This window comes from Bradyrhizobium sp. HKCCYLS20291 (assembly GCF_051167715.1).
Classification (GTDB): Bacteria; Pseudomonadota; Alphaproteobacteria; order Rhizobiales; family Xanthobacteraceae; genus Bradyrhizobium.
The window spans coordinates 115,344-171,147 of the sequence record NZ_JBNPTO010000012.1; the positions used below are offsets into that span (position 1 = coordinate 115,344).

A 55,804-nucleotide genomic window follows, 5' to 3' on the forward strand; every position below is an offset into this window, starting at 1 on the left:
TGACCGGCATCTCGGTGACGCGCGTCAAGATCGAGGTCTACGTGATCGGCGCGGTCGCCGCCGGCCTGCAGGGCATCATCATCTCCGGCTGGCTCGGCTCGGCGCCGGCCAACATGGCGACGTCCTACGAGCTCAACGTGATCGCGGCGGCCGTGATCGGTGGCGCCAATCTGGCCGGCGGCATCGGCGGCCCGCTCGGCGCCATCGTCGGCTGCGTGCTGCTCGAGGTCATCAGGAACGGGCTGGTGCTGGCGCAGGTCAACTCCTACTGGCAGCAGACGCTGGTCGGCGTGATCATCATCGCCGCCGTGCTGGTCGATCGCATCCGCGCAAGGCTGTTGTAACGAAGGCTGTTGTGACGTGACGAGATACTGGCCGGGATGTGACTGATCAGGTCTATCCGCGCCCGGCACAGACAATCATTTCGGATAGACATCGAGGAGGGAAACCATGAAAAAGTTGCTGTTTGCGGTCGCATCGCTTGCGATCCTGGTGGGCCCGGCGCATGCCGAGACCAAATACCGCTTCGCCGTCGTGCCGAAGGCGATGAACAACCCGTTCTTCGACGTCGCACGCGACGGCTGCATGAAGCGGGCCAAGGAGCTCGGCAATGTCGAGTGCATCTACAAGGGCCCGATCGAGCACGAGCCCGCCACCCAGGCGCAGATCATCCAGGACTTCATCACCCAGAAGGTCGACGGCCTCGCGATCTCGGTGGCCGACGTCGCCGCGATGACCAAGTCGATCGAAGCGGCGGCTGCGGCCGGCATCCCCGTCATCACCTTCGACGCGGACGCGCCGGGCTCCAAGCGGCTCGCCTATATCGGCACCAACAACAAGGACTTCGGCCTGGCGCTCGGCAAGCAGCTGCGCGAGCTTCGGCCGGACGGCGGCAAGTACGCCATGGTCTCGGGCGGCCCGGGCGCCAAGAACCTTGCTGAGCGTGTCGACGGCGTCCGTGAGGCCCTGAAGGGCTCGAAGTGGACGGAAGTCGCGGGCTCGCCGACCTTCTGCAACGACGATTCCGCACTCGCCGTGCAGCAGATGACCGACCTGCGCACCGCGACGCCGGATCTCGCCGCGATCGTTCCGGTCGGCGGCTGGCCGATGTTCGCGCCCGAAGGCTACAAGGCCTTCGTCAACAAGAACAAGAAGGACATCGACGCCGGCAAGCTCACGCTGGTCGTCGCCGATACCTTGAAGATGCAGCTCGAACTGCTGCGCGACGGCTACTCCAACGCGCTCACCGGCCAGCGCCCGTTCGAGATGGGCGAGAAGTCGATGGACGCGCTGCTCGCGATCAAGAAGGGCGAGAAGGTGCCTGAAGTGATCTACACCGGCCTCGACCTCGTGACCAAGGACAACGTCGCGAAGCTCCTGAACTGAGTTCCTCCCGGGGAAAGACTGGCGGTTCGGCATCCGGCTTTGGCCGGCGGCCGAGCCGCCTTTTTTGTTTGGGGCAACCGAAGGCACGGCGTGTGGCGCTCCCGCGCGCCATCCACGTCAGACGCGGCGGTCTTCATGCTCCGCTGTCATCGTCCGCCCCCGGGTCTCGCCTCCGGCGAGCCCGAGGACAGGCTCCGGCGGACGATCCAGTATTCCAGAGACGGCATTGATTGATCGAGAGGCCGCGGCGTACTGGATCATCCGCCTGCGCGGATGATGACAGTAGTGATTGGGTCTGCTGCCTGCATCCAATTGACATCAGCTGATATCTGACCTAAGTCAGACATCATGCTCGATCCCATCTCCCGCGTCCGTCGCTTCAATCGCGCCGTCACCACGGAGGTCGGCGCGCTCGACACCTCGTTCCTGGGGCGCGGCCGGCCGCTCGGCGCCGCGCGCGTGCTCAACGCGATCGGCCACGGCTGCAGCGACGTCGCCGAACTCCGTGACTATCTCGCGTTGGATTCCGGGCTGATGAGCCGGTTGCTGCGCAGCCTGGAGGAGGAGGGGCTGGTGACGACCCGGCCGCATCCCGACGATGCGCGCCGCCGCATCGCCCGGCTCACTGCCGCCGGCCGGCGCGAGTTCGAAGCGTATGAGACGCTGTCGAATGCGCAGGCCGAGGCGATGCTGGCGCGTTCGAGCCGGCCCGAGGCGCTGCTCGCGGCGATGGACATGGTCGCGGCCGCGCTTGCCCGGGATCGCATCAGCATCGACGAGGTCGATCCGCGCGGTGAGCCGGCGCGCCATTGTCTCGGTGAATATTACGCCGAGCTGTCGCGGCGCTTCGCGCGCGGCTTCGACGTGACGCTGTCGCGCGATCCCGACGCGCTGGACATGATGGCCCCGCGCGGCGCCTTCTTCGTCGCGCTGTCCGACGGCCTGCCGCTCGGCTGCGCCGGGCTGAAGGGCCATGGCGGCGATGTGGCCGAGATCAAGCGCCTCTGGGTCGCCCCCGCCGCGCGCGGCCTCGGCCTTGGCCGCCGGCTGATGGACGCGGCCGAGGACGCCGCGCGAAAACTTGCGATCACGACGCTCCGGCTCGACACCAACAGCGCGCTCGGCGAGGCCCGGCAGCTCTACCGCAGGACCGGCTGGACCGAGATCGAGCGCTTCAACGACGACCCGTATCCGGACCTGTTCTTCGAGAAGCGATTGTCGTCATGACGATAGCTGGGTTCATGATGTCGTCAGCGCGACCTTCATGCTCTGCGCCTCGAACACGCTCCTGCCATCCGCCAGCACGCGGCCGTCGGCCAGGCCGAGCACGAGGCGGCCGCGCTTGACCTGGCGCAGGTCGACCTCATAGCGCACGCATTTCACCTGTGGCGTGATCTCGCCCGTGAAGCTCACCTCGCCGACACCGGTGGCGCGGCCCTTGCCGGGCGAGCCAGACCAGCCGAGCCAATAGCCGACCATCTGCCACATCGCGTCGAGGCCGAGGCAGCCCGGCATCACGGGATCGCCGCGAAACAGGCAATCGAAGAACCAGAGCTTCGGCGTGATGTCCAACTCGGCGACGATCCGCCCCTTGCCGTAGCGGCCGCCGTCGCGGCTCAGCTCGGTGATGCGATCCATCATCAGCATCGGCGGCGCCGGCAGTTGCGCATTGCCGGGCCCGAAATAGCCGCCTTCGCTGGAGCGGAGCAGATCCTCCTTGGAGTAGCAGGCTTGCGGCACGTGAAAATCGCGCGGATTGGCCAAGGCGTCAGCTCCGTGTCAGCAGTGGACGCCGACGGGTGAACGGCATCTGGCAGCGGCCCGTCATACAGGATGGGAATGCGGCGCGGGCGTTTCAAGCTGATGCCGTCAAATCACCAAGCGGACGGCGTCCCGTCGAGGCCGGCGCGCACGCGGCGCGCGTCAGACCGGAGCACCGACGCGGTGATCGCCGCGATCTGTGAGGGTGTGGGCCCGGCGGTCAAGTTCTGCTATTCTGATCCTGTTAGACCGCGGCGCTTTCGCATTCGACGATCCAGGCTCGAGTCCGACTTGCTCCACACCGTCATGGCCGGGACGGAGCCCGGGCATGGAGGTGGCGCAGCGGAACGAGACAGATCCTCACATGCGATGACCTGCAGGGACCGGATCAGTATCCATGTATGTCGTTGCCGAGGGCGTGAAGCAGGATCCGGTTCGGCGCTGGGCGTTGCCGGAGCGCGTCTTCTTTGCTTGTGGCGCCTGCCACATCCTTGCCTTCGCCTTTCTCGATGCGTATCCGGACGCTGGCTTCGCTCCGGTGTGGATCAAGCCGGCAAGCGGGTTCACTGGCAATCACATCGTCGTCGTTCGCGGCGAGGTCGCCTTCGACTATCACGGCTATTCCCATTGGCGGCGCCTGCGCGGTCACATCGAGGCGAAAGCGAACCGATGGTGGCCGGGCTGGTCCGCACAGCTGGTCGAACTGCCCAAGGATGTCCTGATCTCAGAGTCCAAGTCGCGTTCCTACGACGGCCTCTGGTTGCGCGAGCCGCAGCAGTTCCTGCATGACGCCCTGCCGAGGGCACGACGATTCCTGGGCCGGTTTCCGCCTCCGTCAGGCTGATCGGCGCTGCATGCTGGCGCCGTTCCGACATGCTTCCGCCTTGTTCCGTTCAGGAAACGCGTTCCGGCATGTGCGATCGGCATGTCCATGCGCGCGTCTGCCTCACTTCACCCCAAGACATGATCGAGCGTATAAATGCGTGGCAGAAGCGACGCGTGGGCCGGAACGGCATTGAACCAGGACAGGGCATGGTGACACGATTCACGGCGGCTCAGAGCATTGCAGCGCTACGGCGCCGGGGACACGCGCTGCTGACCGTCTCGGTCCTGGCTGCGGCAATGGCCGGCTGTTCCGCGGCCGAGGCCCGGCAGGCGCGGCCGGCGGCGGTGACCGAGGCGACCGCGCCGCGGGCGCATGGCGAGCCGATCATGGCGATCGTGTCGATCAAGGCCCAGAAGGTCACCTTCTATGATTCCGAGGGCTGGATCTGGCGGGCGCCGGTGTCGACCGGCGTTTCGGGACGGGAGACGCCGGCGGGCGTGTTCGCCATCATCGAGAAGGACAAGGACCATCACTCGACGCTGTATGACGATGCCTGGATGCCGAACATGCAGCGCATCACCTGGAACGGCGTCGCGCTGCATGGCGGTCCGCTGCCCGGCTATGCCGCCTCGCATGGCTGTGTACGCATGCCCTATGGCTTCGCCGAAAAGCTGTTCGACCGGACCTGGATCGGCATGCGCGTGATCATCGCGCCGGAGGACGTGGCTCCGGTGGATTTCTCCCATCCCGCGCTGTTCGTACCGAACGCGCAGGCGGTCGCGACGGTGCCAGCGCGCGCCACTAGCCTTGGCCGTGAGGCCGAGGATGCCGCGCAGGCGGCCGCGCAGACCAAGACGGCGGCGGCCGCGGCGGAGCGCGAGGCCAAATCGTTGAAGGCCACGCTACGCAAGCTGGAGCAGGCCAAGGCCCGCGCCGACGCCGAGCTGAAGCAGGCCGAACGGAAGCTCGCCGCCGCCAAGACCGATCAGGCCAAGACCCAGCTCGAGGACCTGCGCCAGAAGGCTGCGACCCAGGCGGCCGATGCCGCCACGCAGCTCGATTCAGCCAAGACCGATGCGACCGGCAAGCTTGCGGCCGCCGCGATCGCCAAGGATGCCGCCAAGGCGGCCGCCGCGAAGAAGACCGACGCGGCCAGGGCCGCGACCGATGCCAAGCTCGCGACCGAGCCGGTGTCGGTCTACATCAGCCGCTCGACCCAGATGGTCTATGTCAGGCGCAACACCCACAAGCCGGCGCGCGACGGCGGCGGCGAGGAGTTCGATACGTCGATCGAGTCGCCGGTCACGATCCGCGATCCCGACCGGCCGATCGGCACCCATGTGTTCACGGCGGTGGCGCAAACCGGCGCCGGCCTGCGCTGGACCGCCGTCACGATCGATGGCAGCGACAGCGCCAAGGACGCGCTCGACCGCGTGACGATTCCGAAGGAGGTGCTCGACCGCATCGCGCCGACCGCGGTGGCGCGCTCATCGATCATCGTCTCGGACGAGCCGCTGTCGAGCGAGACCAATTATCGCACCGAGTTCGTCGCCGTGCTGAGCAATCAGCCGCAGGGCGGCTTCATCACGCGCCGGCCGACGGCGGATGTGAGCGTCGCGAGTGGCGATGCGTTTGATGATGGGTTTGGCAACAACTTCTTCCAGCGCAGCTGGGATGGCCAGCCCGTCGCGCCGCGGCGGCGCGCGCCGCCGACCTATTTCCGGCCGGTGCAGCCGAGCTGGTGGTAGCCAGCCGGGCTGGTGGTCATGGCAAGCCGCCTCAGGTCAGGTGCAAGCGATCTCTGAAGCGGCGGCTCGAACGATCAGTTCCGGCCCGCGGGCACCACGCCCGGCCACTGCATCATGAACGGCTGCGCCATCTGCGGCTCGGTTTCGGCCGCGCGGGCCACGCGCCGGACGCGATGCTTGTGCGTGCGGCCGATCGAGCTGGTCGCGTCGCGGGCCAGCTCGATGCGCGCGATCTGCTGGCGGATCTCGCCTGCGTTCGTGCGGAGCTGCTCGATCCCGATTTCGCTGGTCGCCGCGCTTGCGCGCAGCCCGCTCAACTCGGCTGACGTATCCTCCTGGGCCGAGCGGAGGCGAATGGTCTGCCGCTTCAGCAGGGCGATGTCGGACTCGATCTTGTCGGCCGCATCGCGCTGGAGCGATGCGCTCTCGCTCGACGCCGTGCGCAGCGTGGCGAGGCCGGTTTCGGTGCTGGTGAGGCTGGCGCGCAGCTGGATCAGCTCGCCGGACGTGTCGTTCTGCCGCTCGCGCAGCCGGGCGGTCTCCGTCTTCAGCTGGTTGAGCTCCGAGGTCAGCACCGCGACGCGGCTCTCGAGCGAAGGCGAGGCGTCGGCGAAGGACAGGCTCTTGGCCCCGCCGCTGGTCCACCACATCGCACCGGCGCTCGCAGCGAGCGCGAGGCTCAGGACGACTCGTAGTGAGGCCGTGCCGCTGCTCGGCGAGGCATCCGGCGTCTTGGTGGGTTTGCGCATCGATCAGGTCTCCGGGATTCGATTGAGCCCATTATGTCCATATTAAGGTTGCCAATGTTCTAAGCGCGCGGCGCAGGCGGCGCATTTCGTCCACGTAGTTTTGCGGGGCGCGCGTGCGGTCGCGACGCACAGCTACGAAGTTGGACGCCGAACGTCATCGCACCATCGTTCTCGCACCCTTGAGTTGTGAGTGCGGCTTGGCTTGCCGAGCGCCATGCATGAATGCGCCGAATTGTTTCGAACGCGAGCCGTGGCGCAGCACCGGAGATCCACGGAAAAACACTTCGCGCCTGTTCAGGATCATGCTCTAACGCGTGCATGTCCAACACACCTCCGACCGTTCCAACGCCGGCCTTCGATGACCTCGCCGAGGCGATCAGACATCGCCGCTCGGTCTATGGCCATATCAGCGGGCTCAGAATGGACCGCTTCGCGCCCGGCGAGGCCTGGTCGACCCTGCCGTATCGTCCGGTGTTCGTCGGCGACAGCGACACCGGCGTGATCCACGGCGGCGTCGTCACCGCGATGCTCGACGAAAGCTGCGGCATGGCGGTGCAGCTCGCGCTGGACGGCAGCCGCGCCATCGCCACGCTCGATCTGCGCATCGACTATCAGAAGCCCGCGACGCCCGGTCTCGACATCAAGGCGCATGCGGTGTGCTTCCGCGTCACGCGCTCGATCGCCTTCGTGCGCGCGACCGCCTATCAGGACGAGGAGGGCGAGCCGGTCGCGACCGCAACCGCATGCTTCATGATCGGCGCCAACCGCACCAACATGTTGACCGATCGCCCGGCCTTCGACGGGCCGGCGCCGTCGCTCGACGCGCCCGACGATGCGACGGGGCTGTTTGCCAGCAGCCCGTTCGCGCGCTGCCTCGGCATTCGCCTCGCCGACGACGGCACGCTGACGATGCCGTTCTCGCACAAGATCATCGGCAATCCGGTGCTGCCGGCGATCCATGGCGGCATGACCGGCGCGTTCCTGGAAACCGCGGCCATCGTCACCGTCATGCGCGAGCTCGGCGTGCCTGCGCCGAAGCCGATCGGTCTCACCATCAACTATCTGCGCTCGGGCCGTGCGCTCGACAGCATCGCCTCCGCATCGATCGTCAAGCAGGGCCGCCGTGTCGTCGCCTTCGAGGCGCGCGCCTGGCAGGACGATGCGACCAAGCCGATCGCGACCGCCTTCGGTCATTTCATGCTGCGGCAGGCGCCGGGGCAGGAGCAGGACTGAGGCTGACGGATCGCGGCGCTGCGCCTCTCGATCACGGCTTGCGCAGGATCTTGTCGATCGCCTTGCCCTTCGCGAGCTCGTCGATCAGCTTGTCGAGATAGCGGATCTCGCGCATCGTCGGCTCCTCGACATCCTCCACGCGGACGCCGCAGATGACGCCCTTGATCAGGGATCGCGACGGATTCGGAGCGGGCGCCTGCGCAAAGAAGGTCTCGAAATCCGTCCGCCGCTCCAGCTCGGTCTCGAGCTGCTTCTGGTCATATCCCGTCAGCCAACGGATGATCTGATCGACCTCGGCCTTGGTGCGGCCCTTCTTCTCGCCCTTCGCGACATAGAGTGGATACACGCTAGCGACGCTCGTGGTGTAGATGCGGTGCTTGGCCATCAACGCTTCCTCTCCCGACGGTCGTAACACGCGGCAGCCTCATCGTGCACGCCGGAACCTAGCCGGCGACGAACATCGGAAACGACACGCCGAGCGACCACGCCAGGATCAGGCCGAGGCCGATGCCCTCCGCCAGCGGCGAGCAGGTCCGCCGGCCGACGCAGCCGCCGATCAGCCCGAACACGATGAAGAACAGCACGATCACCGGGATGATGATCAAGAGAAAGAACAGCCGCTTGAGGTCGAGCGCGACGGCGCCGCCGAGCGAGGCCAGGAAGGCCGTCCGCAGCCACAAGGTCCGCCACAGCGCGGCGTGGCCGCCCTGGTTGGCGATGCTGTCGGCCAGCATGTAGGGCACGGCGCCGACGGCGATCGCCGCGATGATCGGCAGCCGCGCCGCAATCGGCATGAACGATGCGACATAGCGATCGAGCGCGCCACCGAAACCGGCGATGCCGTAGAGCGCGAGCGCCAGCGCGGCGATCCATGCGATGCGGCCGAAGCGGGCGCCCTGCAGGCGCAGCAGCGCCAGCGACAATGCCCCGTAGACGAACAGATGCACGGCGAGATAGTCCGCGACCAGCACAGGCAGGAAGCGCGTGTCGACGAACCTCAACACGATCGGCGTTAGCACCGCCGGCACCAGCGTCGCGATCGCAAATGGGCGCAGCGCCAGCGCGGGCGGCGGAGAAGTACCCTTCGGCAGCAGCTGCGCCAACGGCCAGGCGAGAGCGACGATGCCTGCGAGCAGCAGCGCGATCGCGCCGCCGGTCGCGGCCACCGGGTCAGAGCTCGTCCGCCCGAACATGCGGTCGAGCCAGTCGCGCGCCTCGCGCAGCGCCGTCGTCGAATACAGCACGCTGACATGCTCGACGCCCGGAGCGACGACGGCGCGGCGACCGCCGCTGTCAGCGGGATCGCCGATCGTATCGCCCTCACGTGCCGCGGGATCTGCGAGCTTCAGATTGCGCAGTCCATCGCGGCGCAGTGCCGTCTCCCATTCGCCTGAAATGATCAAGAGGTTGCGCGGCGCGGTGGCCGTGACCGCTTCGGAAAACATCGAGATCGCGACCGTCGCCGAGATGCGCGGATCGGACGCGGCCTGGCGGACGATGATGTCGGAGGCCATCGAATGCCCGAGCAGGGCGACCCGTCCATCGCTTCCCGGCAAGGACACAGCAGCATCAGTGACACGGCCGATCTCGCTCATCAGCTTGCGCGTCGTGCCGTCGACGCGGGTGACGTCGCCGGACATCGGCGTGGGATTGCGGCCGTGCCCTTCGAAATCGAACGAGACGGCCACATAGCCCGCCTGCGCCAGGGTCAACGCATAGGCCTCCATGAGCTGGCGCGAGCCCGCGAAGCCGTGGGCAATGACGACCACGGGAGCTGTCGCCGCGCCATCGCGGCGATAGACGGTGATCGGGGTCGTGCCGGCCTGCAGCGCTGTGATCGTCAGACCCGCGCGCGCGGCCTCGAGCCGCCAGATCCCTGCGATGCAGAGCGCGAGCGCGGCCATCGTTGCGGCCAGCAGGGCGGCGCCGCGTCTGCTGAATGCCATTGTTCGGCGCGGCGCGATCCCGCGTTCCATGAGCTTGCTCCGTCTCGGCCCAACCTAACGCAGGGATGCGCTTGGCGACAACCAGGGCTCTCGCAGATGAAGATACGGGGCTGTTGCCGTCAAAAATCCCGGCAGTTAGTTACTCCGTCATGCCCGGGCTCGTCCCGGGCATCCACGTGGTTCTCAGCGCGCTGAACGACGTGGACGGCCGGGACAAGCCCGGCCATGACGACGTGGGGATGGATGACGCTCCGCTCCGATCACGACGTGCGATAGCCCTGCGGCGGCATCGGACGGCTCTCCAGCCACGAAGGGCCCGACCGCGATCGAACGAAACCCGACGCGTTTCGTTGACAACGCCGCGGGAGCGATATTCGGTGGCACCGCGCAATGGCGACGAGGAGGATGCATGAAACCGGAGGTCATCTGCCTGATGGCATCGAGCGTCGACGGCCGGACCTGGCCGAGCCGCTGGCGTCCGAAAGGCTCGGGCGACCTGTTCGAACAGGTGCATGAGCGGCTCGGTGGCGACGCCTGGCTGATCGGCCGCGTCACCGGCCAGGAGTTCGCCAAGGGCACTGTCTATCCGGCGACGACGGCCGAGCGATTCCCGCGCGAGAACTGGATCATCCGGCGCGATGCCAAGGCCTATGGCGTGGTGCTCGACGGCCACGGCAAGATCTGCTGGGGCAGGTCCGACATCGGCGGCGATCCGATCGTGGTCGTGCTCACGGAATCCGTATCGGATGCGCATCTCGCGGGTCTGCGCAGCGAGGGCGTCTCCTACATCTTCGCAGGCGAGACCGCGCTCGATCTGCCGCGCGTCCTCGACATCCTCTCGGGCGAGTTCGGCGTCAAGCGTCTGCTGCTTGAAGGCGGCGGCCATGTCAACGGCACGTTCCTGCGCGCCGGGTTGATCGACGAGCTCAACCTCGTGCTGTGTCCGGCCGTGGACGGTGCGAAGGGCGCGCCGATGGTGTTCGACTCGACCGAGGCCGAGTCCGATCGGCGCGCCCCGCTCACGGCGATGACCCTTGAGAGCACGACGCCGCTGCACGGCGGCGCGCTCTGGCTGCGCTACAGGATCACCAACGGCGCGGCCGTGCCGGTTCAGGCCAGTCATGGCTGAGGCGCGCAACCACATCATTGTGGTCGGCGCCGGCGCCGCGGGCCTGATGGCCGCGCGCGAGCTCGCCCGCGCCGGCCGGCAGGTGACGGTGCTGGAGGCGCGCGCCCGTTGCGGCGGCCGCATCCATCCGCTCGCGGAGAGCGTGTTCGTCTACAGGGCCGATGCGGGCGCGGAGTTCATCCATGGCGAGGCGCCGGTCACCTGTCGGCTGCTGGCCGAGGCCGGCCTGTCGGCCCGGAGCATCGAGGGCGCGCGCTGGCATGTCGCGAACGGCGCGTTCTCGCAGGACGATCCTTCGGATAGGCAGATGGACCGGTTGCACGCGGTGCTGGCCGGTTTGGACCAGGATGTCACCGTCACGACGCTGCTCGATCGGCATTTCGCCGGCCCGGAGTTCGCGGCGCTGCGCGAGTCGGTGCTCGGTATGGTGCAAGGCTATGACGCCGCCGATCCGGATCGCGCCAGCGTGTTCGCGCTGCGCGACGAATGGATGGGGGGCGACCGCGGCCCGCAGCGGCGCATCGTCGGCGGCTATGGCGCGCTGGTCGGGTTTCTCGAACACGATTGCCGGGCGCATGGCGTGACGTTCGCGCTTGGCTCGGTGGTGACGGCGATCGAGAGCGACAATGATGGGGTAATCGTGCGCTGCGCCGACGGGCAGGCGTCTCGCGGCGATCTCGCCATTCTGACCGTGCCGCTGCCGCTGCTGCAAAGCATCGCGCTGCCGGCCGCGATGCAGGCGCAGGCGGCAGCCGCGTCCGGCATCGGCTTCGGCAACGTCATCAAGCTGCTGCTGTGCTTCGAGCGCCGCTGGTGGACCATGACGCCCGCGCGCGATCTCTCGGACATGTTGTTCCTGCTGTCCGACGCGCCGGTGCCGGTGTGGTGGACGCAGCATCCGAGCGATCATGCCGTGCTCACGGGCTGGCTCGCGGGCCCACCGACGCGCGAATTCGCCGCATGCGATGATGCGGCGTTGGTCGAGACCGGAATCGCCGCCCTAGCGAACATCTTCGCCAAGCCCGTCACCGTTCTCAGGCAGGAGCTCGTCGCGGCGCATGTCAGCAATTGGGGCAACGACCCGTTCGCGCGTGGTGCCTATTCCTATGCGACGCTCGCCACGCGCGGCGCGCAGGATTTGCTCACGCAGTGGGACGGCGGCCCCGTGCTGATCTCCGGCGAGGCGCTGTATCGCGGCCGTGACATGGGCACGGTGGAGGCGGCGCTGGCTAGCGGACTGGCGACGGCACAGAGCATCCTCGCGCGTTGATCGCGCGCGACGTTGCGGTCGTCAGGCCGGCCGTCTAAACGTCATCCACTCTCTGCAAGAAAGGACCGTCATGCTCGACCACGTCGGCTTTCCCGTCTCCGACTTCGCACGCGCCAAGGCATTCTACACAGCGGCACTAGCCCCGCTGGGCTATGTCCTGATGATGGAGATCACGAACGAGCAGACCGGCGGTCATGGCGACCACGCCGGTTTCGGCGACGGCCGTCCGGATTTCTGGATCGGAACAGGCGGCACGACCGCGACCTCCACACACGTCGCATTCCAGGCCAAGGACCGCGCCACGGTCGACGCGTTCTACCAGGCCGCGATGGCGGCGGGCGGACGCGACAACGGATCGCCCGGCGTGCGGCCGCATTATCACCAACACTACTACGGCGCGTTCGTGCGCGACCCTGACGGCAACAATATCGAGGCGGTCTGTCACACGCCCGGCTGAGGCGGATGAACGGCTGAACTACACCGCCACCGGCATGTGCTCGGCGGCGGCAGCCAGGCTCGGCGCGACCACGATCTCGAGCTGCTGGCGCAGCCAGCGATGCATCGGGTCGTCGTGGTGGCGCAGGTGCCAGACCATGTACATCGGCATCGCCGGGCAGGGCACCGGCACCGGCGCAATGCTGAGCCCGCGCAGCATGTAGGCGCGCAGCAGGCTCGGCAAGGTCGCGATCATGCGGCTGCCGCGCAGGAACGGGCCGATGCCGCCGAAGTCCGGCACCTGCGCGGCGAAGCGCCTGACGATGCCGCGCTCGGCCATGACCTCGTCGATGTCGAGCCTTCGGCGCGGCTCGTAGACGACGGTGACGTGATCGCAGGCCAGATAATCGTCGAGGCTCTGCGGCGGCTCGCGCTGGCCGGCATCGTAGAACACGCGGTAGCAGTCCTCGAACAGCCGCTTCTGCAGGATGTCGCTGCCCTCGGGGGGGCGCGGCGTGATGATGAGCTGGCAGTGCTCCTCGCGCAGCATCTCCGGCGTCGGCGCGCCGGAGGGGATGACGCGCAGGCTGAGGCCGGGCGCCTGCGCGCGCGCATAGCGCAGCAGCGAGGGCAGCAGCAGGTCGCGCTGCAGATCATTGGCCGCGATCGTCACCTGGGCGGAGACTTTGCCCGGCTCGAACGCTGCCGCGTGCGAAAAGCTTCGGAGATCGTCGAGCAGAGCGCGGGCGCGTAGTGCGAGCAGTTGCGCATGCGCGGTCGGGACGATGCCGCGGCCGGATTTGACGAACAGCGGATCGCCGGTGATGGCGCGCAATTTGTCCAGCAGATGGCTGACGGCCGATTGCGTCACGCCGAGCCGGATTGCGGCGCGCGTCACCGAGCCCTCCTCGATCACGGCGAGCAGCAGCTGCAGCAGATGGCCGTCGAGGTCCAAATGATCGAATTGGCTCATGGATCAGATCGGCCGGGCGGCCTTTATTGATGCTGTCGGAGCATCATAGTGGCGACACGAACGGCGGCCGCGTTTGATCCAGATCAATCGCGGCCGTTCGAAGCATCACAGGGGAGGTTACAATGTCCACCACCACGGCCCGGCAGCCCGTGCCCGGTACCACCATCTTCGACGGCGAGCAGGCCCGCAAGGGCTACGCCCTCAACAAGATGTGCTACTCGTTCAACGATGCCGCCAACCGCAAGGCGTTCGTCGCCGACGAGGACGGCTATTGCGCCAAATACGGCCTCAACGCGCAGCAGCGTGCGGCGATCAAGAACCGCAATGTGCTCGAACTGATCGAGGCCGGCGGCAACGCCTACTACCTCGCCAAATTCGCCGGCATCTTCGGTCTCGACATGCAGGACATTGGCGCGCAGCAGACCGGTCTCACCAAAGAACAGTTCAAGGCCAAGCTTCTGGCGGCAAGGGGGTAATCGTCATGGCAAAGATCGTAGGCGCAATCACCACCTCGCACGTTCCGGCCATCGGCGGCGCGATCGCCAAGGGGCTGCAGCAGGATCCGTATTGGAAGCCGTTCTTCGACGGTTTTCCGCACGTGCGCGAATGGCTCGCGAAGGTGAAGCCGGATGTCGTCGTGCTGGTCTACAACGACCACGGCCTCAACTTCTTCCTCGACAAGATGCCGACCTTCGCCGTCGGCGCCGCCGACAGCTACAGCAACGCCGACGAGGGTTGGGGCATTCCGCAGACCGCGCCGTTCAAGGGCGACACCGAATTGTCGTGGCACCTGATCGAGCATCTGGTGAAGGAGGATTTCGATCTCACCACCTGCCAGGAGATGGCGGTCGATCACGCCTTCACTCTGCCGATGGCGCTGTGCTGGCCGGACCAGAAATGGCCGGTGCGGGTCGTGCCCGTGGTGGTCAACACCGTCCAGGCGCCGCTGCCCTCGGCCGCGCGCTGCTACAAGCTCGGCCAGGCGCTGGCGCGCGCGATCGAATCTTGGCCGAAGGACGAGCGCGTCGTGGTGATGGGTACCGGCGGCCTGTCGCATCAGCTCGACGGCGAGCGTGCCGGCTTCATCAACAAGGATTTCGACGAGAAGTTCATGGCCAGCATGATCGATGATCCTGCCTGGGCGACGAAGTATTCGACGGCCGAGCTGGTCGAGCTGTCGGGCACGCAGGGCGTCGAACTCTTGAACTGGATGGTCGCGCGCGGCACCCTGCCGGAGAAGGTGCGCAAGGAGCATTCCAACTATCACATCCCGATCTCCAACACGGCGACGGGACTGATGGTGCTGGAGCCGGCGGCCTGATCGTTCTTTCGTGATGATATCAAGCCAAGAGCGCGCGGGCCGGATGCTCGCGCGCTCTTCTTTTCCCGTTCCGCTCGACCGGGAGCCCGCGACGCGTCAGGGTGCAGCGGGGGACACAGCGGCCGGCTTGGCTTGCAGCTGCCGCGCCCGATCCGGGCGGCGCAGCCGGCGCTGGGTCCAGATCAGCACGCCCGTGACCAGCAGCGTGAGCAGCACCACCGAGATCAGCACATTGGCGGCGCTGCCGATCAGCGACCAGTTGCCTTCGTGCAGCAGCCGCACCCAGTTGCGCGGCAGCGCGGAGAGGCCGTCGGCCGTCACGGCATAGGCGCGTAGCTCGTCGCCCTCGATGATCCGCGCCATCATGCGCCCGCCGCGGCTGCCAATCATGTTGACGGTGGCGAGATCATGATCTTTCGCGACGATGCTGACCGCCTCCGGCAGTGAGATGCGCTTGGTCACAGCCGGCGGCGCGGCGAAGAAGCTGTTGCTAGGATCGAGCAGCAGCCCGGTCAGCGGGCTCAGCAGGATCAGCGGCAGCGTGAACCACGCCGCGCCCTTGTGCCAGCCGGACAGCGTGTTGCGCAGCTTTGGCAGGCCCATCAGGATGCCGATGATCATGATGACGATCATGCCGATCGTGGAGATCGTCGTGAGGCCCTCGATGCCGATCAGGTGCTCGTGGGTCATGCGCGCCCACTGAAACAGGCTGGACGTGGCCGGCTTGTCCGCGATGGCGCCGCTGCTCATGTCGAGTTCGGTGCCGGGTCGCCCCTGGAGGGTGAGATGCTGCGTCGTCGGATTGATCGAGATGCCGCGCGCCTTGCCGTCGGGATCGTACTGCTTGATCAGCGCCACCACGCGGGCCGCATCGACACTGCCGGGCTGCACGGCGGAAACCTGCGCGATCGGCTCGAAGGACAGGATCAGCCCGGTCACGATGATCACAAGGAGCGGCAGCGCGAAGGTCAGGCTGGTCCAGCGGTGGAGCTTGAGCAGAAGCTGCTTGTTCATCGTCGTCTCCGAATGATCGTCATGCAGATGGCGCGAGGCCAATCGATGGTGGTCCGTGCGGCGCCCGCTCCGAAATGTTTCTTGTCGTTTCTTGCGGCATGGCGCAGCGGTCTCGATAAGCCGCTGCGATCTTCTCATTAGCTGAGCACACGACGATTGCGAAACAACGAAACTATTAATTTTAGGTCATGCGTCGATTGATCGGCATCAATGCGGCGATGACGCGACCCTGTCTGCTGCAAGCAAAAGGGCATGTGAGGGTCTGCTCAGCTGCCGGCCACTGCGCCGTCGTTCCGCACGAATATGGCATTCACGTCAAGGTCATGCCCGCGCCGGGCAAGCCGCTGCACCAGACCGCGATCGAGCAGCAGCTCGGCTACGAGGTGCTGAACTACGCCGAGACCTGGCATTGTCGGAGGCGGAGAAGGCCACGATCCTCGGCGGCTGTTCAAGCTCGCCTGAGCGCAAGTTGGATCGGTGGTGATCCGGGGAGCAGCCGCTATGAGGGCTACTTCCCGGGCACTATCGTTCCCTTCAGCCCGGCGCGCTCCGCGGCGGCGCTGACGAGGCCCGACGACCTGATCTCGGCGGTGAAATCGCGCAGGAAATCGCGTGCGGCATCGCGGCCCTTGGGGATGGCGATCGCATGGCGCTCCTCGCCCCAGCGGCCGTCGAGCACGCGCGATCCCGGCACCTGCTCGGCCATCTCGAACAGCGTCGCCTTGTTGGTGGCGAAGGCGTCGATCTCATGATCCTTCAGTAGGGCGACCGCGTCCTTCAGGGTCGGCGATCGGATCAGCGTCGCTTCCTTCAGTTCGCGTCCGAGTGTCGCGTCCGAGGTGCTGCCCGTGGTGACGCCGACCTTGCGTCCGCTGGCGTCGACATCGCCGGCGTTAGACAGCGCGGAGCCATCGGGTACGAGATAGCCGAGCTCGATCTCCAGATAGACCGGACCGAAATCCATCTCCTTGGCGCGAGCAGCCGAGGCGTTGGTGAAGACGACATCGACCGCGCCTGTCTTGATGGCCTCGAGCACCTCGGCATTCTTGGTGAACACCACCGGCTCGTAGTCGACATGGAGCCGCCGCGCCATCTCTTTGCCGATGGCGTAGCCGACGCCGCGCGGATTGTCGGTTCCGTCGGGGAGAACCGATGTCGGCGTCCCCGGATAGAGACCTGCACGCAGATGTCCGCTCGGCGCCATGACCTGGGCGATGTCGGCATCGGCGGCGTGGCCAGGTGCGGCGGTGATCCAGACGAGCAGCGCGGCCGCGGCGACCCGCACCCATGCAGCGACTGAGGATGTCATCGGCTGATCTCCCGGCATCGATGGACCGCTCACTATTCCGTCGGCCTGGTTGCTTCCCCGCCGCCGTCCAGCACGACTTTCAGCCGCGACGCATCAAGCGCATTTTCCCACCTGGCAATGACGATGGTCGCCACGGCGTTGCCAATCAGGTTGGTCGGCGTCAGTCCTTGCGACATCAGGCGATGGATGCCGAGCACCAGCGCGACGCTGGCCACGGGGATCGTCCCGGTCGCCGCGAGCGTCGCCGCCAGCACGACGAAAGCAGCGCCGGCAATGCCGGCTGCGCCTTTGGACGTCACCAGCAGGATCAGCAGCAGTCCGATCTGATGGCCGATGTCGAGCTGGGTGTTGGTGGCCTGCGCCAGGAAGACGGCCGCGGTGGCGAGATAGAGGCAGGTGCCGTCGAGATTGAACGAGTAGCCGGTCGGGATCACCAAGCCGACGATGCTGCGCTCGCAGCCGGCGGCTTCGAGCTTCGCCAGCATGCGCGGCAGCACGGTCTCGGACGATGTGGTCGCGATGCAGACGAGGATCTCGTCGCGGATGTAGCGGATCAGCTTCCACAGGCTGAAGCCCGTGAACGCGGCGATCGGACCGAGCACGACCGCGATGAAGATCAGGCAGGTCAGATAGAAGCTGCCGAGCAGCAGGCCGAGCTTGGAGAGCGAGCCGATGCCGAACTTGCCGACGGTGAAGGCAATGGCGCCGAAGGCGCCGAGCGGCGCCGCCCACATCACGATCCTCACGACGCCGAAGATCATTTGCCCGGCGACTTCGACCACATCGGTCACTGCCTTGGCGCGATCGCCGAGCCAGATCAGCGCGAAGCCGCACATCACCGAGATGAACAGCACCTGCAGGATGTTGCCCTCGGAGAAGGCGCCGACGAAGGTCTGCGGGATGATGTTGAGCAGGAACGGCACGAAGCCGACCGCCGCGGTCTGCTTGACGTAGGGCTCGATCGTCGCGGAGTTGATGGTCGCCGGGTCGACGTTCATGCCGACGCCGGGCTGGAACAGGTTCACCGCGGCAAGGCCGATGATCAGCGCCAGCGTCGTGATCACCTCGAAATAGATCAGCGCCTTGATCGCGACCCGGCCGACTTTGGCCATGTCGGCCATGTGGGCGATGCCGTTGACGACGGTGCAGAAGATGATCGGCGCGATCAGCATCCGGATCGCCTTGATGAAGGCGTCGCCGAGCGGCTGCATCTGCGCGCCGAGATCCGGCTTGACGGCGCCGAGCAGGATGCCGGCGGCCATCGCGATCATGACCTGGACCCACAGCTCCTTCCACCAGGCGCGACGGGCGCCTGTCTTGCTGTCGGCAGTGAGGGTCGTGGCAGTCATGATCGGTCCTGTCGTTGCGTACGAATCGTCGGGAGTTGGCGGCCCGCGTCAGCTCTTGCGGTCGAACTTGAACAGCCGTTCGGGGTTGCTGACAAGGAGTTTGCGCTGCAGGGCCGGCTCCGGCGCGTAGAGCGGGATCAGGTCGACGAGATCACCGTCATTGGGCATGATCTTGACGTTCGGGTGCGGCCAGTCGGTGCCCCAGATGACGCGGTCCGGCGCGTTCTCGATCAGCTTCTTGGCGAACGGCACGGCGTCGTGGAAGGGCGCTCCCGCCGCCGAGGCGCGCTCGGGACCGGTGATCTTGATCCAGCACTTCTCGTCGCTGGCCTGCAGGTCGAGCAGCGCCTTGAATTCCGCGTCGTCGATGCCTTTCGCGGCGCTGATCGTGCCCATGTGGTCGATCACATAGGTGACCGGCAGCGCCTTGAGGATCGGCACGAACTCCTGGATCGTGCCGGCCTCGAGATAGATGTCGACGTGCCAGCCGATCGCCGCGACGCGGTCGACCAGGGCGCGAAACACGTTCATGTCGCCGACGCCGCCGAGGCGGCGCAGGAAGGCGAAGCGGCAGGCGCAGATGCCGGCCTTGCCCAGCGCTGTGAGGTCGGCGTCCGACATCGCCGCGTTGATGTTGGCGACGCCCTTGTAGTTGCCGTTGCTCTGCGCGATCGCATCGGTGACGACGCGATTGTCGGTGCCGTGGACGGTGGCATTAACGATGACCGCGCGCTCGACGCCGATCTTGGCGTGCAGCGCTCGGAACATCTCGAGCGGCGCGTCGGGCGGCGTGTAGGGCCGGGTCGGCGAGAACGGGTACGCCGATGCCGGTCCGAAGATGTGGGTGTGGGTATCGACGCTGCCCGGCGGCGCCTTGAAGCTAGGTGTCTTGGTGGCCGGATCCGGGCCGGGGATGCTGGGAGGCGTGGCCTCGCCGGCGGAGAGTGCAGGGCCGGTACCGAACACGCTCGCCGCTCCCAGCCCGGCCATGGTGGCCAGCAGATCTCGTCTCAACATCACAGCGTCCTCCTCAATGGCCGCGGTCTCAGGCAGGCGCAGGCCTGCCAGGCCCCGGCATCGTTCGTATTTGCTATCTTCACGCCGCAGCGTAGAGATCAGGCGGCCTTGCAACGTGACAGCGTGGTCATCGTGTCCTCCCGAGCCAGCGCCGTGCAGCGTCCGTATTGCAACGGGGGGCGGCCGATTGCCTCGATCCAATCCGTTTCTGACCGGGAGGATCTTGCAGGCGTTGAAGTCTGACAAGAAGCATTGGGCGAACGGTCAGTTCTCTAGATTGGACAATGCTCTGCGAGCCCCCCGGCGATGTTGCAAATGCGTTAGCTGGAGCTGCATCGCAGCGTACGTGCGCGAAGAAGGCGGCCCTTCAACCGAACTGCGAGCAGCAGGCCCCATCGCGCCATTGCGATGGATTGTTCGTGCGGCGGAAAGGTGAGTTGCCTCAACGCTCTGGCGTGCGTTCTGAGCATGTCGTGGCGGCTTCAAGCGCCGTTGTAGGGACCGCAGGCGGAATGCTATGCGACGGCAAAGGCGGTCGTGACGGCGCTGGCCCGCCGCGTCGCCGTCAACCGCACAACAACATTGGGCAAAGGAAACACCATGGTCGACGCGCTCATCATCGACGCCTGCAGGACTCCGCGCGGCATCGGCAAGGCGGGCAAGGGGGCGCTCGCCGGGCTGCATCCGCAGCATCTCGGCGCCACCGTGCTGCGCGCGCTGGCCGATCGCACCGGCATCAATACTGGCGATGTCGACGACATCATCTGGGGCTGCTCGTCGCAGCGCGGCCCGCAGAGCGGCGATCTCGGCCGCATGTCGGCGCTCGACGCCGGCTACGACATCCGCGCCTCCGGCGTCACGCTCGACCGCTTCTGCGGCTCCGGCATCACCAGCGTCAACATCGCAGCAAGCTCGATCATGGCCGGGCAGGAGGACCTCGTCGTCGCCGGCGGCTGTGAGATGATGTCGATGGAGGGCCGGCGCGGCGAGGGGCCGCTGATGATGGACGCCGGCAATCTGCATCTGCGCGCGCTGCATCCGCAGTCGCACCAGGGCGTCTGCGCCGACGCCATCGCCACCATGGAAGGCATCACCCGTGCCGACGTCGACGCGCTCGGGCTGGAGAGCCAGAAGCGGGCGGCCGCGGCGATCGCGGCTGGCCACTTCAAGAAGAGCCTCGTGCCGGTGCATCGCGACGATGGCAGCCTCGCGCTCGACCACGAGGAGTATCCGCGGCCGCAGACCACGGCTGAGGCGCTGGCCGGGCTGAAGCCGGCTTTTCCGGCGATCGCCGACTATGCGCTCGACGACAAGGGCACGACCTACCGCAACCTGATCCTGCAGCGCTATCCCGGCCTCGAGATCGAGTTCATGCACCACGCCGGCAACTCCTCGGGCGTCGTCGATGGCGCCGCCGCGATCCTGCTGGCGTCGCCGTCCTACGCCAAGGCGCATGGCCTGAAGCCGCGCGCGCGTGTGGTTGCCATGGCCAACATGGGCGACGACCCGACGCTGATGCTGAACGCGCCGGTGCCGGCGACGCGCAAGGTGCTGGCCAAGGCGGGGCTCGGCATCGACGACATCGACCTGTTCGAGATCAACGAGGCGTTCGCGGTCGTGGCCGAGAAGTACATCCGCGACCTCAAGCTCGATCGCGCCAAGGTCAACGTCAACGGCGGCTCGATCGCGCTCGGCCATCCGATCGGCGCCACCGGATCGATCCTGATCGGCACCGTGCTCGACGAACTCGAGCGACGCGACCTCAAGCGGGGCCTGGTCACGATGTGCGCGGCCGGTGGCATGGCGCCGGCGGTCATTATCGAGCGGGTCTGAGTGCCTCTTGCTGTTGTCCACGCCCGCTGCGGAGCTCATCCCGGCGGGCGTTCCGTTCCGATCGAATGGGGGCTCGATTGCCAGCCACCAGTTGTGACTTTTCCGCCCCCCGCTCGTTGATGCCTGCTTCCACGGGCCTCCGGCGGTTCCACTTTCCCGACCAGTCAACCACGTTTCGACTGGACAAGAATTCGCGCTTGTTCCGCTAGTTGCGACAGGATATTGCCACCGAGAGGCCTCATCTGAGAAGAAATGGCTCTCGTGCTCCTGACGCTGTCGCATATCATCGATCGCAAGGCCTCGAACCGGGTGGTCACGCGGCTGCGCGCGCTGCTGCGCAGCAACGAATTCTACCTGATACCGCTGGCGCTGGTGATCGGCGTGTCCACCGGCGGCATCGTTACCGTCATGAGCCTGATCGCGCAGGTCGCGCACGTCCTCATCTTCGGCATCCCGATCGATGTCCGGCTCAGCGCCAATGCCTGGGTCAATCCCGTCATCGCGGTGATCGCGCCGGCGCTGGGCGGCCTCGCGCTCGGTATCATGGAGTGGCTGCGCCGCCGCTGGAAGATTGCCGCCGCCGTCGATCCCGTCGAGGCCAATGCCCTGCGCGGCGGCCGACTGTCGATGCGTGACAGCCTCGTGGTCAGCAGCCAGACCCTGGTCTCCAACGGCTCTGGCGCCTCGGTCGGCCTCGAGGCCGGCTACACCCAGATCGGCGCCGGGGTGGCGTCGCTGCTCGGCCAATATCTCACGCTTCGCCGCAATGATCTGCGCCTGATCGTCGGCTGCGGCGCCGCCGCCGCCATCGCCGCGGCGTTCGGTGCACCGATCACCGGCGCGTTCTATGCCTGCGAGTTGATCGTCGGCGTCTATTCGGTCGGCAGCGCCGCGCCGATCCTGGCGGCTTCGCTGGCCGGGGCCTTGACCTCGCAATATCTCACCGGCGCGCCGTATTCGCTCGAGGTCCAGAAGGTCGGCGCCGTCGGCTTCGAGCAGTACATCGCGCTGTTCGTGCTGGCGCTGCTGGTGGCCTTCATCGGCATCGTGGTGATGCGCGCCTCGCCCGCCGTCGAGCGGCTGTTCGTCCGCATTCCAATTTGGCTGCGCCCGGCGATCGGCGGCGTGTGCGTCGGCGCGATGGCGATCGTCACGCCGCAGGTGCTGGCCGCAGGCCACGGCGCGATGCTGCTCGACCTTCACCGCGAGATGGCGGTCGGCCTCATCGCCACCATCATCGTGCTCAAGCTCGCGGCGTGCCTGATCTCGCTGGCCTCGGGCTTCCGCGGCGGTCTGTTCTTCGCCTCGCTGTTCATCGGCAGCCTGCTCGGCAAGCTGTTCGCCGGACTGCTCGCGATGGCCGGTCTCGGGCTCGCGCTTGATCCCATGGTGGCGATGCTGACGGGCATGGCAACGCTCGGTGTCGCCATCGTCGGCGGACCGCTGACGATGTCGTTCCTGGTGCTGGAGATGACCCGCAGCGTCGACGTCACGGCCGTGGTGCTCGCCGCCTGCATCGTGACCTCGGTGTGCGTGCGCGTGCTGTTCGGGCATTCGTTCTCGACCTGGCGGCTGCATCTGCGCGGCGAGACCATCCGCAGCGCCAACGATGTCGGCTGGCTGCGCAACCTCACCGTCGAGCGGCTGATGCGCTCCGACGTCGCCAAGGTGCCGACCACGACCTCGATCGCCGCCTGCCGGCGCGAGTTCGCGCTCGGTACGCGGCAGGCCGTTGTGGTGGTCAACAACAGCGACGATTATTGCGGGCTGGTGTCGCTGCCCGACCTGTTCTCGGGCGAACTGGACACCATCGCCGACGAGATCCAGGTGGTCGAGCTCGCCAAATATTTCGAGGTCGCGTTGTTGCCCGAAATGAACGTCAAGACCGCGATGCGGATCTTCGACGACACCGGCGCCGAGGAGCTGGCCGTGCTGGAGTCGGAGAACAGCCGCAAGGTGATCGGCTTCCTGACCGAGTCGTTCGCGCGCCGCCGCTATGTCGAGGAGATCGACCAGGCGACGCGCGGCGTGCTCGGCGCATTGTCGTGATCGCCTCGCGTCGGTGATCTCCAGGCCGGGAATGGAATAGGCCTCCGGCTGTCCGGGGCGCGCGAGGATGGCATGACGACACCGATCAGAATGGCCGTTGCAGTGGCTTCGAGCGCGCTGGCGGTGACCGCCGCTGTCGCCGATCCGGCCCTGCTCAAGGGCAAGGACGCGTTCGGCAGCTGGCAGGGCGACACGCCCGGCACGACCCGTCTGATCCGTCCCGCGGACCTGCCCAAGCCCGGCGCGACGGCCTCGGTCGCCAACGTCTCGCGGGTGGTGCAGCGGCCGGTCTCGGCCGTGCCCAAGGTGGCCGACGGCTTCAAGGTCGCGCTGTTCGCCGAGGGGCTGCGCGAGCCGCGTGTCCTCCGCACGGCGCCGAACGGCGACATCTTCGTTGCCGAGACCCGGGCCGGCCGCGTCCGCGTGCTGCGCCCGAGCGAGGACGGCAGTCAGGTCGCATCCAGCGAGATCTTCGCCGACCGGCTCGGCCATCCCTTCGGCATCGCGTTCTATCCGAGCGTCGACCCGCAATGGGTCTATGTCGCGAGCACCGAGCGCGTGATGCGCTTTCCCTATCGCGCCGGCGACATGAAGGCGTCGGGTCCGCTGCAGGTCGTCGTGCCCGACCTGCCGGCCGGCTACGGCCATTCCACGCGCGATATCGTCTTCACGAAAGACGGCAAGCGCATGCTGGTTTCGGTCGGCTCGGCCGGCAATGTCGGCGAAACGCTCGGCGAGCCATCCGGTGGTCTCGCGGCCTGGATCGCGGCGCATCCGCTCGGCGCAGCCTGGGGCGGCGAGATCGACCGCGCCGGACTGCTGGCGTTCGATCCCGACGGCACCAACCGCAGCCTGTACGCGGCCGGCATCCGCAATTGCGCCGGCCTCGCCATTCAGCCCGCGACCGGCATGCCCTGGTGTTCGACCAACGAGCGCGACGGCCTCGGCGACGATCTCGTGCCGGACTTCGTCACGCGGGTGAAGGAGGGGGCCTTCTACGGCTGGCCCTGGTACTACATGGGCGACAATCCCGATCCGCGCCATGCCGGCGAGCGGCCTGATCTGAAGGGCAAGATCAGCGTGCCCGACGTGCTGCTGCAGGCGCATTCGGCCTCGCTTGGCCTGACGTTCTACGACGCGGATCTGTTCCCGCCGGAGTATCGCGGCGACGCCTTTGCGGCCGAGCATGGCTCGTGGAACCGCTCGAAGCGCACCGGCTACAAGGTGATCCGCGTCAGGCTGAAGGACGGCGTGCCCACTGGCGAATATCAGGACTTCGTCACCGGCTTCGTCGTCAACGACCGCGAGGTCTGGGGCCGCCCGGTCGGCGTCACCGTAGCGCGCGACGGCAGCCTGCTGATCTCCGAGGACGGCAACGGCACGATCTGGCGCGTCAGCCGCTGAGCGGTCTCTTGCGGCGCAGGAACTTCCGCATCCGACGTCGGTTGGGTGCGGGGTTGAGTGCCGGATGACCGCATGAACATTTTCGATCCGCGCGGGCCGATCGCCGCCGCCGAGAAGACGATCCTGATCGACTCCGTCATCATCATGCTGGCGATCATCGTCCCGACCTCGATCGCCGTGCTGGCCTTCGCCTACTGGTTCCGCAGCTCCAACACCAAAGCGCGCTACCGTCCCGACTTCGCCTATTCCGGCGCCGTCGAGCTCGTGGTGTGGTCGATCCCGGCGCTGACCGTGATCCTGCTCGGCGGCGTCGCCTGGATCGGCTCGCACCAGCTCGATCCCGGCAAGCCCGTCGACGGCACCGGACTTCCCATTCGCATCCAGGCGGTGTCGCTCGACTGGAAATGGCTGTTCATCTATCCCGACCAGCGCGTCGCCACCGTCAACAGCCTGACCGTCCCGATCGGCGCGCCGCTGCGCTTCGAGCTGACGTCGGGCAGCGTCATGACGGCGTTCTTCATCCCGCAGCTCGGCGGCATGATCTACACCATGAACGGCATGGTCACGCGGCTCAACCTGCGCGGCGATCATGTCGGCACCTACAAGGGTCTCGCATCGCATTTCAGTGGCGACGGCTTCCCCGACATGATGTTCGACACCCAAATCGTCGCGCAGCCCGACTTCGCCAACTGGGTGGCTGATGCGGCCAAGAGCAATCAGGTCCTGGACGAGGCGAGCTACAAGGCGCTCGCGGTGCAATCGGTGGAGAAGAGCCCGAAGACCTACCGGCTCGCCGATCCCGAGCTGTTCGGCAAGATCGCCAGCCAGCACATTCCGCCCGCGCCGGGGCCGCAACTGAGCGAGAACAAGGCGCGGGAGGAGAGCGGAGCGTCGCATGCCCACTGATCTCGTTGCAGCCCGAGTGGACCGATGTCGGTGACATCCGTCGAGCAGGCGCCCGACTATGCCGATCCGCATCATCTGCGCGCCGCCGAACATGATGGGCCGGCGTCGAAGCGGATCGTCACTGGCTTCGGCTTCTGGATCTTCCTGCTCTCCGACATCGTGATGTTCTCGTGCTTCTTCGCGAGCTTCGCGGTGCTGTCGGGCGCGACCGCCGGCGGCCCTGGCGGCGCCGAGCTGTTCGACGTCAGGAACGTCGCGATCGAGACCGGCCTGCTGCTGCTGTCGAGCTTCACCTGCGGCATGGCCAGCATCGCCGCCGACCGCCACAACGCGCTCTGGTTCCAAGTCGCGATGGCCGTCACCGGCCTGCTCGGCGCGGGCTTCCTGCTGCTGGAGATCAGGGAGTTCACCGATCTCGTCGGGCGCGGCGACGGGCCGAGCCGCAGCGCGTTCCTGTCGGCGTTCTTCACCCTGGTCGGCTGCCACGGCCTGCATGTCGGTGCCGGCATTTTGTGGCTGCTGACGATGATGGCCCAGGTCGTCGCCAAGGGCTTTCGCGCCGACATCGAGCGCCGCATCCTGTGCTTCGCGCTGTTCTGGCACGCGCTCGACATCATCTGGGTCGCGGTGTTCTCGGTGGTCTATCTGCTCGGGAGTGCGACATGACCGATCATGCTCAGGAGTTCGACGACCGCGGCGACCTGGCGCCGGGCGAGCAGCAGCATGGCGATCTGCGTTCGCGCATCCTTTTCTACGTCGCCGGCCTCGGGTTTGCGGTGCTGCTGACCGCGACCTCGTTCTTCATCGCCGCGACCGACCTCGTCTGGCAGCCCTCGATCCCGGTTGCGATCATCGTGCTGGCGATCGCGCAGATGGGCGTGCACCTGGTGTTCTTCCTGCACATCACCACCGGGCCCGACAACACCAACAACGTGCTGGCGCTGGCCTTCGGACTGCTCATCGTCGTGCTCGTGGTCGGTGGATCGCTGTGGATCATGGCGAACCTCAACCACAACATGATGCCGATGGATCAGCTGATGCAGATGCAGCGCTAAGTGATCTTACTGTGTCTCGTAGGGTGGGCAAAGGCGCGCCCCTAACATTTGCTGTCTTACATTGAACTTACCCGCGCCGTGCCCACCATCTCCGTTCGTACGCTGCGACAGATGGTGGGCACGCGACGCCTGCGGCGTCGCTTTGCCCACCCTACGGATCTCACTTACTTCCCCTTCTGCGCCCGGCAGTTGAAGGCGCGGCGGAAGCCGGCGGCTCTTGCGTCGTCCTCGGAGCAGAACCAGCGGTCGGGCTCGGTGGTCGCGGGATAGCTCGGGCAGCCCTGCAGATGATAGATGCCGATGTTGCCGGTGACGCGGGCGCGGACGGCGAACTTGCCCTTGATGGTGCAGCCCGGCGGCGCGCTCGGCGTGTCCGGAAACAGCACCGCGCGGATCTCGCGGTCACGGTCGGCGCGGCAGGAGGCGCCGAGCAGGGGGCCATCCTTGTTGTCGGCGCGGAACTCACCGGGCGCGATGAAGCAGCCCTTCCACAGCCCGCGCAGCGCCTCCTTGGCGGCTGCGATATCGTCCTTGCCGCGATACTTCACGGCCGGGTCGACACCGATGGCGTAGCCGGCGCGCGCGACCTGCTGGTTCAGGCTGACCTTGTCGCCATCGACGGCGCAGAGACCGATCTTGCGGGTCTTGAGCGGCTTGTCGGGACCGAGGTCCTCGCAGCGCACCGCGCGGCCGCCGATCAGCTTGGTCAACTGCTCGCGCGCCTCGACGCCGCAGCTCCAGGGATCAGCGTGGTCGTCGATGCACAGCTGATCGACCTCCGGCGCATCGATGCCGTCGAGGCGATACACGGTGTCGCCGAGCTGGATCGTATCGCCGCTGCGCACCGTCGCGGTCGCGGCCATCGCACTGCCGGTCATGCCGGCCCCCATCAGAATTGCCGCACATAACGACAACAGCCGGTCTCGCAGACGCATGCTTCCTCCCGCAATCAACTTCATCAAATACCCGGTCAAGTTCTATCACATCGGCGCTGAGTCTCGCCAAGTAGCGGCGGAACTGCGACGAGCGTTGCCCGTCTTGCGCCCGGGCGGTCAGCTACCCATCTGACCTTACGAAGGAATTACATCATGCTGGATTTCACCTCCGATGTCGCCGGCCACTCGCCGGCGCAAGCGCCTGATGCTGCTCCGGTCGATGACCGGGCGCTGCTCGACGCCTATTCCAATGCCGTCATCGACGTCACCGAGCGCGTCGGCCCCGCCGTCGTGCGCGTCGAGACCGGCCCGAAAGCCGGCTCCCGTGCTGAGCGCGGCGGGCTCGGCTCGGGCATCGTGATCTCGCCCGATGGGCTCGTGCTGACCAACAGCCATGTGGTCGGCAGCTCCAGGGCCATCCGGCTGCGCGACGTCGAGGGCGTCGTCACCGACGCGCAGGTGCTCGGCGTCGATCCCGACACCGATCTCGCCTTGCTGCGCGCCAATCACGCCCGCGATCTGCGCTATGCGTCGCTCGGCAATTCCAGGAGCCTGCGGCGCGGCCAGCTCGTGGTCGCCATCGGCAACCCGCTGGGCTTCGAGTCGACCGTCACGGCCGGCGTCGTCTCCGCGCTCGGCCGCTCGATCCGCTCGGTGTCGGGCCGGATGATCGAGGACGTCATCCAGACCGATGCCGCACTCAATCCCGGCAATTCCGGCGGCGCGCTGGTGTCGTCGGGCGCCGAGGTGATCGGCATCAACACGGCGATCATCCAGGGTGCGCAGGGCATCTGCTTCGCGGTCGCCAGCAACACCGCGCAATTCGTGCTGGCGGAGATCATCCGTCACGGCTACGTCCGCCGCGCCTATATCGGCGTCTCCGGCCAGACCGCGCCGGTGCCGCGGCGGCATGCGCTGCTGGCCGGCGTCGACAACAAGATGGGTGCGCTGCTGATGCAGATCGAGCCGGACGGGCCGGCGGCACGCGCGGGCCTGTTGCCGGGCGATGTCGTGATCAGGCTCGACGGCATCGACATCAACGGCGTCGACGACCTGATCCGCGTACTCGACCGCGACCGCATCGGCCGCACCGTCGCGATGGACGTCCTCCGCCTCGGCCGCCTGCGCGGCATCGACATCCATCCGGTGGAGCGCAAGCCGGCGGCGCGGCAGCGGTCGTGATCGTTGCGGCACGCTGAGCTCTTGCCGCCACTTCTCCTGTCGTCCCGGCCTCGTGCGCAATTGCGTTGCGGCGTTGGGTGAGGCTCGCATCTCGCGCAACAACTACCGCTGTCATCCCGGCGCACGCCGGGATCCATACCCCCAGGGAGAGGTTTGAGGCCAGCTGGTCATTGGCTTTTTACCCAACACGTCCGCCGCGGATTATGGGTCCCGGATCGGCGCCACGCCGCGCTGTCGCGCGTCGTGGCTTGTCCGGGACGACAGCGGAGTTTGTCGTCTGTAGGGTGGGCAAAGCGGACGCCCGCAGGGCGGTCGCGTGCCCACCGTGCATCGGCGTACTCGGAGCTCCATGGTGGGCACGGCGCGGGATGGAGTCTGGCTCGCAACGCACATCGGGGGCGCGCCTTTGCCCACCCTACGGCAGCGTCGCTGGTGGTGGGTTTCACGGTCTCAAACAGCAAGAACATGACATTACGATCCCGCGGCGCTTTGCGCCCGAGGTCTGCTATCAGCTCGTCCCTCGCAAACAGTGCAGAGGGCGCAGGGAATGCCGGGTAAGGGCCTCACCCATGGCCCGCCTGCGAAAAAAATGCAGGCGGCAGGTACCACAGGCAAAGCCGAACACGCCGGCATTCCCTGCGCGATGGGTTTCACGCTTATACGCAGTCTCCCTGGTGCGCCGGGCTTGTTGGCCACCATCACCGCGCGGCACGTCAGGCCATGCGGCTTGATACCAGCGTCGGGGTATCAGGACCCTGCGACTTCACGTCCGCGCCGAGCCGTTCGTCCGCGCATCACAAGGATACGCTGCGGCTCCATCGCGGCCATCGCATCCCCACCTCGCGTGTCGTGACGATCGCGCGCTAACGCCCCTCTGCGGTGAGGCGGGATGGGCAGAGGAAATCATGATTTCCGGAAAAACGCAAGATATTTTTATTTTTCAGAATTCATGGCGAGGTCAGCGGGCTTCCTCGCCACTGCCCACAACCGCTGTGCACTTGCGACTGGGGGAGGGGAGTGGACTGCGCTTGGGGTGATATCATCGACACGCGGCTCAGCTTGCGGGCGGCCGAACGTGCAGGCTAGATTGAAGCCATGGTGACTGACATCGACCTGTCGTTGCACTCGGGACTCGTTCGGAGCATTCGTAGATTGGCAGTGCCATGTGTCACTCGGCACAGCGCCGTGGCATCGGCCTTCCCATGATTGACCCCGCTCCCATGCCTCGAACCGTCGGACGACTCGTCTACGAATCGCGTGGCTTCATTTTTAAGCGGCTGGCTGAAATCGATCTCGCGGCGAGGAGAGTAAGACTCCTGCGGACGTCCTTCTGGGGGTGGACGAAGACGATCGTCGATTGCTCGCTCGACGATTGTGTTGCGCTCGGCACTGTCGAATACAGCGCCGACGGGCCCCCCTGGTACGGCACCTACTTCAAGCTCCGGAATGGCAGCTGGTACGCCATCCCAACGACGGACGTCTCATTCAAAACGGCATCCGCCGTCGTGCGGGAGGTTTCTGCCGCGACCGGGATTCCCAGGCTCGATATCAGATATCCCTAGAGATCGAGTTGCAACGTTGCGGGCTTGCGTTGCGGAAGGTCCGCGTTACTTCGGTTGCAGACGGGGAAACGATGAATATCGCATCGAGCATCATCCATAAACTCATCGCCAGTCTGGCCGTGGCCCTCACGCTCGTCGCGCGGCCGTGTCTCGGGGGCGAGCCGACGATCGTCGATACGCCCGGGTTTTCCGTCACGTTTGGCGCGATGTGGCACGTCCAGACGGACCACAAGGGCACCATCCTGGGAAGCGTCGGCGGTGAAGAGCCGCCATTCATCGTCATGTATTATGAGGACCAGGTCACGGTTGCGGTTCGTGGCAGGGGGCATGAGCTGGAACGCATGAAGCGCAGCTCGATTGCAGACATGATCGGGGATGGCCTGCCCAGGATGATCGATGAAAGCACATGGCATCGCCATGAGGTCGTTCACAGGCCGGATGGGATGACCGTGGAGCAACTGGATCTCGCTGCCGATGCCCGGGACAAGGGCGGTCGAACCGTCGCAACATGCTCATTCCTGAGGTTCTACCATGGCGCGCCGCGCGCGGAGCTTTATCTCGGCTTCGTCATGAACAAGCCGTGCGATGAAGCGCGTGTGGATTTTGGTGGTTTCGAGAGATCGATCAGCTGGAAGTGACGCGCGCGGGACTTCGATCGGGTTGTTGCTGTGAGATGTGCAACCCTGTTGTTTGCAGTTGCCCCTTGGTCGCATCAGGCAATGGCGCTCGGCGTCTCGCAGCGATGTTGCCCTTCTCAGTCAGCACCTGCTACCAAGGTCCCGGTGACAATCCGCACCATGAATGATCACATGTAGCGCAACGAGAAGCGCTAGGGGGGAGCGCGCTGGATCGTACCGGTTTGCGACCGACGGCTGTCGGGCGCGCGCCGGTATCTGCGGCGCGTCGAAGAGCTGTCGATGGGTGTGTTGTTATCGCGAAAGCCAGGAGTTTGCAGCAAAAGCCAAGCGGCTGGTCCGCTGCGGATCGGTCGGCTTTGCCGGGCGTTCGCGCGGAGTCTCGCAGCAGCTCTGATTGCAACGGCGCTGGCGTCCGGTCTTCCGGCATGGGCTGAAGAGAGCGACGCCAAGGGCGATGCCGCCGCTGCGGCCAAGGCTGCGCCGCCATTCCGGCTGTATCGCTGGCAGGAGGATTATTCCTACCTGGCCGACAAGCCGGATCGAGACGGCTGGGAGCGGATGAAATACATCCCCTTGCCAGGTTTGCCGGGCGCATGGCTGTCGCTCGGCGGCGAGATCCGCTATCGGCTCGACGCCTACAACCCCTATCTGTTCGGGATCGGCAAGAGCGGGTACGCCTGGGAGTCGAACCAGGGACGTGTCTTCCAGCATGCCGATCTGCACATAGGCTCGATGTTTCGCGCCTTCGTCCAGTTCGATGCGGCCGCCGAGGGCGGCCGCCCGGTGCAGCGGGCCTATGACCAGAGTGAGCCTGATTTGCGCCAGGCCTTCGTCGACGTCATGCTGCCGGTCGCATCGGGAACGGCCATGCTGCGGTCTGGCCGGCAGGAGCTCTATCTCGGCGATTCCCGCTGGCTGGCGGTGCGCGATCCCACCAACCTCAGGCGATCGTTCGACGGATTTCTCGCGCAGTATGACGATCGCCTGCTGACCCTGCGCGCCTTCGCGGCGCACCCGGTCAATATCGCGCCGGGCGCGTTCGACGACAGCACGTTCAACGCCGAAACTTTCCGCGGCGTCTATGCCGTCGTTCGCAAGCCGTTCGACCTTCCGCTGACGATCGATGCCTATGTCTATGGTCGCCAGCAGGCCAGCGCCACCTATGCGCGGGGCACGGCGGCCGAGGACCGCTGGAGCGGCGGCGCGCGGCTGGCCGGCCGCTTCAGCGGCTTCGAATATGTCGGCGAGGCCACCTACCAGTGGGGAACGTTCGGCACGGCGAAGATCTCCGCCTACGGCGCGTTCGCCGATCTGGGCTACCGGTTTGCTCCGGTCCAGGCACTTGGAGGCGCGACGCCCAAACTGGGCGTTCGTGCCCACACCGCGAGCGGTGACGACAATCTGAAGAGCGGCGTCTTCCACACCTTTAACGGCGCCTATCCCGCAGCGAGCGTGATCTCGGAGATGTCGCTGCTGTCAGTCTCCAACGTCAGCAATGTTCAGCCCTATGCGCAGCTGTTCGTCACGCCCCGACTCGTGCTCGGCGCGAACTGGAATGTCGTTCGCAAGGTGTCGACTGCGGATTCCGTCTATGGACCGATCGGGACGCTGATCACGGCAAAGGCCTCGACGTCCCTCGACGTGGCGCAAATCGGGCAGTTCGACGCCACCTGGAACGTCAACCGCTTCGTCCAGCTGCACGGCCTCTACGCTCACGTCTTCGCCGGCCAGTACCTTCGCGATGCCCGCGGGCGGGACTTCGACTACTACCGCCTGCAGCTCACGATGCTGTGGTGAGTCTCAGGTCTGCGAAGCACGGCTGCTTGCCGGCCGCGCTCCGCACGCGCGTGCAGCGGCGCTCAACAAATAGGCGGGCCTGTGCGGGCGCGGGCCATCGCCCGGCGATCAGGCGTCGCCGACCGTCGCATCAAGTCCTTGAATAAGTTGCCAGTTCCAAAGTCGTGGCAAGCGCGGGCCGATTGTACGCAATGGCACAGCGTTTGCTTCGCTACTTGCGATCCATTCTCGTGGGGAGCAGGCGGCTGACATGGCGGACTCAACTGCATCGGCTGGGACGACGATCGCGGCCGAACCGGAGCCGATCACGCTCGATCTGGCCGCGACCGCGCTTCTGATCATCGACATGCAGCGCGACTTCATGGAGCCGGGCGGCTTCGGCGAGACGCTCGGCAACGACGTGTCGCAACTGGCGCGCGCGGTCGGGCCGATCGCCAGCGTGCTGGCGGCGGCGCGAAAGACGGGCATGCTCGTGATCCACACGCGCGAGGGCCACAAGCCGGATCTCTCGGATGCGCCGCCGGCCAAGGTCGAGCGCGGCGCGCCGTCCTTGCGCATCGGCGATCCCGGCCCGATGGGACGCATTCTCATTCGCGGCGAGGCCGGTCACGACATCATTCCCGCGCTCTATCCCGTCGACGGCGAGGTGGTGATCGACAAGCCGGGCAAGGGTGCGTTCTACGCCACCGAGCTCGGCGACGTGCTGAAGCAGCACGGCATCGCCAACCTGCTGGTGTGCGGCGTCACCACCGAAGTCTGCGTCAACACCACCGTGCGCGAGGCCAACGACCGCGGCTACCGCTGCGTCGTCATCTCCGATGGCTGCGCGTCCTACTTTCCGGAATTCCACGAGATGGGCCTGAAGATGATCAAGGCCCAGGGCGGCATCTTCGGCTGGGTCGCCGACTCCGCCGCGGTCCTGAAGGCGATCGGCTGAGAGCTGGGTTGAGAGACGCGTCGAGACGAATGAGTTCGATCATGTAGTCGCTGCAGGCAACAGGGGAGCAAGGCGATGAGCGGAAGCGGGACGGCAAGCTCGGTCAAAGCGGATTTCAAGCCGGCGCTGTGGACACCCGGCGACTGGAACGCGTTCTTCGGTTTCGGCACCAACATCCTCGTCAACATGCTCGTCCTCACCGGGCTGTTGCGCTTCGTGCTGAAGATGCCGGACAGCCTGGTGTTCGGCCGCATCCTGCCGGCGCTCGGCCTGATGATGTGCCTGTCGACCTTCTACTACGCGTTCCTCGCCTATCGGCTGGCGCAGAAGACCGGACGCACCGACGTCTGCGCGCTGCCCTCGGGCGTCAGCGTGCCGCACATGTTCATCGTCACCTTCGTGATCATGCTGCCGATCACGCTCAAGACCGGTGATCCGCTGAAGGGCTGGTCGGCGGGCCTTGTCTGGGTGTTCTTCCAGAGCTTCATCCTGATGATCGGCGGCTTCATCGCGCCCTACATCCGCAAGATCACGCCGCGCGCGGCGCTGCTTGGCACGCTCGCCGGCGTCTCCGTCACCTTCATCTCGATGCGCCCCGCGCTCGAGATGTACATGACGCCGCAGATCGGCCTGGTGTGCTTCGCGATCATTCTGGTCAGCTGGTTCGGCGGCGTGAAATATCCGAAGGGCCTGCCGGCCGGCCTCGTCGCGATCGCGGTCGGAATGGTCATCGCCTGGGGATCGAACCTGTTCGGGCTCGGGCTCGGCGGCCTCAGCGTCAAGGGCGTCGGCGATGCCTTTGCGAGCTTCGGCTTCTCGGTGCCGCTGCCGGCGTTCGGCACGGTGTTCTCCGGCTTCGAATATCTCGGCATCATCCTGGTCACCGCGATCCCGTTCGGCATCTACGACCTCGTCGAAGCCATGGACAACGTCGAGAGCGCTGAAGCGGCCGGCGACGAATATCCGACCACGCGGGTGCTGACCGCCGACGGCATCGTCAGCCTGATCGGCTGCATGATGGGCAATCCGTTCATCAACGCCGTCTATATCGGCCATCCCGGCTGGAAGGCGATGGGCGGCCGCATCGGCTATTCCGCGGCGACCGGCCTGATGGTGATCGTGCTGTCCTGGCTCGGCATCATCTCAGTGCTGCTGGCGCTGGTGCCGGTGGTCGCGATCTCGCCGATCCTGCTCTACATCGGCATGCTGATCGGCGCGCAGGCGTTTCAGACCACGCCGGTCAAGCACGCGCCGGCGATCGTGCTCGCGTTCACGCCGCATCTCGCGGCCTGGGCCAAGCTGCAGATCGACACGATGCTGGCCTCGACCGTGACGGCGGCGCAGGCGGTCGGCGGCTTGGCCGCCGATAAGGTCGATGCTGTCAAGACCGCCGCCATCGCGGCGCTGCCGCAGCAGGGCGTGCTGTATCACGGGCTCGAGGTGATGGGCGGTGGCTCGATTCTCGCCGGCCTGGTGCTCGGCGCGATCGGCGTGTTCGTGATCGAGCGCGATTTCACCAAGGCGGCGGCGTTCGCGCTCGCCGGCGCGGTGATGACGTTCTTCGGCTTCATGCACGGCGAGGCCGTCGGCATCGGCGTGACGCCGGCGGTGGCGCTGGCCTATGTCGTGGTCGCCGGCGGACTGTTTGCACTGGGCAGGCTCGGCATGTCCGAGAGCTACGTGCCGCACGCCGACATGCACGCGGCGCCGGCGGAGTAGGTGGACCGCATCACGCCATCTAACGCGTCGTCATTCCGGGGGACGCCTGTCGGCCTTGCCCCGGAATGACGTCGTTGGGCGGCCGCCGGCTCAACCGCGCGGCGCGATCGGGGCCTTGCCGTTGCGGCCCCACAGCACGAACAGTGACAGCGCCAGCAGCACGATGTTGAGCGGCGTCACGGCGCCTTCGCCACGCGAGATGTGGAAGACGAAGGCGAACACCTGCAGGGTGCTGCAGCCGAGCGCGGCCAGCACGGTCAGGCGCGGCATGATCCGGGTCAGCGACGGCAACAGGATGCCGAGGCCGCCCGCGAGATCGATCAGGCCGATGGTGCGGACAAAGGGGACCGAATACTCGCCGGCCCACGGCATCATCTGCGCGAGCTCCTGGATCGGCGTGAAGGTCTTCATGACGCCGGAGAAGGTGAACAGGACAAACACGAGCACCTGGGCGGTCCAGAGGCCGATGCGCAGCGCGAGGGAGGGCTGCAGCGGGAGGTCGTTGGTCGTGGTCGCGGACATCGAGGGGTCTCCAAGGTTGAAAATCGTACCCCCGACATTGATGATTTCTTCCAGTTTGATCATTATGCTCGTTGTTGAAGTATCATTTCCCCTGGGTTGATGATGGATACGCTGGTCAGTATTCGGGTGTTCTGCCAGGTCACCGAGCTCAAGAGCTTCGTCGCGGCGGCCGACCGCCTGAACATGTCGCCGGCGATGGCCTCGAAGCACGTCATGCAGCTGGAGCAGCGGCTGTCGACCCGGCTGCTCAACCGCACCAGCCGGCGCGTCGGCCTGACCGAGGCGGGCCAGGTCTATTTCGACCAGGTGCGTCCGATGCTCGATCAGCTCGACGAGGCCGAGGCGGTCGTCAGCAGGGCCACGGTGATCCCGCGCGGCACCTTGAAGGTCAGCGCACCCGTCTGGTTCGCCAATCCGCTGTTTGCCGGCATGCTCGCGGCCTACCGCGCGCGCCATCCGGACGTCGTGCTCGATCTCGATCTCAGCGGCCGGCTGGTGAATCTCGTCGAGGAAGGCTTCGATCTGGCGCTGCGCGTCTCGGCAGCGCCGGGCGACGGGCTGATCGCGCGTCCGCTGCCGCCGATCCTGATGCAGCTGGTGGCTGCCCCGAGCTATCTTGCCGCCGCGGGGCGGCCGAAGGCCGTGACCGATCTCAACGGTCATGCAATGCTGAAATACGCGCTCTATCCGTTGCGGTCAGTGATCGTTCCCACGCCAGATGGCGAGGTCGCAATCAGCTTCAACGAGGTGCTGATCAGCGGCAACGAGACCCTGCTGCATCACGCTGCCGTCGCCGGCATGGGCATGGCGGTCTTGCCGCGCTGGCTCATGGCCGACGACCTCGCGGCCGGCCGGCTGGAGACGGTGCTGCCGGAGGCCATGACCATCAGGGCGCCGCTGCTGGCGGTCTATCCGAGCCGCAAATATCTCTCGGCCAAGGTCCGCACCTTCATCGACTTCATCGCCGCCGACCCGCTGATGAAGCAGGCCTCGGAGGGTCCCGCGGCGGCAATCGACGCGATCTCGGCCGGCACAGGGAAGGGACGCAAGGCGGGGGCGTGATGAAGGTGGAACGGGTCCTTGCTGAGCTGATCTCAGTTGGTGTGTTGTCGCTCCCGACATCCGACGTCGTCATTCCGGGGCATTCGCGCGCAAAATGGCGCAGCCATTTTGAAGCAGCGCGAATGAGCCCGGAATCCATAGCCACAGGCGGGCATGGGACCGGGGCTGATAGCGGCGTCTTTCTTCGCCAAACGAAGGCCTGTGCTATGGATTCCGGGCTGGTGCCGCTTCGCGTCACGCCCCGGAATGACGTGTTGAGAGAGCGAGCCTAGCGACAATGATCATCCGTCGTCGCGCCAAGTGAACTACCGAGAACCGTCGTAGGGTCAGCATCCTCACGGCCGCACCGCCGGCGCCTCGCTTGTCATGCCGTGCGCGCGCGACATCAGATACAGCTCCAGCGCGATCATGTCGGGGGCGTCGAACTCGAAGGCCTGGGCGCGGATGCCGGTCATGCAGCCGCGGAGGCGGCGTTGCAGCGAGCCCATGCCCTGCCATTCCAGACGGTAGATCGGATAGCCCGTGGGCTGCCCCTGTGTGATCGCGGAGCCGGCGAGGTGCTTGTCCCAATTGTCGTCGTGGCAAGTGCTGCAGGCGAGATTGAGCTGGCCCTGCCGCTGCGTGAACAGCGCGCGTCCGCGCGCCACGAACGGCGCGAGGCGCGGATCGTCGCCGGCGGTGATCGGCATGCCGCGCGACTGCTTGGCGATCAGCGCCGTCAGCGCCAGCAGTTCGCGGCTCTCCGGTGCGAACGGCTCGGCGTTCTGGTGCTGCCTGCGGCAGAGATTGACGCGCTGGCCGAGATCGACAGGCGTGCTGCTCGCAGCATGGAAGGCGGGATAGCGCGCCGCCACGCCCTTCATGCTGATGGCAACGTCGCCATGACAATCGCTGCATGATTTGTTCGCTGCGCCGGCCTTCGTCGTCCACAGCGTCTCGCCATCCAGCACCGCCAGCATCGCGGGATTGGCGGTGTCGTCGTCCTGCATCGCCTTGGTGTCGGCCGACATGAAGGTGGAGCCGGAGCGGCGCTCTGAGTCGGCAATCTCTCCGGCCAGCACAGGCAGCGCGGCGCCGAGCAGAGCCATAACAGCGAGCCAGGCGCGCCGCATCATTCGACCGTGATCGCTGCCGACGCGTTGGCGACAAAGCCGTTGTCGCCGATCCATTCGAACTCGAAGCGGCCGCTCTCGCTGGCCGTGGTGAAGAACGACAGATACGGGTTGGCGGCGATCGCAGGGAACAGGTCGGCGCGGAAGATCTCGGTGCCGTTGAACCTGCAGCTGAAGCTGGTGATGATGTCACGCGGCACCACCTCGCCGGTCGCGGTGTGGCGATAGCCCGTCTCCATGACGTGGCTCATCAAGGTCTTGATCTCGATGACCGCGCCACGCTTGGCCTTGGGCGGAACGTTGACCAGGGCGGCAGCCATCACGGCATCTCCTCGGTGCAGGCGGCCAAGGTGACGATGATGTCGACGGTCGCCGACCAGAACGAGCCGTCGGAGAGCCTTGCGATCGCGACCACCTTCTGCGTATCGGCGAGCCGGATGCGCGTGGCGACCTGAGCGCGGCCGGCGCTGGGCGTCAGATGGAAGTTGGCGACGTTGGGCTGCGGGTTCTTCTCGTTGAAGACGTGGATGCTCTTGACGAAGTTGTCCGGCGTCATCGGGTGATCGACGCTGACGTTCATCGGCACGGTGTTGCCGTTCTCGACCAGCGGCGGAATGTCGAGCCGGACCTTGCCGACGCTCACCTTGGCGTCGCCGACGACGTTGCGGATCGCAGACGACAGCATCGCCGGCGTGGCCTGCGCCGGGCGAATGGTGACCAGCGGTAGCGCGCCGGCTGCCGCGGCCGTTCCGGCCAGCTGCAGCAGATAGCGGCGAGACAAGGAGAGCGATTCGATCATGCTGCTCATATGGGCTCACTCGCGCAGGGTCGCGAGATAGGCGACGATGTCTTCGATCTGCTCAGCCGACAGGATCGGCTTGTCGCGCCAGGCGGAACCGACACGCGTCAGCCCGTCGACGCGATAATAGGACGGCATGATCGTCGCCGGATTGATCCTGGAGGCATCGACCAGCCGCAGCCGCAGCTGCGCGGCGGTGGAACGGCCACCCGCGCCGGCGAGGCTCGGCGCGAGGTCGCCCTGGAAGCGCACTTCGGCGAACGGACCGGAGTGGCAGAGGATGCAGGTTGAGCTGCGCGCCAGCACCAGTGCTCGGCCGCGCGTGGCGTCGCCGGGCTGGCCGGTGAGCGAGTCCGGGATGCCGTCGCCGCTGATCGTGTACGACTTCAGCTCCTGCGCGGCCGCAGCGGCGGGCAGGGCGGTGAGGATGACGGCGATGAGCCGGCTAGCCGAAGGCGTCATGGGTCAGCGCCTTGAACCAGCTCGCCGCAGCCTCCGCCTCGGCCGCCCGCGTGCTGCTGGGCGCGTCGATCGGGCTCGTCTTGCCACCTTCCACTTCGGCGAACAGATCCCCCTTGGATTGATAGACGCCCGACAGCGAGAACGCGTAGTCCGGCGCGACGAGGCTGTAGCAGATGCCGGTCAGCGGTGGTGGCTCGGCCTGCCGCCCGGTGAGGTCACGCGTGATCACGGCGGCGCAGGCCTTGCCCTGCGCCTGTGCGGCACCGGCCGATTTCGGAATGCCGCCGCCGAGGCAGGCATCGCCGATGACATGGACATCCGGCACGAGCTTGGAGGCGAAGGTCGAAGCGTCGATCGGGCACCAGCCGGTGCGGTCGACGGCGCCGGCGATCACGGCGATGCGGCCGGCCTTCTGCGGCGGAATGATATTGGCAACATCGGGATTGTAGTTGCCGAACTCGGTGATCACGGTGAGCGTGCCAACGTCGACGCCGGTGACGCGGCCGCCTTGTGACAATGGAATGCGCTCGATCATGCCTGGGTACAGCCGTTGCCACGCCTGCTCGAACAATTTCTGTTGTGAGAAGCTATCCTTGGCGTCAAGGATCAGCACCTTCGACTTCGGTTTGTGTGCTTTCAAATAATGCGCGATCAGGCTAGCGCGCTCGTAAGGCGCGGGTGGGCAGCGCGAGGGATTGGCGGGCACCGCGATGGCCACCGTGCCGCCATCCGGCATCGCCTCGATCTGCTTGCGCAACAGCAGGGTCTGCTCGCCGGCCTTGTAGGCGTGCGGCATCACCTTGGAGGCCGCCTCGTCGTAGCCCTGGAGCGCCGTGAAATCGATGTCGATGCCCGGCGCCAGCACGAGGCGGTCATAGACCAGCGTGGTGCCGTCGGCGAGCGTCACCTTGTGCGCGGGCGCATCGATTGCCGCAGCCGCTTGCAGGACGACGCGCACGCCCTCGGCCGCGATCCTGTCATAGCCGAACTGCTGGGCACCGATGTCACGTAGCCCGGCGATGACCTCGTTGCTCAGGGGACACGAGGTGAAGGTCTTGTTGGCCTCCACCAGCGTCACGTCGAGCTTCGCGTCGGCCTGGTGCAAGGCGCGGGCGCAGCTCGCGCCGCCGAAGCCGCCGCCGATCACGATCACACGCGCCGCCGTCTGCGCGCGCAGCACTGCAGGTGCGGCGAGCATCGCTGCGCCCGCCGCGATCAGGCCTCCGACCTCTCTGCGGGTGCGCTGGCTCACTCTCATCCGTTCAGACTAGCATGGCGGCAGCCATTATTCCCAACGGCCGCCGCCACGCGGATCATGCGAAGGTGATGTTCTGGTCGCGCAGCGGCACCGAGCGGATGCGCTTGCCGGTAGCGGCGAAATACGCATTCAGCACCGCAGGGGCTGCGACGCCGATCGTCGGCTCGCCGACGCCGCCCCAGAAGCCGCCGCTCGGAACCATGACCGCTTCCACCTTCGGCATTTCGGCGATGCGCATCGAGTTGTAGGTATCGAAATTGGTCTGCTCGATGCGGCCGTCCTTCACCGTGCAGCCGCCATAGAACAGCGCCGTCAGGCCGTAGACGAACGAGCCGGCGATCTGCCGCTCGACCTGCGCCGGGTTGACCACGTAGCCCGGATCGGTCGAGGCGACGATGCGGTGAACCTTGATCTTGGTGCCGTCGATCACCGAGATCTCGGCCGCGCCCGCGACGTAGCTGCCGTAACCGTGCAGCTGTGCCAGCCCGCGATAGACGCCCTGCGGCGCCGGCGTGCTCCAGCCGATCTTCTCGGCGACCGCATTGAGCACCGCGAGATGCTTCGGGTTCTTGGCCATCAGCTTGCGGCGGAACTCCAGCGGATCCTGGCCGGCGGCGTTGGCGAGCTCATCCATGAAGCATTCAAGATAGATCGCGTTCTGGTTCACGTTGACGCCGCGCCAGAACCCCGGATTGATGTGCGGGTTGCGCATCGAATGCTCGATCAGCAGGTTCGGCACGGAATAGCCGATTGTCGCCTCGCCTGATGAGGCCAACCCCTGGAAGGTCGCGGGGTCCTTACCGTTGACCAGCGCGTCGGGCCGCAGGCTGAACAGGATCGACTGACCGGAGATCCGCATGTGCAGCGCAGTCAGGTTGTTGTCGGCATCGAAGCCGCCCGTCAGCTTGCACTGCGTGATCGGGTGATAGCGGCCATGCGTCATGTCCTCCTCGCGCGACCAGATCAGCTTGACCGGCGTGCCCGGCATCTCCTTGGCGATCTTCACCGCCTGGCGGACATAGTCGGTCTGGCCGCGCCGGCCAAAGCCGCCGCCGAGGATCAGCTTGTGCACCTCGCATTTGTCGGCCGGAAGTCCTGAGGCTTCCAGCACCGCGGCGAACGCCGCCTCGCCATTCTGCGTGCCGCACCAGACTTCGCAGCGATCGGCCGTGTAGACCGCGGTGGCGTTCATCGGCTCCATGGTGGCGTGGTTCTGATACGGATAGTTGTAGACAGCCTCGACCTTCTTGGCTGCGCTCGCCAGCGCGGCTTTGGCGTCGCCATTCTCGTTGCCGACGAAGGCGGGGCCGGACTCCAGTCCTTCGGCGAGCCATTTGTTGATCGACGCCGAGGACACCTTGGCGTTGTCGCCTTCGTCCCACACGATCGGCAGCGCATCGAGCGCGGTCTTGGCGTGCCACCAGGTGTCGGCGACGACGGCGACGGCCGTGCCGTCGACCGCCACCACCTTCTTGACGCCCTTCATGTTGGCGATCTTGGACTCGTCATAGCTCTTCAGCTTGCCGCCGGTGACCGGGCAATCCTTGATCGCGGCGTTGAGCATGTTCGGCAGCTTCATGTCGGCGCCGTAGATCATCGCGCCGTTGACCTTGTCGGCGGTGTCGAGCCGCTTGACGCCCTTGCCGATCAGCGTCCAGTCCTTCGGATCCTTCAGCTTGACGTCGGCCGGAGGCGTCAGCTTTGCCGCGGCCTCCGCAACCTTGCCGTAGGTAGTGGTCTTGCCCGAGGCCTTGTGCGTGATCACGCTGTTGGCGGCGGTGCATTCGGCGACCGGCACCTTCCACTCGTCGGCGGCGGCCTGGATCAGCATCATGCGCGCGGCGGCGCCGCCCTTGCGAACATAGTCGTGCGACGCGCGGATGCCGCGGCTGCCGCCGGTGGAGAAATCGCCCCACACGCGCTTGCGCGCGACGTTCTGGCCCGGCGTCGGATATTCGGTCGTCACCTTGCTCCAGTCGCAGGCGAGCTCCTCGGCGACGAGCTGGGCGAGACCGGTCAGCGAGCCCTGGCCCATCTCGGACCGCGCGATGCGGATCACCACGGTGTCATCCGGACGGATGACGACCCAGGCGTTGACCTCGGGAGAGCCATCCGCGGCGCGCACCACCTGAGGGCCGCCGAAGGGAATGTCGAGGCCGAGTGCGAGGCCGCCGCCGAGCGCGGCGGCGCCGACGACGAAGGACCGGCGGTTGAGGCGCGGCGTTATCTGCTGATTCATGCCGTCCTCCTCAGGCGTTCGCTGCAGCGTGGATCGCCTCGCGCACCTGCGCGAAGGTTCCACAGCGGCAGATGTTGGTGATGGCGTCGTTGATGTCCTGATCGCTCGGCTTCGGCTTGTCCTTGAGCAACGCCGCGACGGCCATGATCATCCCGCTCTGGCAATAGCCGCATTGCGGCACGTCGTTCTCGAGCCAGGCCTGCTGCACCTTGTGCAGGCCGTTGCCGCTCGCGAGCCCCTCGATGGTGGTGATCTGCTTGCCGACCGCCTCGGAGACGGTGATGCCGCAGGAGCGCACGGCGGTGCCGTCGAGATGCACGGTGCAGGCGCCGCATTGTGCAATGCCGCAACCATATTTGGTGCCGGTCAAACCAGCGTTCTCGCGGATCGCCCACAGCAGCGGCGTGTCCGGCTCGACGTCGAGAGTATAAACTTTGCCGTTAATCGTCAGGTTTGCCATCGCAGATCCCCTTTCGTTCAACTCACCAGTTGAACTCAGGGGCGCACTGTGGCGCGAACGTTTGAATCCTTCAAATCAAGAATATGCGTTTGCGGCGCGGAAGATTCGTGATGAGCCGGTGTTGTTTGTTGCTGGCGCTCAGGACCCGCGCGGTGGTGCAACCGCAAGCCGCAGGAAGCTCATCACGCTGCCGAGCACGGCAAACCCCGCGCCGAGTGCGAGCGCCAGGGTGGCGCCTTCGCGTCCCGCGAGGCTGAAGCACAGCGCGGCGAGCGCCGCGCCCGTGGTCTGTCCGGTCAGCCGCGCGGTGGCGACGATGCCGCTGGCGCCGCCGCTGCGATGCGGCGGAGCACTCGACATGATGGCCTTCATGTTCGGCGCCTGGAAGAAGCCAAACCCGATGCCGCAGATCAGCATACGCCAGACGATGTTGGCGATGCTCGGATCGTCCGGCAGCATCGCGAGCAGCGCCATTCCGGTCCCGAGCATCACGAGGCCAATGCCGCCGAGCAGGCCGGCGGGAAAGCGATCCGACAGCCGGCCGGCGATCGGCGCCATGATCGTGACTGCGAGCGGCCACGGCGTCATGAAGAACCCGGTCTCGACCTGCGAGCGTTGCAGAACGTCTTCGAAGTAGAACGGCAGCGACACGAAGCCGAGGCCCTGGACCGAGAACGAGCAGACCGCGGTCGCTGCCGAAAGCGCGAACACGCCGCGGCGGAACAGGTCGATCGGCAGCATCGGCGCGGGGTGATCGGCCTGGCGTCGCGTCAGGATGATGCCGAGGATGAGCGCGCTCACTAGTTCGGCAGCGACCGTGGCGGGCGTTGCGCCATGCGCGGCGCTGCCGATGCCGGTGATGAACAGCCCGAGGCATAACGCGGCGAGGCCGGCGCCGAGGAAGTCGAAGCCGTGGTCGGCGCGCGGCGTTGATGGCAGCATCTTCATGCCGATCGCGATCGCGATCAGGCCGAACGGCAGGTTGATCGCGAACAGCCACGGCCAGGAGCCGAGCGAGAGAATGGCGGACGCAACGGTCGGACCGAAGGTGAAGGAGATGCCGACCACCAGCGCGTTGTGGCCGAGGCCGCGGCCCAGCATCTTGCCGGGATAGACGTAGCGCACCAGCGCGGTGTTGACGCTCATGATGCCGCTGGCGCCGAGCCCCTGTAATGCGCGCGCGATCACCAGCGTCGGCAGCGACCAGGCCAGCGCGCAGCCGACCGAGGCCAGCGTGAACAGCAGGAGGCCACCGAGATAGATGCGCTGATGGCCGACGATCTCGCCGAGCGCGCCGAGCGGCAGCAAGGTCGCCACCAGCGCGATCTGGTAGATGTTGACCACCCAGACCACCTCGGCCGGAGAGACGTGGAGATCGGCCGAGATCGCCGGCAGCGCGATGTTGGCGATCGCGACATCGAGCGAAGCCATCGCCAGCGCAGTGAAGATCGCGGCGACCGCCCACGGCCGCTGGCTTGAAGGCAGGCCGTCGGTTGAGCCGTCGCCGGTGGTTGCGTGTTTCGAGGCACGGTGGCGGTTCGACATGAGGACCTTCGGTTCGCGGACGCGTTCGTATCACCATGTACACGGGAGCGGGCGAGCGCCCCAGCCGTCTCAGGCGCATGGGGGCATGCGTGAGAGTGCACTGCAGCGCCGAAGATATCGTAAGGCAGATCGATCTATTGACACCGAATGCCGCGATCGAGCCGCGCACGCCTCTGGAGCCGGGCGCGGCCTTGCTGCCGCGCATCGGCCGTTTGGAGGCGCCAGCGTCACGGCGTGCGGCCCGACCGCTATACCCTCCCGATGCGTCTGTTTCATCCCAGTCTCAAACGAGAGAATGCCGCGCTCGAGCGGGATGGGGCGCGAGCAATCCCAGATCGAGTGCAGCTATCAATCCATAAGTAGCGATGCGCTTGATGAGAAGCGGATGCGCAGAAGAAATCATCTGCCAAGTGGGGGCAATCTCCCGGCGAACATGGCGGCAATCACGCCGCCATCGATGAGCAGGTCGCTCCCGGTCACAAAGCCCGCGTCGGGCCCGAGCAGGTACGAGGCGGCGACCGCGATTTCCTCGGGTGGCGCCATGCGCTTTGACGGCGAGGCGGCCACCATCGCGCGGTAACCGTCGCCGCTTGCAGAGTTGAGTTCGTGCTGTGCGAGTGGGGTCATGATGATCCCCGGACTGATGGAATTCACCCGGGCGCCCTTATCGCCCCAAGCGATCGCCTCGGCCTGGACACGAAGGTGGTTGGCGCGTTTAGCCAATGCATAAGCAAGCGCCGAGTCCGGAACGGCAGCGCCCTTCAGGAACGGAAGCTCAAGCAGTTCATCCGCGGGTGTGAAGGCCAACGCTCTGTTCTGCTCGTCGCTGAGCGGTGGGATCATGTGGCCTGCCATGCTGGAGATCACGAGCCCCGCGCCGCCGCGCGCGATCACGCGCCGGAACTCCTCAAACACGACAGCCGAGCCGTAGAGGTCGACCGCCAGCACGCGGTCCGGCGTGGCCATGTTTGGCGACAGACCGGCGGTATTCACCACTTGCTGAACGTTGCCGAGCGTGGCGGCGAACTCCGCGAGTGCGCGCACCGATTGGCGTGATGCGACATCGACCTTGCGCGCCTCGACCTCATAGCTCGCCTCATGCAAATCCTTGGCGGCAGCGCCGAGCAATTGCTCATTGAAATCGGCGAGCAGCACGGTCTTGCCGAAGCCCTGCCGGCGCGCGATGGCCATGCCGATCCCGCCGGCTCCGATGACGACGACCACATCCTTCGTCATTGCTTATCTCCTGGTTGTCGGCTGCCTCACGAGGCTGACAGGCAGGCGCTCCTGAATTGACGGGCCGGAGATACGCAATCTCAATCGATACGATTAGCCCCTGGATACTGCTTGGACCTATTCGTTCAGCTTATTTATCGTGACCTGCGGCCGGCTTCGCGGTGGGCACGGCGAAGCTCCTTTAGCAACGCCGCGAAGGCCGACGAAGGATGCCGGTGATTGGGATAATAGAGATGGTATCCCGAGAACGGCGGACACCAGTCATCGAGCACCCGGATCAGCCTGCCGTTGGCAATGAGGGGCAGCACCATGTCCTCCATGACCATGATGAGTGCAGTCCCGTGCAAGGCCGTGGTGATCAGCAGCTGCGTGTCATTGACGGTGATCGGCCCGTCGACGTGAACGTTGACGACGCGGCCGGCGCGCTCGAACTCCCAGGCGTAGAGTCCTCCGGTGGTCGGCATGCGAATATTTGCGCATCGATGGTGCGTGAGGTCCTGCGGCTCGACCGGAGCGCCGTGCTCAGCAAAATAAACGGGAGAGCCGACAACCGCCTGACGAAGCTCGGGGCCGATCGGCACGGCGATCATGTCCTTGGCAATGCGCTCACCGAGCCTGATCCCCGCGTCGAATTGCTCACCGACGATGTCGACGAGGGTCGAGTCGATGGCGACCTCCATCTTGATGTCGGGATAGCGCTTGCCCAGGCGAAGGAGCGCAGGCCACAGCACCGTCTCTGCCGCATGCCGTCCGGTGGTGAGGCGGAGCGATCCCGACGGCTGCTCGTGAAGCTCGCTCAGCGCCTGAAGGCGAGCCTCGATGTTGCCGAGTGCCGGCCCGAGCGTGGCCAGGAGTTGCGCGCCGGCAGCCGTTCGGCGCAACGTTCCGGGTCGTCCGCGTGAGCAGGCGCAGCTGCAGACGCTCCTCCAACCGCCGGATTGTCTGGCTCAGCGCCGATTGCGATCGACCGAGCTTCGCCGCAGCCCGGGTGAAGCTGCGGGCCTCGGCCACGACCGCGAAGACAGCGAGATCCGCCAACTCGTCGATGAGCATTCATTAGTCCGATGAATAAGTTCATTCACAATTATCTCTCTAATCGAAATGAGTCTCGCGGTCCATACAGGCGGCAATGATCAGGCGTGGGGGGCCTGGTTCACGATCTTCGATGGAGCGGCATCATGAGAACACGTCAGCTTGGACCTCTCACCGTGTCGGAGCTCGGCTACGGCACCATGAGCTTCACCGCGATCTATGGCGCATCGCCGGAGCGTCAGGAGGCGATACGCGTCATCCGTGGCGCGCACGATCTCGGCATCACGCTGTTCGACACAGCCGAAGCCTATGGCCCATGGACCAACGAAGAGCTCGTTGGCGAGGCGCTCGCGCCGCTGAGACACCAGGTCGTGATCGCAACCAAGTTCGGTTGGAACATCGATCCGCGGACCGGCGAGCGGCGCCCCGGGTTGAACAGCCGCCCCGACCACGTGAAGAGGGTCGTCGATGCCATGCTCAAGCGGCTCGGCACCGACCACATCGATCTGCTCTACCAGCATCGCGTCGATCCCGATGTCCCGATTGAGGATGTTGCTGGCACAGTGAGGGACCTCATCGATGCCGGCAAGGTACGCCATTTCGGCCTGTCAGAAGCGGCGGCGTCGACGATCCGGCGCGCCCACGCGGTGCAGCCCGTGGCAGCCGTCCAAAGCGAATATTCGCTGTGGACCCGCGACCCGGAACCCGACGTGCAGCCGCTTTGCGAGGAGCTCGGCATCGGCTTTGTGCCGTGGAGTCCACTGGGCGCAGGTTTTCTTACGGGGAAGTTGACCACGAGCACCAGCTTCGAGCAGGGCGACTTCCGCGCGCGATCACCCAGGTTCACGTCCGAAGCGATGAACGCAAACCGAAAGATCGTGGGCGTGGTGGAGCAGCTGGCCGCCGCGAAGCGCGCGACTGCCGCGCAGATCGCACTCGCATGGCTCCTGGCACGCAGGCCCTTCATCGTTCCGATCTTCGGAACGCGGCGACTGGACCGGGTGCGCGAAAACCTCGGCGCGGCCGATATCAGCCTGTCGCCGGCCGCCATCACTGAACTCGAGAGCAACCTTGCCCGCATCAAGGTCGTTGGCGACCGGCTTCCACCCGCCGTACTCGAACTCTCCTACCGCTGACATCGACATAGGATACGACCATGAAACATCGCATGCTCGGCCGCGACGGCCTGCAAGTCTCCACCATCGGCCTCGGCTGCATGGGCATCAGCTTCGGCTATGCGAACAGCCTCTCGAAACACGAGGGAATTCGACTGATCCGTGAGGCCTTCGATCGCGGCGTGACCTTTTTCGACACGGCCGAGGTCTATGGTCCGTTCGAGAACGAGGAGGTCGTCGGAGAAGCGCTGCGCCCCATCCGGGACGAGGTGGTGATTGCCACCAAATTTGGTTTCGACATCGATTTCGAAACGCGCCAGAACCGCGGCGTCAACAGCCAGCCCGCGCGGATTCGCCAGGCCGTCGAAGGCTCGCTCAAGCGGCTGGGCATCGCGACGATCGACCTGCTTTACCAGCACCGGGTCGATCCGAACGTGCCGATCGAAGACGTGGCCGGTACGGTCAAGGAGCTGATCGCCGAGGGCAAGGTCAAGTATTTCGGCATGTCGGAGCCTGGCGTGAAGACCCTTCGTCGCGCCCATGCGATCCTGCCCGTCACGGCAATTCAGAACGAATATTCGCTGTGGTGGCGCGCTCCCGAGACCAACGGCATACTCGATGCCTGCGATGAGCTCGGCATCGGGTTCGTCCCGTACAGCCCACTCGGAAAGGGTTTCCTGACTGGCGCGATCGGCAAGGAGACCAAGCTGCCGGCGCACGATTTCCGCAGCACCCTTCCTCGGTTCTCACCCGAAGCGATGGAAAGGAATCAGGCCTTCGTCGACCTGCTCAAGCGCATCGCCGAAGGAAAAGGCGGGACCCCAGCGCAAATCGCGCTGGCGTGGCTGCTCGCGCGGCGACCCTATGTCGTGCCGATCCCAGGCACCACCAAGCTTCACCGTCTCGAAGAGAACATCGGGGCGAGCAGCATTGAATTGACGCAGGCCGATCTGCGTGAGATCGAGCAGGGCGCTTCGCAGATTGAGCCGGAAGGCGACCGATATGCGCCGGCGCAGATGGCGATGGTGGGCCGAGACGCGCCAACATCCGGATCAGGCACATGATAGCCAGGGCAGCTCCAAGGGCCTGCTCGCTACTACGTCGGTCCGGAACGACGGGGAAGATGGGACTTGGCAATCGAAGAACGCCCAGCCCGAGAGAGTTCGGCAACCCTGCGCGATAGCCCTGGCGCGGCCCGCGACATTTCTCCGGCCGCAACTACACCGCCGGCCGCGCCAGCCGCTCAATGGTCTGGTTATGCCTGGTCAGCAGCTCACACGCATGTCCGATCTGCCTTGCGCGCAGCGCCTGCAGGATCAGGCGGTGATCCTGGTTGGTGCGCGGACGCCAGCCGGCGTTGCGCGCCATCGCCAGCACCAGGCGTGAGTTGGCCAGCCGCAAGCCATCGAGGCTCGACAGCAGCCGCGGCATTGCGCAGGGCGTGACGAGGGCGCGGTGGAAGGCGCGGTTGGCGGTCTCGAACTCCTGGATCGTCTCGGCATTGTCGGCTTCGATCAGCGCCAGCTCGATCGCGGCGAGATGCGCCGGCGTGTAGCGCGGTGCGGCGTTGCGCAGCGCAATGACTTCGAGCGCCACCCGCATCTCGACGATTTCCCTGGTCGACTTCGCATCGAGCGGTGCCACCCGCACACCGCGCCGGGGCGCAGCGACCACCAGATAGAGCGCCTCGAGCTGCCTGAACGCCTCGCGCACCGGGACGTGGCTGGAGCCGAACTCGCGCGCGATGTGGTCCTGCCGGAGCGGCGTGTCCGGCGCCAGCGCGCCGCTGACGATCTGCTCGGTAATCGCCTCGGCGATGCGATGGGCGGTGGTGAGATTCTCGTCCTGCATGGGCATAGATTATCTATTGAAAAAGCTGATGCGGGAAAAAGCGCGCTGTCCTACGGTGCAGAAATACAGTTTTCATAGATAATTTCTATGAAAATCTATAGTTTGTGGAGTGACGGCATGATAGGTGTGAGCAGTGCAGAGTCCGATCGGGTCCAACATGGCGATTCGCTCCGTCACGATTGGACGCGGGACGAGGCCGAAGCCCTCTACGGACTCCCATTTCCGGACCTGATGTTCCTGGCCCAGTCGGTGCATCGCCGGCACTTCGATCCGACGCGGCTGGAGACGGCGAGCCTGCTCAGCATCAAGACCGGTGGTTGCCCGGAGGATTGCGGCTACTGCTCGCAGAGCGCGCATTACGACACCGGGCTCAAGGCGACGAAGCTGATGGATCGCGACACGGTCGTCGCCACCGCGCGGCGCGCCAAGGAGGCGGGCGCCGAGCGCTTCTGCATGGCGGCTGCCTGGCGCAGCCCCAGGGATCGCGATCTCGACCAGGTCTGCGCCATGGTCAGCGCGGTGAAGGATCTGGGCCTGGAAACCTGCGTCACGCTGGGCATGCTGACGCCGGCGCAGGCGGTGCGTCTCAAGCAGGCCGGGCTCGACTTCTACAATCACAACGTCGACACCTCGCCGGAATTCTACGACCGCATCATCAGCACCCGAACCCTGCAGGATCGCATCGACACGCTGGCGCATGTCCGCGACGCCGGCATCAAGGTGTGCTGCGGCGGCATCATCGGCATGGGCGAAGCGGTCGACGACCGTCTCGGCATGCTGGTGCTGCTGGCCAATCTCGATGCGCATCCCGACAGCGTGCCGATCAACCTGTGGAACGAGGTCAAGGGCGTGCCGGTCAACGACACGGCCGATCGGCCCGACGGAATCGCGCTGGTCCGGCTGATCGCAGTGGCCAGGATCGTGATGCCCGCAAGCGTTGTGCGGTTGTCGGCCGGCCGGCAATACATTAGCGACGAGTTGCAGAGCCTGTGCCTGCTCGCCGGCGCCAACTCCATCTTCATCGGCGACGTGCTGCTGACCACGGCCAATCCGCAGGCGCAGCGCGATGCCGATCTGCTGGCCCGTCTCGGCATGACGTCGTCGTTGTCGGTGCGGTCGAGCGCGTCAGCATAGCAGCAGGCCTGTTTCCGCGGCACGGACATGCTGCTGCGCCGCTCCGGCACACGGTCGACGTCATGCCGCCACGTTGCACGACCGCCGATGATCTCGAGACGATCCAAACCGTGATCGACGAAGCCGCCGATTTGCGCTCGCCTGATCCCCGCATTAGCATCGCGTCAAAAGCGTCGTTGCGGGAGGACAGAAGCCATGAATGGGCCGGTGAATGCTGACAGCTCCAAGGAGCCGAAGGAGGCCACGGAGGCGGTGAGGGCGGCACAGCAGGCCATGCTGGCGGCGCTGCCGTTCGGCGATACCGCCGATTTCGACGACGCGGCGCGCGGCTTTCTCGGCAGCATCGACGATGCGAAGGTCACGACGGCGCAGGGGCGTACGGTGTGGAGCCTCGCGCCCTACGGCTTCCTCGAGGCCGAGCAGGCGCCTGACACCGTCAACCCGAGCCTGTGGCGGCAGGCGAAGCTCAACATGCATCACGGCCTGTTCGAGGTCGTGCCCGGCGTCTATCAGGTGCGCGGGCTCGACATCGCCAACATGACGCTGATCGAGGGCGACACCGGCGTCATTGTCGTCGATACGCTGACCTCGATTGAGGGCGCGCGCGCTGCGCTCGAGCTCTACTATCAGCATCGCGGCACCAGGCCGGTAACGGCCGTCATGTTCACGCACACCCACACCGACCATTGGGGCGGCGCTCGTGGGGTGGTCAACGAAGATGAAGTCACCAGCGGCCAGGTGCCGCTGATCGCGCCGAACCTGTTCATCGAGCATGCGGTCTCGGAGAACATCATCGCCGGTCCGGCGATGCTGCGCCGGGCGCAATACCAGTTCGGCCCGTTGCTCGCCAAGGGCCCGAAGGGCCATGTCGATTGCGGTCTCGGGAAGACCATGGCCGCCGGCGGCGTGGCGCTGCTGCGGCCGACCGATTTGATCATGGCCACCGGCGACACCAGGACCATCGACGGGCTCAGCTTCGAATTCCAGATGGCGCCGAACAGCGAGGCGCCGGCGGAGATGCACTTCTACGTGCCGCGTTACCGGCTGTTGAACCTCGCCGAGAACTGCACCCACAATTTCCACAATCTGCTGCCGTTCCGCGGCGCCGACGTGCGCGACGCGTTGGCGTGGTCGAAATATCTCGGCGAGGCGCTGCAGCTCTGGGGCGGCAAGGCCGAGGTGATGTGCGGCCAGCACCATTGGCCGGTGTGGGGCGCCAGCCGCGTCGACGCCATGATCCGCGAGCAGCGCGACCTCTACAAATTCGCCCATGACCAGACCTTGCGGCTGATGAACCACGGCCTGACTGCCAGCGAGATCGCCGAGCAAATCGCGCTGCCGAAGAGCCTGGAAGGCGCCTGGCACGGGCGCGGCTATTACGGCCACATCCGGCATAACGTGAAGGCGATCTACCAGAAATATCTCGGCTGGTACGACGCCAATCCGGTCAATCTCGATCCGTTGCCGCCGGCGGACGCCGGCCGCAAATACGTCGAGTACATGGGCGGGGCCGACGCGTTGCTGGCGCGGGCACACGCGGACTATGCAAAGGGTGAGTTTCGCTTCGTGGCACAAGCGGTCGGCCATCTCGTTTTCGCCGAGCCCGACAACGCTGACGCCCGCGCGCTGCTGGCCGATACGCTCGAGCAGCTCGGCTATGCCGCGGAGAGCGCGACCTGGCGCAACGCCTATCTGTTCGGGGCGCAGGAGCTGCGCCACGGCATGCCGGAGGTGCCGGCGCGGCCGGGCATGCCGCGCGAGACCCTGGCCGCATTGCGCACCGAGCAATTGTGGGACGTGCTCGGTGTGCGCCTCAACGGGCCGAAGGCGGAAGGCAAGCACATCGTGCTCAACTGGGCCTTCACCGACACCGGCGAGCGCTTCGTGCTGACCTTGCAGAATTGCGCGCTGACCTACGCTGTCGGCGTGCAGGCCTCCACGGCCGACGCCGGCTTCACGCTGGCGCGGGTCACGCTGGACGAGATCATCGCCAAGGCGACGACGTTTCCCGAAGCGGTGGCAGCCGGAAAGATCAGCTTCGTCGGCAACCCGATGCGGCTGGCCGAACTGATGTCGCTGATGGACGAGTTTCCGCGCATGTTCGAGATCGTCGAGCCGAAGCGGAGCAGGGTGACCTGATCTGCTCGGGGGAGCTGCCGGGGCTAACGAGGTTAATCAATCGTAAAGGCATGCAGCCGGGTTTCAGGACGCGCGAGACGCTTTCCTTAAACTTTGAAGGATCAGGCGTGCCGTAATTTTACCGGCCGTGTCGTACCGTGGCGCGACTTTTTTTGGAGACGCGCAATGTTTTTATTGGGGATGGGGAAGGATCCGGCGTCAATTTCCGACGCAGTTCATGTCGAGCTCGTGAAGACGCTGCACGGCTCGCTGGTGCCGTTCGTGCTGATGGGCGTGTCGCTTTCCATCGCCAGCGGGATCATCGCTTGGCACACCGGTGATTTCGCCGTCACCGGCGTGCTCGGTATTCTCGGCGTGGCCCTGACGATGACGAGGATGCTCGGGGTGCGGTCCTATCAACGGCGCATGGCGAGTGAGCGGCCTCTCGACAAGGATGATATCCTGAAGCTGCGACGCCCATGTGCGATCGCCACCCTCATGCTTTCGCTGCTGCTGGGCTTGATGGCTGCGCGCAGTCTGCAGCTCCAGGACCAGACCTGTTCGACCTTGGCGCTCAGTTTCGGCTTCGGCTTCGGCGCCAGTCTCGTTTCTCGTCTGGCGCTGCTTCCCCAGCTCGCCGTTGCTGCGTTGAGCCTGTTGAGCCTTCCCGCCGTCACGGTCGCGTTGATGCAGCACGATCTGCCGCATCTCGGGCTTGCACTCGTGATGATCATCTTTCTGCTGGCCGGAATCGAGCTGCTGCGGCTGAGCCACAAATCGTCGGTGGGGCAGATCCATCTCAGGGAGCAGTTCGAGCGGCTGTCGCGGATCGATCCGTTGACGGGGGTGCACAACCGGTCCGCGCTGGCATCGGATCTGCCTGCTCTGATCGCCGACCGCAGCCGCGCGATGGTCGCGATCTACGCCATCGATCTCGATCATTTCAAGGCGGCCAACGACCGCTTCGGCCACCCGGTCGGCGATGCGCTGCTCAAGCAGGTCGCCGCGCGGCTGACCTCGCTGGTGGCTCAGGGCGGATTGGTCGTGCGGATGGGCGGCGATGAATTCATCCTGGTCGACACGTCGCTGCGCTCCCGGCACGCCGCGCAATCCCTCGCGCAGCGCATCGTAGACGTCGTCGCGGCGCCCTATCACATCGAGGGCCACGACATCGTCGTCGGCGTCAGTGTCGGCGCGGCGTTGTCGGATGATCAGGCGGCGAGCGCCGAGACGCTGCTGTCGCGTGCGGACCGGGCGCTCTATCAGGCCAAGGCCGCCCGCGGCGGTTTCGTCTTCGCTGAGGCTCAGGAGACGGAAACGCCAGACCTCGTGAAGCTTCGTTCTGGGCGGCCTAACGAAGCGATGTTCTCGGCTGCTTCCGCGGCCTGAGGCTTCGGAAGCTCGCCTCTCGAAGTCGTGGATGCGAGGGAGGCGGCGGGCCAGCCCTCGCAATGTCGTCTACTCGGCGCTGCTCACCAGCCGGATGTGCGGCTCGGCCAGTGCGATCAGGCTGCGATAGGCGGCGAGATAATCCAGCGCCATGCGCCGCGCCGTGAAACGCTGCTCGAAGCGCTCGCGCACGCCGGCGCGGCTGAGATGGTGCAGGCGGTTCACGGCCGCGACCGCGCTGAGCTCATCCTCGACGATGAAGCCTGTGACCCCGTCCTCGATCACCTCGGGAACCGAGCCACGATTATACGCGATCACTGGCGTGCCGCAGGCCATCGATTCGATCATCACCAGACCAAACGGCTCGGGCCAGTCGATCGGCAGCAGCAGGCCGAGAGCGCCGGACAGGAACTCCGGCTTTTCATGGTCGCCGATCTCGCCGATGAAATCGATCAGCGGATTGCCTTTGATCAGCGGCCGGATCTGCTGGTCGTAGTAGTCCTGGTCGGCGCGGTCGACCTTGGCGGCGATCTTCAGCGGCATGCCACAGCGCATCGCGATCTTGATGGCGCGGTCGACGCCCTTTTCCGGTGCGATCCGTCCGAGGACCGCCAGGTAGCTCGGCGTGACCGGTTTTGGCGTCAGCAGCTTCTCCGGCAATCCATGCAGGACGGTGCGGACCCAGTTCGCGTTCGGCACCGGACGGCGCTGCGCGTCCGAGATCGATACGACGGGAACATCCTTGAAGACGGAGAACACGGGCTGATGCTCCGGGAGGTCGAGCCTGCCGTGCAGCGTGGTCAGGAACGGTGTCGGTTGCCGGTGAAACAGCGAGAACGGATAGTAGTCGAGATGGAAGTGCAGGATGTCGAACTCTTCCTCGTCGCATCGCTGCCGGACGCCTTCCAGCATCACCATGTGCAGCGCGTTCGGATCTCTCACGGAGCCGTCGAGGCGCAACGCCCTTGGCCAGGTCGGAGACAGCTT

Annotated in this window: 51 protein-coding genes and 1 pseudogene (2 of these 52 only partly in view); 29 read left to right on the plus strand and 23 right to left on the minus strand. The window is 66.1% G+C overall.

Going from position 1 to position 55,804, the window contains the following annotated elements; all coding sequences use genetic code 11:
- From ACQR07_RS24510 to ACQR07_RS24520, 3 genes are all read left to right on the plus strand, one after another.
- On the plus strand, nt 1–344 hold the 3' end of the coding sequence (locus ACQR07_RS24510; protein ID WP_434868112.1) for an ABC transporter permease. The gene continues 754 nt to the left of window position 1, outside the view; only the last 344 of its 1,098 coding nucleotides appear in the window; the start codon falls outside the window, past its left edge; the stop codon is at nt 342–344.
- A gap of 106 nt (nt 345–450) precedes the next feature.
- Nucleotides 451–1,386: a sugar-binding protein gene (locus ACQR07_RS24515; RefSeq protein WP_434904691.1), complete on the plus strand. Its 936-nt coding sequence runs from the start codon at nt 451–453 to the stop codon at nt 1,384–1,386.
- Between the two features lie 348 nt (nt 1,387–1,734).
- On the plus strand, nt 1,735–2,613 hold the full coding sequence (locus ACQR07_RS24520; RefSeq protein ID WP_434904692.1) for a bifunctional helix-turn-helix transcriptional regulator/GNAT family N-acetyltransferase: 879 nt from the start codon (nt 1,735–1,737) through the stop codon (nt 2,611–2,613).
- 12 nt (nt 2,614–2,625) lie between these two features.
- Here ACQR07_RS24520 and fabA read toward each other — a convergent pair whose 3' ends face one another.
- Complete coding sequence (fabA, locus tag ACQR07_RS24525) at nt 2,626–3,150, minus strand: bifunctional 3-hydroxydecanoyl-ACP dehydratase/trans-2-decenoyl-ACP isomerase (RefSeq protein WP_434904693.1); 525 nt, start codon at nt 3,148–3,150, stop codon at nt 2,626–2,628.
- A 394-nt stretch (nt 3,151–3,544) separates the two neighbouring features.
- Between fabA and ACQR07_RS24530 the strand changes: the two genes are divergently transcribed.
- Both ACQR07_RS24530 and ACQR07_RS24535 read left to right on the plus strand, forming a co-directional pair.
- Nucleotides 3,545–3,991, plus strand: coding sequence for a hypothetical protein (locus ACQR07_RS24530; RefSeq protein ID WP_434904694.1), 447 nt, complete (start codon nt 3,545–3,547; stop codon nt 3,989–3,991).
- Nucleotides 3,992–4,179: 188 nt separating this feature from the next.
- Nucleotides 4,180–5,721, plus strand: coding sequence for a L,D-transpeptidase (locus ACQR07_RS24535; RefSeq protein WP_434904695.1), 1,542 nt, complete (start codon nt 4,180–4,182; stop codon nt 5,719–5,721).
- 74 nt (nt 5,722–5,795) lie between these two features.
- Here ACQR07_RS24535 and ACQR07_RS24540 read toward each other — a convergent pair whose 3' ends face one another.
- Nucleotides 5,796–6,470 carry a hypothetical protein gene (locus ACQR07_RS24540; protein WP_434904696.1) on the minus strand — a complete coding sequence of 225 codons (675 nt, stop codon included), beginning with the start codon at nt 6,468–6,470 and terminating at the stop codon, nt 5,796–5,798.
- Nucleotides 6,471–6,788: 318 nt separating this feature from the next.
- On the opposite strand from ACQR07_RS24540, the gene ACQR07_RS24545 reads away from it, so the two are divergent.
- On the plus strand, nt 6,789–7,703 hold the full coding sequence (locus ACQR07_RS24545; protein ID WP_434904697.1) for a PaaI family thioesterase: 915 nt from the start codon (nt 6,789–6,791) through the stop codon (nt 7,701–7,703).
- Nucleotides 7,704–7,734: 31 nt separating this feature from the next.
- Here ACQR07_RS24545 and ACQR07_RS24550 read toward each other — a convergent pair whose 3' ends face one another.
- Nucleotides 7,735–8,088 carry a DUF2200 domain-containing protein gene (locus ACQR07_RS24550; protein ID WP_434904698.1) on the minus strand — a complete coding sequence of 118 codons (354 nt, stop codon included), beginning with the start codon at nt 8,086–8,088 and terminating at the stop codon, nt 7,735–7,737.
- A 58-nt stretch (nt 8,089–8,146) separates the two neighbouring features.
- A complete protein-coding gene (locus ACQR07_RS24555; RefSeq protein WP_434904699.1) occupies nt 8,147–9,649 on the minus strand; it encodes an alpha/beta hydrolase in 1,503 nt (500 codons plus the stop codon).
- A 409-nt stretch (nt 9,650–10,058) separates the two neighbouring features.
- On the opposite strand from ACQR07_RS24555, the gene ACQR07_RS24560 reads away from it, so the two are divergent.
- From ACQR07_RS24560 to ACQR07_RS24570, 3 genes are all read left to right on the plus strand, one after another.
- On the plus strand, nt 10,059–10,778 hold the full coding sequence (locus tag ACQR07_RS24560; RefSeq protein ID WP_434904700.1) for a RibD family protein: 720 nt from the start codon (nt 10,059–10,061) through the stop codon (nt 10,776–10,778).
- The gene (locus ACQR07_RS24565; RefSeq protein ID WP_434904701.1) at nt 10,771–12,048 is read left to right on the plus strand and encodes a flavin monoamine oxidase family protein; all 1,278 of its coding nucleotides are present in this window, start codon (nt 10,771–10,773) and stop codon (nt 12,046–12,048) included. The genes ACQR07_RS24560 and ACQR07_RS24565 overlap by 8 nt, the downstream gene beginning before the upstream one ends.
- 70 nt (nt 12,049–12,118) lie before the next feature.
- On the plus strand, nt 12,119–12,505 hold the full coding sequence (locus ACQR07_RS24570) for a VOC family protein (protein WP_434904702.1): 387 nt from the start codon (nt 12,119–12,121) through the stop codon (nt 12,503–12,505).
- Nucleotides 12,506–12,523: 18 nt separating this feature from the next.
- Here ACQR07_RS24570 and ACQR07_RS24575 read toward each other — a convergent pair whose 3' ends face one another.
- Nucleotides 12,524–13,456 carry a LysR family transcriptional regulator gene (locus ACQR07_RS24575; protein WP_434904703.1) on the minus strand — a complete coding sequence of 311 codons (933 nt, stop codon included), beginning with the start codon at nt 13,454–13,456 and terminating at the stop codon, nt 12,524–12,526.
- A gap of 122 nt (nt 13,457–13,578) precedes the next feature.
- Between ACQR07_RS24575 and ACQR07_RS24580 the strand changes: the two genes are divergently transcribed.
- Together ACQR07_RS24580 and ACQR07_RS24585 are read left to right on the plus strand one after the other, a co-directional pair.
- Nucleotides 13,579–13,932, plus strand: coding sequence for a protocatechuate 4,5-dioxygenase subunit alpha (locus ACQR07_RS24580; protein ID WP_434868442.1), 354 nt, complete (start codon nt 13,579–13,581; stop codon nt 13,930–13,932).
- 5 nt (nt 13,933–13,937) lie between these two features.
- Nucleotides 13,938–14,777 carry a class III extradiol dioxygenase family protein gene (locus ACQR07_RS24585; RefSeq protein ID WP_434904704.1) on the plus strand — a complete coding sequence of 280 codons (840 nt, stop codon included), beginning with the start codon at nt 13,938–13,940 and terminating at the stop codon, nt 14,775–14,777.
- 96 nt (nt 14,778–14,873) lie between these two features.
- Here ACQR07_RS24585 and ACQR07_RS24590 read toward each other — a convergent pair whose 3' ends face one another.
- From ACQR07_RS24590 to ACQR07_RS24605, 4 genes are all read right to left on the minus strand, one after another.
- A complete protein-coding gene (locus ACQR07_RS24590) occupies nt 14,874–15,791 on the minus strand; it encodes a PepSY domain-containing protein (RefSeq protein WP_434904705.1) in 918 nt (305 codons plus the stop codon).
- Between the two features lie 508 nt (nt 15,792–16,299).
- Nucleotides 16,300–17,100: an ABC transporter substrate-binding protein gene (locus tag ACQR07_RS24595; protein WP_434904706.1), complete on the minus strand. Its 801-nt coding sequence runs from the start codon at nt 17,098–17,100 to the stop codon at nt 16,300–16,302.
- A 32-nt stretch (nt 17,101–17,132) separates the two neighbouring features.
- A complete protein-coding gene (dctA, locus tag ACQR07_RS24600) occupies nt 17,133–18,449 on the minus strand; it encodes a C4-dicarboxylate transporter DctA (RefSeq protein WP_434904707.1) in 1,317 nt (438 codons plus the stop codon).
- Nucleotides 18,450–18,497: 48 nt separating this feature from the next.
- A complete protein-coding gene (locus tag ACQR07_RS24605; protein ID WP_434904708.1) occupies nt 18,498–19,466 on the minus strand; it encodes an amidohydrolase family protein in 969 nt (322 codons plus the stop codon).
- A 600-nt stretch (nt 19,467–20,066) separates the two neighbouring features.
- On the opposite strand from ACQR07_RS24605, the gene ACQR07_RS24610 reads away from it, so the two are divergent.
- From ACQR07_RS24610 to cyoD, 6 genes are all read left to right on the plus strand, one after another.
- Entirely contained in the window at nt 20,067–21,299 is a 1,233-nt protein-coding gene (locus tag ACQR07_RS24610; protein WP_434904709.1) for an acetyl-CoA C-acetyltransferase, read from the plus strand.
- 252 nt (nt 21,300–21,551) lie between these two features.
- On the plus strand, nt 21,552–23,348 hold the full coding sequence (locus ACQR07_RS24615; RefSeq protein WP_434904710.1) for a chloride channel protein: 1,797 nt from the start codon (nt 21,552–21,554) through the stop codon (nt 23,346–23,348).
- Nucleotides 23,349–23,420: 72 nt separating this feature from the next.
- Nucleotides 23,421–24,752 (plus strand): PQQ-dependent sugar dehydrogenase, encoded by a 1,332-nt coding sequence (locus ACQR07_RS24620; RefSeq protein ID WP_434904711.1) that lies wholly within the window; start codon nt 23,421–23,423, stop codon nt 24,750–24,752.
- A 72-nt stretch (nt 24,753–24,824) separates the two neighbouring features.
- Nucleotides 24,825–25,658, plus strand: coding sequence for a COX aromatic rich motif-containing protein (locus tag ACQR07_RS24625; RefSeq protein ID WP_434904712.1), 834 nt, complete (start codon nt 24,825–24,827; stop codon nt 25,656–25,658).
- Nucleotides 25,659–25,682: 24 nt separating this feature from the next.
- On the plus strand, nt 25,683–26,324 hold the full coding sequence (locus ACQR07_RS24630) for a cytochrome c oxidase subunit 3 (RefSeq protein WP_434904713.1): 642 nt from the start codon (nt 25,683–25,685) through the stop codon (nt 26,322–26,324).
- Nucleotides 26,321–26,713: a cytochrome o ubiquinol oxidase subunit IV gene (cyoD, locus tag ACQR07_RS24635; protein ID WP_434904714.1), complete on the plus strand. Its 393-nt coding sequence runs from the start codon at nt 26,321–26,323 to the stop codon at nt 26,711–26,713. The genes ACQR07_RS24630 and cyoD overlap by 4 nt, the downstream gene beginning before the upstream one ends.
- Nucleotides 26,714–26,877: 164 nt before the next feature.
- Here the strand turns inward: cyoD and ACQR07_RS24640 are convergent, their stop codons facing one another.
- Nucleotides 26,878–27,648, minus strand: coding sequence for a thermonuclease family protein (locus tag ACQR07_RS24640; protein ID WP_434904715.1), 771 nt, complete (start codon nt 27,646–27,648; stop codon nt 26,878–26,880).
- A gap of 153 nt (nt 27,649–27,801) precedes the next feature.
- On the opposite strand from ACQR07_RS24640, the gene ACQR07_RS24645 reads away from it, so the two are divergent.
- From ACQR07_RS24645 to ACQR07_RS24670, 6 genes are all read left to right on the plus strand, one after another.
- Nucleotides 27,802–28,830 carry a S1C family serine protease gene (locus ACQR07_RS24645; protein WP_434904716.1) on the plus strand — a complete coding sequence of 343 codons (1,029 nt, stop codon included), beginning with the start codon at nt 27,802–27,804 and terminating at the stop codon, nt 28,828–28,830.
- 1,220 nt (nt 28,831–30,050) lie between these two features.
- Nucleotides 30,051–30,392 carry a hypothetical protein gene (locus ACQR07_RS24650; protein ID WP_434904717.1) on the plus strand — a complete coding sequence of 114 codons (342 nt, stop codon included), beginning with the start codon at nt 30,051–30,053 and terminating at the stop codon, nt 30,390–30,392.
- 71 nt (nt 30,393–30,463) lie between these two features.
- Nucleotides 30,464–31,030 (plus strand): hypothetical protein, encoded by a 567-nt coding sequence (locus tag ACQR07_RS24655; RefSeq protein ID WP_434904718.1) that lies wholly within the window; start codon nt 30,464–30,466, stop codon nt 31,028–31,030.
- 279 nt (nt 31,031–31,309) lie between these two features.
- Entirely contained in the window at nt 31,310–32,827 is a 1,518-nt protein-coding gene (locus ACQR07_RS24660) for an alginate export family protein (RefSeq protein WP_434904719.1), read from the plus strand.
- Between the two features lie 250 nt (nt 32,828–33,077).
- On the plus strand, nt 33,078–33,764 hold the full coding sequence (locus ACQR07_RS24665; RefSeq protein WP_434904720.1) for a cysteine hydrolase family protein: 687 nt from the start codon (nt 33,078–33,080) through the stop codon (nt 33,762–33,764).
- Between the two features lie 75 nt (nt 33,765–33,839).
- A complete protein-coding gene (locus ACQR07_RS24670) occupies nt 33,840–35,483 on the plus strand; it encodes a regulator (RefSeq protein WP_434904721.1) in 1,644 nt (547 codons plus the stop codon).
- A 90-nt stretch (nt 35,484–35,573) separates the two neighbouring features.
- Here the strand turns inward: ACQR07_RS24670 and ACQR07_RS24675 are convergent, their stop codons facing one another.
- Nucleotides 35,574–36,005, minus strand: a complete 432-nt coding sequence (locus tag ACQR07_RS24675) for a DoxX family protein (protein ID WP_434904722.1) — start codon at nt 36,003–36,005, stop codon at nt 35,574–35,576.
- Between the two features lie 102 nt (nt 36,006–36,107).
- On the opposite strand from ACQR07_RS24675, the gene ACQR07_RS24680 reads away from it, so the two are divergent.
- Entirely contained in the window at nt 36,108–37,067 is a 960-nt protein-coding gene (locus ACQR07_RS24680; protein WP_434904723.1) for a LysR family transcriptional regulator, read from the plus strand.
- 335 nt (nt 37,068–37,402) lie between these two features.
- Here ACQR07_RS24680 and soxA read toward each other — a convergent pair whose 3' ends face one another.
- The 10 genes and pseudogenes from soxA to ACQR07_RS24730 all read right to left on the minus strand — a co-directional run bounded on the left by soxA (nt 37,403) and on the right by ACQR07_RS24730 (nt 47,231).
- Nucleotides 37,403–38,182 (minus strand): sulfur oxidation c-type cytochrome SoxA, encoded by a 780-nt coding sequence (gene soxA / locus ACQR07_RS24685; RefSeq protein ID WP_434904724.1) that lies wholly within the window; start codon nt 38,180–38,182, stop codon nt 37,403–37,405.
- On the minus strand, nt 38,179–38,499 hold the full coding sequence (gene soxZ / locus ACQR07_RS24690) for a thiosulfate oxidation carrier complex protein SoxZ (protein ID WP_434904725.1): 321 nt from the start codon (nt 38,497–38,499) through the stop codon (nt 38,179–38,181). Before soxZ ends, soxA begins: the two co-directional genes overlap by 4 nt.
- On the minus strand, nt 38,499–38,987 hold the full coding sequence (locus ACQR07_RS24695) for a SoxY-related AACIE arm protein (RefSeq protein WP_434904726.1): 489 nt from the start codon (nt 38,985–38,987) through the stop codon (nt 38,499–38,501). Before ACQR07_RS24695 ends, soxZ begins: the two co-directional genes overlap by 1 nt.
- Before the next feature lie 6 nt (nt 38,988–38,993).
- Nucleotides 38,994–39,440: a sulfur oxidation c-type cytochrome SoxX gene (soxX, locus tag ACQR07_RS24700; RefSeq protein ID WP_434904727.1), complete on the minus strand. Its 447-nt coding sequence runs from the start codon at nt 39,438–39,440 to the stop codon at nt 38,994–38,996.
- The gene (locus ACQR07_RS24705; RefSeq protein WP_434904782.1) at nt 39,424–40,638 is read right to left on the minus strand and encodes an FCSD flavin-binding domain-containing protein; all 1,215 of its coding nucleotides are present in this window, start codon (nt 40,636–40,638) and stop codon (nt 39,424–39,426) included. Before ACQR07_RS24705 ends, soxX begins: the two co-directional genes overlap by 17 nt.
- Before the next feature lie 115 nt (nt 40,639–40,753).
- Nucleotides 40,754–42,937 (minus strand): molybdopterin cofactor-binding domain-containing protein, encoded by a 2,184-nt coding sequence (locus ACQR07_RS24710; RefSeq protein WP_434904728.1) that lies wholly within the window; start codon nt 42,935–42,937, stop codon nt 40,754–40,756.
- 10 nt (nt 42,938–42,947) lie between these two features.
- Complete coding sequence (locus tag ACQR07_RS24715; RefSeq protein ID WP_434904729.1) at nt 42,948–43,397, minus strand: (2Fe-2S)-binding protein; 450 nt, start codon at nt 43,395–43,397, stop codon at nt 42,948–42,950.
- 138 nt (nt 43,398–43,535) lie between these two features.
- Nucleotides 43,536–44,942 (minus strand): MFS transporter, encoded by a 1,407-nt coding sequence (locus tag ACQR07_RS24720; RefSeq protein ID WP_434904730.1) that lies wholly within the window; start codon nt 44,940–44,942, stop codon nt 43,536–43,538.
- A gap of 399 nt (nt 44,943–45,341) precedes the next feature.
- Complete coding sequence (locus ACQR07_RS24725; protein WP_434904731.1) at nt 45,342–46,178, minus strand: SDR family oxidoreductase; 837 nt, start codon at nt 46,176–46,178, stop codon at nt 45,342–45,344.
- Nucleotides 46,179–46,312: 134 nt separating this feature from the next.
- Nucleotides 46,313–47,231: pseudogene (locus ACQR07_RS24730) on the minus strand (LysR family transcriptional regulator).
- A gap of 125 nt (nt 47,232–47,356) precedes the next feature.
- On the opposite strand from ACQR07_RS24730, the gene ACQR07_RS24735 reads away from it, so the two are divergent.
- Both ACQR07_RS24735 and ACQR07_RS24740 read left to right on the plus strand, forming a co-directional pair.
- A complete protein-coding gene (locus ACQR07_RS24735; RefSeq protein ID WP_434904732.1) occupies nt 47,357–48,346 on the plus strand; it encodes an aldo/keto reductase in 990 nt (329 codons plus the stop codon).
- Nucleotides 48,347–48,366: 20 nt separating this feature from the next.
- On the plus strand, nt 48,367–49,389 hold the full coding sequence (locus tag ACQR07_RS24740) for an aldo/keto reductase (RefSeq protein WP_434904733.1): 1,023 nt from the start codon (nt 48,367–48,369) through the stop codon (nt 49,387–49,389).
- 154 nt (nt 49,390–49,543) lie between these two features.
- Here ACQR07_RS24740 and ACQR07_RS24745 read toward each other — a convergent pair whose 3' ends face one another.
- Entirely contained in the window at nt 49,544–50,176 is a 633-nt protein-coding gene (locus ACQR07_RS24745) for a GntR family transcriptional regulator (protein WP_434904783.1), read from the minus strand.
- A gap of 117 nt (nt 50,177–50,293) precedes the next feature.
- Between ACQR07_RS24745 and bioB the strand changes: the two genes are divergently transcribed.
- From bioB to ACQR07_RS24760, 3 genes are all read left to right on the plus strand, one after another.
- Nucleotides 50,294–51,310 carry a biotin synthase BioB gene (bioB, locus tag ACQR07_RS24750; RefSeq protein WP_434904734.1) on the plus strand — a complete coding sequence of 339 codons (1,017 nt, stop codon included), beginning with the start codon at nt 50,294–50,296 and terminating at the stop codon, nt 51,308–51,310.
- Between the two features lie 273 nt (nt 51,311–51,583).
- Nucleotides 51,584–53,449, plus strand: a complete 1,866-nt coding sequence (locus ACQR07_RS24755) for an alkyl/aryl-sulfatase (protein ID WP_434904784.1) — start codon at nt 51,584–51,586, stop codon at nt 53,447–53,449.
- 165 nt (nt 53,450–53,614) lie between these two features.
- Nucleotides 53,615–54,817 carry a diguanylate cyclase domain-containing protein gene (locus tag ACQR07_RS24760; RefSeq protein ID WP_434904735.1) on the plus strand — a complete coding sequence of 401 codons (1,203 nt, stop codon included), beginning with the start codon at nt 53,615–53,617 and terminating at the stop codon, nt 54,815–54,817.
- A gap of 69 nt (nt 54,818–54,886) precedes the next feature.
- Here ACQR07_RS24760 and ACQR07_RS24765 read toward each other — a convergent pair whose 3' ends face one another.
- Nucleotides 54,887–55,804, minus strand: partial view of a glycosyltransferase family 4 protein gene (locus tag ACQR07_RS24765; RefSeq protein WP_434904736.1) — the 3' portion only. 153 nt of this gene lie beyond the right edge of the window; 918 of the gene's 1,071 nt are visible here — the last part of the coding sequence; the start codon falls outside the window, past its right edge; the stop codon is at nt 54,887–54,889.

Excerpts from the sequence above, each read along its gene's own strand:
- ACQR07_RS24515 (WP_434904691.1), top strand. The coding sequence starts at position 451 with ATGAAAAAGTTGCTGTTTGCGGTCGCATCGCTTGCGATCCTGGTGGGC.
- ACQR07_RS24520 (WP_434904692.1), top strand. The coding sequence starts at position 1,735 with ATGCTCGATCCCATCTCCCGCGTCCGTCGCTTCAATCGCGCCGTCACC.
- ACQR07_RS24530 (WP_434904694.1), top strand. The coding sequence starts at position 3,545 with ATGTATGTCGTTGCCGAGGGCGTGAAGCAGGATCCGGTTCGGCGCTGG.
- ACQR07_RS24535 (WP_434904695.1), top strand. The coding sequence starts at position 4,180 with ATGGTGACACGATTCACGGCGGCTCAGAGCATTGCAGCGCTACGGCGC.
- ACQR07_RS24540 (WP_434904696.1), bottom strand. The coding sequence starts at position 6,470 with ATGCGCAAACCCACCAAGACGCCGGATGCCTCGCCGAGCAGCGGCACG.
- ACQR07_RS24545 (WP_434904697.1), top strand. The coding sequence starts at position 6,789 with ATGTCCAACACACCTCCGACCGTTCCAACGCCGGCCTTCGATGACCTC.
- ACQR07_RS24550 (WP_434904698.1), bottom strand. The coding sequence starts at position 8,088 with ATGGCCAAGCACCGCATCTACACCACGAGCGTCGCTAGCGTGTATCCA.
- ACQR07_RS24555 (WP_434904699.1), bottom strand. The coding sequence starts at position 9,649 with ATGGCATTCAGCAGACGCGGCGCCGCCCTGCTGGCCGCAACGATGGCC.
- ACQR07_RS24560 (WP_434904700.1), top strand. The coding sequence starts at position 10,059 with ATGAAACCGGAGGTCATCTGCCTGATGGCATCGAGCGTCGACGGCCGG.
- ACQR07_RS24565 (WP_434904701.1), top strand. The coding sequence starts at position 10,771 with ATGGCTGAGGCGCGCAACCACATCATTGTGGTCGGCGCCGGCGCCGCG.
- ACQR07_RS24570 (WP_434904702.1), top strand. The coding sequence starts at position 12,119 with ATGCTCGACCACGTCGGCTTTCCCGTCTCCGACTTCGCACGCGCCAAG.
- ACQR07_RS24575 (WP_434904703.1), bottom strand. The coding sequence starts at position 13,456 with ATGAGCCAATTCGATCATTTGGACCTCGACGGCCATCTGCTGCAGCTG.
- ACQR07_RS24580 (WP_434868442.1), top strand. The coding sequence starts at position 13,579 with ATGTCCACCACCACGGCCCGGCAGCCCGTGCCCGGTACCACCATCTTC.
- ACQR07_RS24585 (WP_434904704.1), top strand. The coding sequence starts at position 13,938 with ATGGCAAAGATCGTAGGCGCAATCACCACCTCGCACGTTCCGGCCATC.
- ACQR07_RS24590 (WP_434904705.1), bottom strand. The coding sequence starts at position 15,791 with ATGAACAAGCAGCTTCTGCTCAAGCTCCACCGCTGGACCAGCCTGACC.
- ACQR07_RS24595 (WP_434904706.1), bottom strand. The coding sequence starts at position 17,100 with ATGACATCCTCAGTCGCTGCATGGGTGCGGGTCGCCGCGGCCGCGCTG.
- dctA (WP_434904707.1), bottom strand. The coding sequence starts at position 18,449 with ATGACTGCCACGACCCTCACTGCCGACAGCAAGACAGGCGCCCGTCGC.
- ACQR07_RS24605 (WP_434904708.1), bottom strand. The coding sequence starts at position 19,466 with ATGTTGAGACGAGATCTGCTGGCCACCATGGCCGGGCTGGGAGCGGCG.
- ACQR07_RS24610 (WP_434904709.1), top strand. The coding sequence starts at position 20,067 with ATGGTCGACGCGCTCATCATCGACGCCTGCAGGACTCCGCGCGGCATC.
- ACQR07_RS24615 (WP_434904710.1), top strand. The coding sequence starts at position 21,552 with ATGGCTCTCGTGCTCCTGACGCTGTCGCATATCATCGATCGCAAGGCC.
- ACQR07_RS24620 (WP_434904711.1), top strand. The coding sequence starts at position 23,421 with ATGACGACACCGATCAGAATGGCCGTTGCAGTGGCTTCGAGCGCGCTG.
- ACQR07_RS24625 (WP_434904712.1), top strand. The coding sequence starts at position 24,825 with ATGAACATTTTCGATCCGCGCGGGCCGATCGCCGCCGCCGAGAAGACG.
- ACQR07_RS24630 (WP_434904713.1), top strand. The coding sequence starts at position 25,683 with ATGTCGGTGACATCCGTCGAGCAGGCGCCCGACTATGCCGATCCGCAT.
- cyoD (WP_434904714.1), top strand. The coding sequence starts at position 26,321 with ATGACCGATCATGCTCAGGAGTTCGACGACCGCGGCGACCTGGCGCCG.
- ACQR07_RS24640 (WP_434904715.1), bottom strand. The coding sequence starts at position 27,648 with ATGCGTCTGCGAGACCGGCTGTTGTCGTTATGTGCGGCAATTCTGATG.
- ACQR07_RS24645 (WP_434904716.1), top strand. The coding sequence starts at position 27,802 with ATGCTGGATTTCACCTCCGATGTCGCCGGCCACTCGCCGGCGCAAGCG.
- ACQR07_RS24650 (WP_434904717.1), top strand. The coding sequence starts at position 30,051 with ATGCCTCGAACCGTCGGACGACTCGTCTACGAATCGCGTGGCTTCATT.
- ACQR07_RS24655 (WP_434904718.1), top strand. The coding sequence starts at position 30,464 with ATGAATATCGCATCGAGCATCATCCATAAACTCATCGCCAGTCTGGCC.
- ACQR07_RS24660 (WP_434904719.1), top strand. The coding sequence starts at position 31,310 with ATGGGTGTGTTGTTATCGCGAAAGCCAGGAGTTTGCAGCAAAAGCCAA.
- ACQR07_RS24665 (WP_434904720.1), top strand. The coding sequence starts at position 33,078 with ATGGCGGACTCAACTGCATCGGCTGGGACGACGATCGCGGCCGAACCG.
- ACQR07_RS24670 (WP_434904721.1), top strand. The coding sequence starts at position 33,840 with ATGAGCGGAAGCGGGACGGCAAGCTCGGTCAAAGCGGATTTCAAGCCG.
- ACQR07_RS24675 (WP_434904722.1), bottom strand. The coding sequence starts at position 36,005 with ATGTCCGCGACCACGACCAACGACCTCCCGCTGCAGCCCTCCCTCGCG.
- ACQR07_RS24680 (WP_434904723.1), top strand. The coding sequence starts at position 36,108 with ATGGATACGCTGGTCAGTATTCGGGTGTTCTGCCAGGTCACCGAGCTC.
- soxA (WP_434904724.1), bottom strand. The coding sequence starts at position 38,182 with ATGATGCGGCGCGCCTGGCTCGCTGTTATGGCTCTGCTCGGCGCCGCG.
- soxZ (WP_434904725.1), bottom strand. The coding sequence starts at position 38,499 with ATGGCTGCCGCCCTGGTCAACGTTCCGCCCAAGGCCAAGCGTGGCGCG.
- ACQR07_RS24695 (WP_434904726.1), bottom strand. The coding sequence starts at position 38,987 with ATGAGCAGCATGATCGAATCGCTCTCCTTGTCTCGCCGCTATCTGCTG.
- soxX (WP_434904727.1), bottom strand. The coding sequence starts at position 39,440 with ATGACGCCTTCGGCTAGCCGGCTCATCGCCGTCATCCTCACCGCCCTG.
- ACQR07_RS24705 (WP_434904782.1), bottom strand. The coding sequence starts at position 40,638 with ATGCTCGCCGCACCTGCAGTGCTGCGCGCGCAGACGGCGGCGCGTGTG.
- ACQR07_RS24710 (WP_434904728.1), bottom strand. The coding sequence starts at position 42,937 with ATGAATCAGCAGATAACGCCGCGCCTCAACCGCCGGTCCTTCGTCGTC.
- ACQR07_RS24715 (WP_434904729.1), bottom strand. The coding sequence starts at position 43,397 with ATGGCAAACCTGACGATTAACGGCAAAGTTTATACTCTCGACGTCGAG.
- ACQR07_RS24720 (WP_434904730.1), bottom strand. The coding sequence starts at position 44,942 with ATGTCGAACCGCCACCGTGCCTCGAAACACGCAACCACCGGCGACGGC.
- ACQR07_RS24725 (WP_434904731.1), bottom strand. The coding sequence starts at position 46,178 with ATGACGAAGGATGTGGTCGTCGTCATCGGAGCCGGCGGGATCGGCATG.
- ACQR07_RS24735 (WP_434904732.1), top strand. The coding sequence starts at position 47,357 with ATGAGAACACGTCAGCTTGGACCTCTCACCGTGTCGGAGCTCGGCTAC.
- ACQR07_RS24740 (WP_434904733.1), top strand. The coding sequence starts at position 48,367 with ATGAAACATCGCATGCTCGGCCGCGACGGCCTGCAAGTCTCCACCATC.
- ACQR07_RS24745 (WP_434904783.1), bottom strand. The coding sequence starts at position 50,176 with ATGCAGGACGAGAATCTCACCACCGCCCATCGCATCGCCGAGGCGATT.
- bioB (WP_434904734.1), top strand. The coding sequence starts at position 50,294 with ATGATAGGTGTGAGCAGTGCAGAGTCCGATCGGGTCCAACATGGCGAT.
- ACQR07_RS24755 (WP_434904784.1), top strand. The coding sequence starts at position 51,584 with ATGCTGGCGGCGCTGCCGTTCGGCGATACCGCCGATTTCGACGACGCG.
- ACQR07_RS24760 (WP_434904735.1), top strand. The coding sequence starts at position 53,615 with ATGTTTTTATTGGGGATGGGGAAGGATCCGGCGTCAATTTCCGACGCA.